The organism is Pseudarthrobacter sp. HLT1-3, from assembly GCF_059383535.1.
In genome coordinates, this window is record NZ_JBWZCJ010000022.1 from 1 (window position 1) to 57,671 (window position 57,671).

At 67.4% G+C, this 57,671-nt stretch carries 49 protein-coding genes and 3 pseudogenes (1 of these 52 running past the window's edge); 20 read left to right on the forward strand and 32 right to left on the reverse strand.

Features of this window, described 5'->3' with window-relative positions:
• Positions 1-199: 199 nt before the first annotated feature.
• From AC50X9_RS17100 to AC50X9_RS17120, 5 genes are all read right to left on the reverse strand, one after another.
• Entirely contained in the window at positions 200-1,648 is a 1,449-nt protein-coding gene (locus AC50X9_RS17100) for a sulfate adenylyltransferase subunit 1 (RefSeq protein WP_494895395.1), read from the reverse strand.
• The gene (gene cysD, locus AC50X9_RS17105) at positions 1,648-2,703 is read right to left on the reverse strand and encodes a sulfate adenylyltransferase subunit CysD (protein ID WP_494895397.1); all 1,056 of its coding nucleotides are present in this window, start codon (positions 2,701-2,703) and stop codon (positions 1,648-1,650) included. Before cysD ends, AC50X9_RS17100 begins: the two co-directional genes overlap by 1 nt.
• Positions 2,700-3,416, reverse strand: coding sequence for a phosphoadenylyl-sulfate reductase (locus tag AC50X9_RS17110; RefSeq protein ID WP_494895399.1), 717 nt, complete (start codon positions 3,414-3,416; stop codon positions 2,700-2,702). The genes cysD and AC50X9_RS17110 overlap by 4 nt, the downstream gene beginning before the upstream one ends.
• Complete coding sequence (locus tag AC50X9_RS17115) at positions 3,413-5,161, reverse strand: nitrite/sulfite reductase (protein ID WP_494895405.1); 1,749 nt, start codon at positions 5,159-5,161, stop codon at positions 3,413-3,415. The genes AC50X9_RS17110 and AC50X9_RS17115 overlap by 4 nt, the downstream gene beginning before the upstream one ends.
• A gap of 225 nt (positions 5,162-5,386) precedes the next feature.
• Positions 5,387-6,121 carry a sirohydrochlorin chelatase gene (locus AC50X9_RS17120; RefSeq protein ID WP_494895407.1) on the reverse strand — a complete coding sequence of 245 codons (735 nt, stop codon included), beginning with the start codon at positions 6,119-6,121 and terminating at the stop codon, positions 5,387-5,389.
• 61 nt (positions 6,122-6,182) lie between these two features.
• On the opposite strand from AC50X9_RS17120, the gene AC50X9_RS17125 reads away from it, so the two are divergent.
• Complete coding sequence (locus tag AC50X9_RS17125) at positions 6,183-6,854, forward strand: trimeric intracellular cation channel family protein (RefSeq protein WP_494895409.1); 672 nt, start codon at positions 6,183-6,185, stop codon at positions 6,852-6,854.
• 14 nt (positions 6,855-6,868) lie between these two features.
• Complete coding sequence (locus tag AC50X9_RS17130) at positions 6,869-7,297, forward strand: hypothetical protein (protein ID WP_494895411.1); 429 nt, start codon at positions 6,869-6,871, stop codon at positions 7,295-7,297.
• Positions 7,298-8,133: 836 nt separating this feature from the next.
• On the opposite strand, the gene AC50X9_RS17135 is transcribed toward AC50X9_RS17130, so the two are convergent.
• From AC50X9_RS17135 to AC50X9_RS17155, 5 genes and pseudogenes are all read right to left on the reverse strand, one after another.
• Positions 8,134-8,631, reverse strand: coding sequence for an endonuclease domain-containing protein (locus tag AC50X9_RS17135; RefSeq protein ID WP_494895530.1), 498 nt, complete (start codon positions 8,629-8,631; stop codon positions 8,134-8,136).
• 204 nt (positions 8,632-8,835) lie between these two features.
• Positions 8,836-8,970 (reverse strand): annotated as a pseudogene (locus AC50X9_RS17140) (type IV toxin-antitoxin system AbiEi family antitoxin domain-containing protein); the annotation flags it as partial.
• A gap of 654 nt (positions 8,971-9,624) precedes the next feature.
• A complete protein-coding gene (locus AC50X9_RS17145; RefSeq protein ID WP_494895413.1) occupies positions 9,625-10,725 on the reverse strand; it encodes a polyprenyl synthetase family protein in 1,101 nt (366 codons plus the stop codon).
• The gene (locus AC50X9_RS17150) at positions 10,722-12,083 is read right to left on the reverse strand and encodes a geranylgeranyl reductase family protein (RefSeq protein WP_494895415.1); all 1,362 of its coding nucleotides are present in this window, start codon (positions 12,081-12,083) and stop codon (positions 10,722-10,724) included. Before AC50X9_RS17150 ends, AC50X9_RS17145 begins: the two co-directional genes overlap by 4 nt.
• 12 nt (positions 12,084-12,095) lie before the next feature.
• Positions 12,096-12,884 (reverse strand): demethylmenaquinone methyltransferase, encoded by a 789-nt coding sequence (locus AC50X9_RS17155; RefSeq protein ID WP_494895416.1) that lies wholly within the window; start codon positions 12,882-12,884, stop codon positions 12,096-12,098.
• A gap of 172 nt (positions 12,885-13,056) precedes the next feature.
• On the opposite strand from AC50X9_RS17155, the gene AC50X9_RS17160 reads away from it, so the two are divergent.
• The 4 genes from AC50X9_RS17160 (at position 13,057) to AC50X9_RS17175 (ending at position 17,172) form a co-directional block, all read left to right on the forward strand.
• Positions 13,057-14,505: an isochorismate synthase gene (locus AC50X9_RS17160; protein WP_494895418.1), complete on the forward strand. Its 1,449-nt coding sequence runs from the start codon at positions 13,057-13,059 to the stop codon at positions 14,503-14,505.
• A 162-nt stretch (positions 14,506-14,667) separates the two neighbouring features.
• Positions 14,668-15,471 (forward strand): ABC transporter substrate-binding protein, encoded by an 804-nt coding sequence (locus AC50X9_RS17165; RefSeq protein ID WP_494895420.1) that lies wholly within the window; start codon positions 14,668-14,670, stop codon positions 15,469-15,471.
• Positions 15,472-15,565: 94 nt separating this feature from the next.
• Positions 15,566-16,357, forward strand: coding sequence for an amino acid ABC transporter permease (locus AC50X9_RS17170; RefSeq protein ID WP_494895422.1), 792 nt, complete (start codon positions 15,566-15,568; stop codon positions 16,355-16,357).
• Between the two features lie 11 nt (positions 16,358-16,368).
• Complete coding sequence (locus AC50X9_RS17175; protein WP_494895424.1) at positions 16,369-17,172, forward strand: amino acid ABC transporter ATP-binding protein; 804 nt, start codon at positions 16,369-16,371, stop codon at positions 17,170-17,172.
• A 510-nt stretch (positions 17,173-17,682) separates the two neighbouring features.
• Here AC50X9_RS17175 and AC50X9_RS17180 read toward each other — a convergent pair.
• The 3 genes from AC50X9_RS17180 to AC50X9_RS17190 form a co-directional block, all read right to left on the reverse strand.
• Positions 17,683-18,726, reverse strand: coding sequence for an LLM class flavin-dependent oxidoreductase (locus tag AC50X9_RS17180; protein ID WP_494895426.1), 1,044 nt, complete (start codon positions 18,724-18,726; stop codon positions 17,683-17,685).
• A 268-nt stretch (positions 18,727-18,994) separates the two neighbouring features.
• Positions 18,995-19,495 (reverse strand): MarR family winged helix-turn-helix transcriptional regulator, encoded by a 501-nt coding sequence (locus tag AC50X9_RS17185; RefSeq protein WP_494895428.1) that lies wholly within the window; start codon positions 19,493-19,495, stop codon positions 18,995-18,997.
• A 121-nt stretch (positions 19,496-19,616) separates the two neighbouring features.
• On the reverse strand, positions 19,617-20,192 hold the full coding sequence (locus AC50X9_RS17190) for an NADPH-dependent FMN reductase (protein WP_494895430.1): 576 nt from the start codon (positions 20,190-20,192) through the stop codon (positions 19,617-19,619).
• Between the two features lie 272 nt (positions 20,193-20,464).
• On the opposite strand from AC50X9_RS17190, the pseudogene AC50X9_RS17195 reads away from it, so the two are divergent.
• The 4 genes and pseudogenes from AC50X9_RS17195 to AC50X9_RS17210 form a co-directional block, all read left to right on the forward strand.
• Positions 20,465-21,310, forward strand: a pseudogene (locus AC50X9_RS17195) (FAD-dependent oxidoreductase); the annotation flags it as partial.
• Between the two features lie 200 nt (positions 21,311-21,510).
• Positions 21,511-21,735, forward strand: a complete 225-nt coding sequence (locus tag AC50X9_RS17200) for an oxidoreductase dimerization domain-containing protein (RefSeq protein WP_494895432.1) — start codon at positions 21,511-21,513, stop codon at positions 21,733-21,735.
• A 141-nt stretch (positions 21,736-21,876) separates the two neighbouring features.
• Complete coding sequence (locus AC50X9_RS17205) at positions 21,877-22,419, forward strand: YceI family protein (protein ID WP_494895434.1); 543 nt, start codon at positions 21,877-21,879, stop codon at positions 22,417-22,419.
• Between the two features lie 101 nt (positions 22,420-22,520).
• A pseudogene (locus tag AC50X9_RS17210) lies at positions 22,521-23,059 on the forward strand (NAD(P)H-dependent oxidoreductase).
• Positions 23,060-23,133: 74 nt separating this feature from the next.
• Here the strand turns inward: AC50X9_RS17210 and AC50X9_RS17215 are convergent.
• The gene (locus AC50X9_RS17215) at positions 23,134-23,436 is read right to left on the reverse strand and encodes a helix-turn-helix domain-containing protein (protein WP_494895435.1); all 303 of its coding nucleotides are present in this window, start codon (positions 23,434-23,436) and stop codon (positions 23,134-23,136) included.
• A 63-nt stretch (positions 23,437-23,499) separates the two neighbouring features.
• On the opposite strand from AC50X9_RS17215, the gene map reads away from it, so the two are divergent.
• Both map and AC50X9_RS17225 read left to right on the forward strand, forming a co-directional pair.
• Complete coding sequence (gene map / locus AC50X9_RS17220) at positions 23,500-24,264, forward strand: type I methionyl aminopeptidase (RefSeq protein WP_494895437.1); 765 nt, start codon at positions 23,500-23,502, stop codon at positions 24,262-24,264.
• Positions 24,265-24,427: 163 nt separating this feature from the next.
• The gene (locus AC50X9_RS17225; RefSeq protein ID WP_494895438.1) at positions 24,428-24,679 is read left to right on the forward strand and encodes a hypothetical protein; all 252 of its coding nucleotides are present in this window, start codon (positions 24,428-24,430) and stop codon (positions 24,677-24,679) included.
• A 25-nt stretch (positions 24,680-24,704) separates the two neighbouring features.
• Here the strand turns inward: AC50X9_RS17225 and AC50X9_RS17230 are convergent, their stop codons facing one another.
• Positions 24,705-25,058, reverse strand: a complete 354-nt coding sequence (locus tag AC50X9_RS17230) for a hypothetical protein (protein ID WP_494895440.1) — start codon at positions 25,056-25,058, stop codon at positions 24,705-24,707.
• Positions 25,059-25,327: 269 nt separating this feature from the next.
• Entirely contained in the window at positions 25,328-25,531 is a 204-nt protein-coding gene (locus AC50X9_RS17235; protein WP_494895442.1) for a hypothetical protein, read from the reverse strand.
• Positions 25,532-25,982: 451 nt separating this feature from the next.
• Between AC50X9_RS17235 and AC50X9_RS17240 the strand changes: the two genes are divergently transcribed.
• Entirely contained in the window at positions 25,983-26,456 is a 474-nt protein-coding gene (locus tag AC50X9_RS17240) for a hypothetical protein (protein ID WP_494895443.1), read from the forward strand.
• 225 nt (positions 26,457-26,681) lie between these two features.
• Here the strand turns inward: AC50X9_RS17240 and AC50X9_RS17245 are convergent, their stop codons facing one another.
• The 11 genes from AC50X9_RS17245 to AC50X9_RS17295 all read right to left on the reverse strand — a co-directional run bounded on the left by AC50X9_RS17245 (position 26,682) and on the right by AC50X9_RS17295 (position 44,200).
• A complete protein-coding gene (locus AC50X9_RS17245) occupies positions 26,682-27,635 on the reverse strand; it encodes a hypothetical protein (RefSeq protein WP_494895445.1) in 954 nt (317 codons plus the stop codon).
• Positions 27,636-28,274: 639 nt separating this feature from the next.
• Positions 28,275-30,128, reverse strand: coding sequence for a 2-succinyl-5-enolpyruvyl-6-hydroxy-3-cyclohexene-1-carboxylic-acid synthase (gene menD / locus AC50X9_RS17250; protein WP_494895532.1), 1,854 nt, complete (start codon positions 30,126-30,128; stop codon positions 28,275-28,277).
• A gap of 14 nt (positions 30,129-30,142) precedes the next feature.
• Positions 30,143-31,969, reverse strand: a complete 1,827-nt coding sequence (gene argS, locus AC50X9_RS17255) for an arginine--tRNA ligase (protein ID WP_494895447.1) — start codon at positions 31,967-31,969, stop codon at positions 30,143-30,145.
• 233 nt (positions 31,970-32,202) lie between these two features.
• Positions 32,203-34,590: a heavy metal translocating P-type ATPase gene (locus AC50X9_RS17260; protein ID WP_494895449.1), complete on the reverse strand. Its 2,388-nt coding sequence runs from the start codon at positions 34,588-34,590 to the stop codon at positions 32,203-32,205.
• A 624-nt stretch (positions 34,591-35,214) separates the two neighbouring features.
• On the reverse strand, positions 35,215-37,296 hold the full coding sequence (locus tag AC50X9_RS17265; protein ID WP_494895451.1) for a PhoX family protein: 2,082 nt from the start codon (positions 37,294-37,296) through the stop codon (positions 35,215-35,217).
• Between the two features lie 236 nt (positions 37,297-37,532).
• Positions 37,533-38,060 carry a MarR family winged helix-turn-helix transcriptional regulator gene (locus AC50X9_RS17270; protein ID WP_494895453.1) on the reverse strand — a complete coding sequence of 176 codons (528 nt, stop codon included), beginning with the start codon at positions 38,058-38,060 and terminating at the stop codon, positions 37,533-37,535.
• A 76-nt stretch (positions 38,061-38,136) separates the two neighbouring features.
• Complete coding sequence (locus AC50X9_RS17275) at positions 38,137-39,132, reverse strand: o-succinylbenzoate synthase (protein ID WP_494895534.1); 996 nt, start codon at positions 39,130-39,132, stop codon at positions 38,137-38,139.
• Positions 39,133-39,180: 48 nt separating this feature from the next.
• Entirely contained in the window at positions 39,181-39,366 is a 186-nt protein-coding gene (locus tag AC50X9_RS17280; RefSeq protein ID WP_494895455.1) for a hypothetical protein, read from the reverse strand.
• Positions 39,367-39,369: 3 nt separating this feature from the next.
• A complete protein-coding gene (locus AC50X9_RS17285) occupies positions 39,370-40,170 on the reverse strand; it encodes a class E sortase (RefSeq protein ID WP_494895457.1) in 801 nt (266 codons plus the stop codon).
• A gap of 12 nt (positions 40,171-40,182) precedes the next feature.
• On the reverse strand, positions 40,183-40,674 hold the full coding sequence (locus AC50X9_RS17290; RefSeq protein WP_494895459.1) for a DUF6993 domain-containing protein: 492 nt from the start codon (positions 40,672-40,674) through the stop codon (positions 40,183-40,185).
• A gap of 550 nt (positions 40,675-41,224) precedes the next feature.
• Positions 41,225-44,200, reverse strand: coding sequence for an AfsR/SARP family transcriptional regulator (locus AC50X9_RS17295; protein ID WP_494895461.1), 2,976 nt, complete (start codon positions 44,198-44,200; stop codon positions 41,225-41,227).
• A gap of 742 nt (positions 44,201-44,942) precedes the next feature.
• Here AC50X9_RS17295 and AC50X9_RS17300 point away from each other — a divergent pair.
• From AC50X9_RS17300 to AC50X9_RS17320, 5 genes are all read left to right on the forward strand, one after another.
• Positions 44,943-45,068, forward strand: a complete 126-nt coding sequence (locus AC50X9_RS17300) for a hypothetical protein (protein WP_494895463.1) — start codon at positions 44,943-44,945, stop codon at positions 45,066-45,068.
• Positions 45,069-45,292: 224 nt separating this feature from the next.
• Positions 45,293-45,418: a hypothetical protein gene (locus tag AC50X9_RS17305; protein WP_494895465.1), complete on the forward strand. Its 126-nt coding sequence runs from the start codon at positions 45,293-45,295 to the stop codon at positions 45,416-45,418.
• Positions 45,419-45,483: 65 nt separating this feature from the next.
• Positions 45,484-45,609, forward strand: coding sequence for a hypothetical protein (locus AC50X9_RS17310; protein WP_494895467.1), 126 nt, complete (start codon positions 45,484-45,486; stop codon positions 45,607-45,609).
• 59 nt (positions 45,610-45,668) lie between these two features.
• On the forward strand, positions 45,669-45,794 hold the full coding sequence (locus AC50X9_RS17315) for a hypothetical protein (protein WP_494895469.1): 126 nt from the start codon (positions 45,669-45,671) through the stop codon (positions 45,792-45,794).
• A gap of 78 nt (positions 45,795-45,872) precedes the next feature.
• Complete coding sequence (locus AC50X9_RS17320; RefSeq protein WP_494895471.1) at positions 45,873-46,946, forward strand: tetratricopeptide repeat protein; 1,074 nt, start codon at positions 45,873-45,875, stop codon at positions 46,944-46,946.
• 167 nt (positions 46,947-47,113) lie between these two features.
• On the opposite strand, the gene AC50X9_RS17325 is transcribed toward AC50X9_RS17320, so the two are convergent.
• Positions 47,114-48,460, reverse strand: a complete 1,347-nt coding sequence (locus tag AC50X9_RS17325) for a glycoside hydrolase family 32 protein (RefSeq protein WP_494895473.1) — start codon at positions 48,458-48,460, stop codon at positions 47,114-47,116.
• Positions 48,461-48,825: 365 nt separating this feature from the next.
• Between AC50X9_RS17325 and AC50X9_RS17330 the strand changes: the two genes are divergently transcribed.
• Positions 48,826-49,644, forward strand: coding sequence for a phosphatase PAP2 family protein (locus AC50X9_RS17330; RefSeq protein WP_494895536.1), 819 nt, complete (start codon positions 48,826-48,828; stop codon positions 49,642-49,644).
• Positions 49,645-49,659: 15 nt separating this feature from the next.
• On the opposite strand, the gene AC50X9_RS17335 is transcribed toward AC50X9_RS17330, so the two are convergent.
• Complete coding sequence (locus AC50X9_RS17335) at positions 49,660-51,576, reverse strand: hypothetical protein (RefSeq protein ID WP_494895475.1); 1,917 nt, start codon at positions 51,574-51,576, stop codon at positions 49,660-49,662.
• 497 nt (positions 51,577-52,073) lie between these two features.
• On the opposite strand from AC50X9_RS17335, the gene AC50X9_RS17340 reads away from it, so the two are divergent.
• Positions 52,074-53,333: an aminotransferase class I/II-fold pyridoxal phosphate-dependent enzyme gene (locus AC50X9_RS17340; RefSeq protein ID WP_494895478.1), complete on the forward strand. Its 1,260-nt coding sequence runs from the start codon at positions 52,074-52,076 to the stop codon at positions 53,331-53,333.
• On the opposite strand, the gene AC50X9_RS17345 is transcribed toward AC50X9_RS17340, so the two are convergent.
• The 3 genes in view from AC50X9_RS17345 to AC50X9_RS17355 are tightly spaced (at most 46 nt apart) and all read right to left on the reverse strand, a layout consistent with a single transcriptional unit that may run on beyond the window.
• Positions 53,314-53,625, reverse strand: coding sequence for a thioredoxin family protein (locus AC50X9_RS17345; protein WP_494895483.1), 312 nt, complete (start codon positions 53,623-53,625; stop codon positions 53,314-53,316). The two genes, AC50X9_RS17340 and AC50X9_RS17345, sit on opposite strands and share 20 nt — an antisense overlap.
• A gap of 46 nt (positions 53,626-53,671) precedes the next feature.
• Entirely contained in the window at positions 53,672-54,154 is a 483-nt protein-coding gene (locus AC50X9_RS17350; protein WP_494895485.1) for an immunity 26/phosphotriesterase HocA family protein, read from the reverse strand.
• On the reverse strand, positions 54,154-57,671 hold the 3' portion of the coding sequence (locus tag AC50X9_RS17355; protein WP_494895487.1) for a DUF6531 domain-containing protein. Its footprint extends 760 nt past the window's final position; 3,518 of the gene's 4,278 nt are visible here — the last part of the coding sequence; its start codon lies off the right edge, out of view — the gene reads right to left on this strand; its stop codon occupies positions 54,154-54,156. The genes AC50X9_RS17350 and AC50X9_RS17355 overlap by 1 nt, the downstream gene beginning before the upstream one ends.

Consider the following 57,671-nt stretch of genomic DNA (forward strand, 5'->3'; position numbering starts at 1 on the left):
CACGGGAAGGAATAACAAAATCCATCACGGACCTTTCCCCGCCCCGCACGCCAGGCCGCGGGCGACAGCAAACCTGTCACACAAGAGCCTGACACACAGGGAAACTTACGGCGCCCCCGAGCGTATCCGGCGATCTCGCGGACAGTCAGGGTAGTGGGGAGGGCAGTCAGGGTGTGAGGGAGGCCTAGATCGAGTAGGCCTAGATCGAGTAGCGCTCGTCCTCGTGGTCGCCGGGGTGGTCGTTGACCAGGCCCCCGGCGAGGGTGTTGCCGTCCTGCGGGTCGATCACGAGGAACGCCCCGGTGCGGCGGTGGTGCAGGTAGTTCTCCAGCGGCAGCGGCGCGGCGAGCCGCAGCTGGGCATGTCCAATGTCGTTGAGCTCCAGCGTGGAGGTCGGCTCGAGCTGGAAGTTGGTCAGGTCAAGCTTTCCCGTCACGTTCCGGACCAGGGCCTGGACCGTGCGGGTGCCGTGCTTGACCAGCACCTTGGCCCCCTCGCGGAGCGGTTTCGGCGAGAGCCAGCAGACCGCCGCGTACAGGTCGGCGGAGGCTTCCCGGATCGTCCCGGCGGCCGCGATCGTGTCGCCGCGCGCGACGTCAAACTCGTCCGCCAGGCGCAGCGCCACGGACTGCGGGGCCACGGCTTCGGTGAGCCGCCGTCCGGCGAAGTCGATGCCGGTCACCGTGGTGGTGCGCGGCGCCTGGCCCGGGGTGAGGACGCTGACCTTGTCCCCCAGTTTGACCGAGCCTTCGGTGATCTGGCCGGCGTAGGCGCGGTAGTCGCGGTAGCTGTCGACGTCGAGCCCGGCGGCGACGGCGTCGGGAGCCAGCGCCCCCTGCGGCCGGATGACGAGCTGGACCGGGAACCGGAAGCTCTCCAGGTGGCTTTCGAGTTCGTCCGCGGCCGGCAGGGTTTCGAGGACCTCGAGCAGGGCCGGGCCGTCATACCAGGGCGTCCGGTCCGAGCGGTCCACGACGTTGTCGCCGTCGAGCGCGGAGACCGGAATCACGAAAAGATCAGCGATGCCGCCTGTATTTGAATCGTCACGGCCGAGCCCGAGCTCGCGGCCGACCTTCTGCACGTCGGCCTCGATTTCGCGGAACACGGCCTCGCTGAAGCCCACCAGGTCGATCTTGTTTACGGCGACAATCACGTGGGCCACCCGCAGCAGCTGCAGCACGGAGAGGTGCCGGCGGGTCTGCTCGAGGACACCCTTGCGGGCGTCGATGAGCACGACGACGGCGTCCGCGGTGGACGCGCCGGTCACCGTGTTCTTGGTGTACTGCACGTGCCCGGGGCAGTCCGCGAGGATGAAGCTGCGGCGGTCCGTGGCGAAGTAGCGGTAGGCGACGTCGATGGTGATGCCCTGTTCCCGCTCGGCGCGCAGGCCGTCGGTGAGCAGCGCGAGGTCAATCGCTTGAGTGCCGGTGGCCCCGGACCCGCCGAAGCCGCGGTCCGCTGAGGTGCGGGCGACGGCGTCGAGCTGGTCGGCGAGGATCGCTTTGGAGTCGTGCAGCAGCCGGCCCACCAGGGTGGACTTGCCGTCGTCGACCGATCCGGCGGTGGCGAAACGGAACAGGGAAGCGTGCGCCAGGGGGGCCTCGTCGAGCAGGGCAGCCGCGCGGGCGGTGTCGATGTCAGTGCTCATTAGAAATAGCCATCCTTCTTGCGGTCTTCCATGGCGGCCTCGGAGATGCGGTCGTCCGCCCGGGTGGCACCACGTTCGGTGATGGTGGAGGCGGCAACTTCGATCACGACGTCGCGCACGGTGGCGGCGGCGGATTCCACGGCGCCGGTGCAGGACATGTCGCCGACGGTCCGGTAGCGGACAGTCTTGGTGATGACCTGCTCGTTGTCGCGGGGCTGGGAGACCTCGCCGACCGCGCGCCACATGCCGTCGCGGGCGAAGACCTCGCGGTCGTGGGCGTAGTAGAGGCCGGGCAGGTCGATGTTTTCGCGTTCGATGTAGCGCCAGACGTCGAGCTCGGTCCAGTTGCTGATCGGGAACGCGCGGACGTGCTGGCCCACGGTGTGCCGGCCGTTGTAGAGGTTCCACAGCTCGGGCCGCTGGTTGCGCGGATCCCACTGGCCGAACTCGTCGCGCAGGCTCAGGATCCGTTCCTTGGCCCGGGCCTTGTCCTCGTCGCGGCGGCCGCCGCCGAAGACGGCGTCGAACTTGTTGCGCTGGATCGCGTCCAGCAGCGGGACCGTCTGCAGCGGGTTGCGGGTGCCGTCGGCGCGCTCGGCCAGCTCGCCGGAGTCGATGAACTCCTGGACGCTGCCGACGACGAGCCTCAGTCCCAGCCGCTCCACGGTCCGGTCGCGGAACTCGATGACCTCGGGGAAGTTGTGCCCGGTGTCCACGTGCAGCACCGGGAACGGCACCTTGCCCGGCCAGAACGCCTTGGTGGCCAGGTGCAGCATCACCACGGAATCCTTGCCGCCGGAGAACAGCAGCGCGGGCTTCTCGAACTCGGCAACTACCTCGCGGATGATGTGGATCGCCTCCGACTCGAGGGTGTCCAGGCTAGAGAGGCGGGCCGGGGAACTCAGGCGGGCCTCCGCCGTCGACCCCGATGCCGCCCAGGGAGTGGCATCGGGCCTGTCGGAGCCGCGCGCATCGTCCGAAGGACGGATGCCGCGCGGCGAAGGGGCGGGGGCGGCATCAGGGTCGACGGCCACAGAAGTCTCAACATTGCTCATACGTGTAGTCCGCATTCTGTCTTGTCGGTTCCTGCCCAGCGTCCGGCGCGGGGATCGTCGCCGGGCGCCACCTTGCGGGTGCAGGGCTGGCAGCCAATGGACGGGTAGCCCTGGGCAAGCAGCGGGTTGACCGGGAGGAGGTTGTCGTCGGAGTACTGGACCAGCTGGTCGAAGCTCCAGGCCGCGACCGGGTTGACCTTGACCAGGCCGTTGGTCTCGTCCCAGGTGACCAGCGGGGTGTTGGTGCGGGTGGGGGCTTCGTCGCGGCGGACGCCGGTGAACCAGAGTTCGTAGCCGGCGAGGGTGCGGCGCAGCGGGGCCACCTTGCGCAGCGCGCAGCACTGGGCGGGGTCGCGGGCGAAGAGGTCCTTGCCGAGCAGCCGGTCCTGCTGCTCCACGGTGTTCTCCGGCAGCACGTCGACAACGTTGACATGCAGGTTCGCGGCGACCTCGTTGCGTGTGGTGTGGGTTTCCGGGAAGTGGTAGCCGGTCTCAAGGAAGAGCACGTCGACGCCGGGAAGCTGGTCCGCGACGAGCGCGGGAAGGACGGCGTCGGCCATGGAGCAGGCGACGGCGACGGCGGGCAGCTCGAAGTTGCGCACCACCCAGGCGATCACCTCGCGGGCCGGGGCGTCCCAGCCGAGCTCGGCGGCGCCGGCTTCGGCGATGACTTTGAGCTCGTCGTGGGTGCGGAGGTCTCGGGTCCGGGTCACTGCAGGTCACCCTCTTCGGCGGCGAAGGCCCACTCGGCGAAGGTCTGGCCCTCGGTGTGGTCGGCCACGAACTTCCGGACCACGCGTTCGACGTAGTTGGGCAGGTCGTCGGCCGTGACCTTGAGGCCGCGGACGGTGCGTCCGAGGCCCGCTTCCTCGCGGCTATTGGAAGCCAGCCCGCCGCCGAGGTGGACCTGGAAACCCGGGGTGGGGTCGCCGTCGGGCGTGGGCAGCATCATGCCCTTGAGGCCGATGTCCGCGGTCTGGATCCTGGCGCAGGAGTTGGGGCAGCCGTTGATGTGCAGCGACAGCGCCTGCGGGAGCTGCCCGGTCTCGACCAGGTCGGCGAGGCGGCGTTCCAGTTCGGCGACGGCGGTGGCGGCCGTGAGCTTGGTTTCGACGATCGCGAGCTTGCAGTATTCGATCCCGGTGCAGGCGATGGTGCCGCGGCGGAACACGGACGGCCGGGCGGAGAGGCCCAGGGCGTCGAGTTCGGCGACCAGCGGTTCCACCTGGTCCCTGGGCACGTCGAGGACGACGAGCTTCTGGTGCGGGGTGGTGCGCAGCCGCTGCGAGCCGCGGGCCTCCAGGGTGTCCGCGAGCTTCACGAGCTGGCCGCCGGAGAGGCGGCCGGCCAGCGGGGTGGCGCCGATGAAGAACTTGCCGTCCTTCTGCTCGTGCACGCCGATGTGGTCGCCCGGGGTGGAGGGCTTGGGCGCGGCCGGGCCGTCGTCGAGTTTGTAGCCGAGGTATTCGTCCTCGAGGACCTGGCGGAACTTCACCGGGCCCCAGTCGGCCAGCAGGAACTTCAGCCGGGCCTTGGTGCGCATGCGCCGGTAGCCGTAGTCGCGGAAGATGCTGGTGACGCCGAGCCAGACGTCGGCGGCCTGGTCGGGACGGACGAAGGCGCCGAGGCGCTTGCCGAGCATCGGGTTGGTGGACAGCGCGCCGCCGACCCAGAGGTCGTAGCCGATGCCGAGTTCCGGGTGGACCAGGCCCACCAGGGCGACGTCGTTGATTTCGTGCACCACGTCCTGGCTGGGGTGGCCGGTGATGGCGGTCTTGAATTTGCGCGGCAGGTTGGCCAGCTCCGGGTCGCCGATGAAGCGTTCCGCGAGTTCCTGGATCAGCGGCGTCGGGTCGATGATCTCGTCCCTGGCGATCCCGGCGACCGGGGATCCGAGGATGACGCGCGGGACGTCGCCGCAGGCCTCCGTGGTGGACAGGTCCACCGACTCGAGGCGGCGCCAGATTTCCGGCACGTCCTCGACCCGGATCCAGTGCAGCTGGATGTTCTGCCGGTCGGTGAGGTCGGCCGAGTCGCGGCCGAAATCGACCGAGATCTGCCCGATGACGCGCAGCTGCTCGGTGGTGAGGGCGCCGCCGTCGATCCGGACGCGGAGCATAAAGTACTTGTCCTCGAGCTCGTGCGGCTCAAGCGTGGCGGTCTTGCCGCCGTCGATCCCGGGCTTGCGCTGGGTGTAGAGACCCCACCAGCGGAAACGGCCGTGCAGGTCGGTGCCGTCGATCGAGTCGAAGCCGTGCTTGGCATAGACGGACTCGATACGCTCCCGGACGTTGAGGCCGTTGTCTTCCTGCTTCCAGGTTTCGTTGGCGTTCAGCGGCGCGGTGCCGTCCACTTTCCACTGCCCGTGCGGCTTTGCGGCGGGGCGGTTGGTGGGGCGCTTCGTACGGCCTGGGGCAGCCTGGTCCGCAGACGCTCCGGCTAGAGCTGTATCAGTCATGGATCGACTTTAGGGCGGGCCGTAATGCCGTCACAAAGGTCCGGAAACGCGGGGTCACCTAGGGCAACAAATCGTCACGAAGCATCGGCGAGCCTTGAAGTGGCGGAGCTCCTGTGCATGGCTGGGGGCCCGGCGGGCCTTGAAATAGCTGGGTTCGTGTGCATGGCCGGGGGCGTCAGGGGTGGGTCCGGCGCCGGCGTTCGACGTCGGCCGGCGGGCCTTGGCTTACGCGCCGGCCGCGAGGGCGGCGTCGTAGCGTTCCAGCGCGATTTCGGCGAGCACCGGCGACGGCAGCAGCGCCGCGGTGACGAGGTCCGCGCCGGCTTTGCCCAGCTGGTCGTGGAAAAAGCCCGGCGCCAACAAATAGGCGGCGATGACCACGCGGCCACCCAGATCCACCGCCCCGGCCGACTCCCCCGCACCCGCGCCGCCGGCGGCCTCCTCGCGGAGCATGGCCACGGCCTCGGGCACCGACGGCTTCGCGGACGCGCCGTACGCGGCCACAATCCGGTTGGAACGCAGGGCGCGGAGCTGGCCGGCGAGTTCCTCGACGTTCTGCGCGGCGGTGGGGTCGGAGGAACCGGCAGCGGCGAGGATGACGGCGTCGTTGTCGGTCACGCCGGACTCCCGGAGCCGCTGGTCCAGCAGCGCCGCGAGCCGCGGATCGGGTCCCAGCGGAGCTGCGGCCCGGGTGTCCGGCCGGCTCCTGACGGCCCGCGCGATGTCCACCTTCACGTGGTACCCGACGCTGAGCAGCAGCGGCACCACCACGGCGGTCTCCCCCGCTGGCAGGTCCGCCACAACAGCCGGCAGCTCGGGTTCCTGGACGTCGACGTAGGCCTCGCGGACGTCGAGGCCCGGCCGCAGCGCCGCGATCCCGTCGCGGAGGGCGTTGACTTCGGCGGCACCCGCGGCGCTGGAGGTGCCGTGGGCGCAGGCGATCAGGATGGGGCTATTCATAGCCGTTAGCGTAACCTTGGACCCGCCCCATCCGCGCCTAGAGATCCGACCGGGACCCTCCATGACTTTTTCCTTCAGCGTTGTCCTGGTCTGGCTGGACCTGGCGGGCGTCTTCTTCTTCGCGGTTTCCGGGTCCCTGCTCGCGGCCCGGAAGCAGTTCGACATCATCGGCTCCTTGCTGCTGGCCTCGGTGGTGAGCCTGGGCGGCGGCGTCATCCGCGACATCATCCTCAACGAGGGCCCGCCCGCGGCCTTCACCAACCCGGCCTATCTGGCACCGCCGCTGCTCGCCACGGTGCTGGTGTACTTCCTGTTCTCCAGCGTCCAGCGCTACACCTCGCTGCTGGTCCTGTTCGACGCCGGCGGCCTGGCCCTCTTCTGCATCACCGGCACGCTCAAGGCCCTGTCCGCGGGGATGAACCCGGTCGCGGCGGCGCTCCTCGGGGTCGCGACGGCGGTGGGCGGCGGGCTGCTGCGCGACATCACCGCCAATGAGGTGCCGCAGCTGTTCGATCCGAAGGACCTCTACGCGCTGCCGGCCTTTGCGGGGGCAGTCCTGACCGTCAGCCTGTCCCTCACCGGCTTGTTCAGCGTGGTGACCGCGGGTGCCGTAGCCGCCCTCGTTTTCGCCTTACGGGTCACGGCCTGGCGGCGTCACTGGCACGTTCCGCTGGCGGTCCGCGGCTGGCACCGTCTCGGCCTGGGCCCTGCGGATGGCGGGGCTAAGAATTAGCTAGGATGTGAACCATGACTGACATGTTCCTCGAGAAGTTCCGCGCGCTTGTTCCGAAGTATCTCGAAGACGAATGGCAGGAAGAGGATGGCCTCCCGACGGACGAGCTGGATGCGGCCCTCGCCGAGCACCAGTTCCAGGTGCCGCTGGTACTGCGGGAGTTCTACCTCGCGGTCGGCGGCTGCGAGGACATCATGGAGGCGTACCACTACTTCTGGGACCCCGAAGAGCTCGAAGTTGATGACGAAGGCTTCCTGATGTTCCTCGAGGACGAGGAAGAACAGTTCACCTGGGGATTCCGGGTCGGCGACCTCAGCGTCCCGGACCCGATCGTGTACCGGCGCAACAACGCCCGCGGCCAGTGGAAGAGCGAAGAGGGGACCTTCTCCGAGTTCGTCTTCGACATGTTCGAGTGGGCCTTCAACGACGAGGACGAGGACTAAGACCGGCTCGGCCTACAGGCGCTCGGCGGTCCGGGGCCACTTTGCCCGGGCTTCGGCGGTCCGGGGGCACTTTGCCCGGGCTTCGGCGGTCCGGGCACCGCGGAGTGGAGCTTGGCCGGTCCGGGGCCACTTTGCCCGGGCTTCGGCGGTCCGGGCACCGCGGAGTGGAGCTTGGCCGGTCCGGGGCCACTTTGGCCGGACACGCCGCTTGCTGGCCCAAAAATCGCCTGCTGAGGCCTCAAAGTAGCCCCGGGCGGCCTTCGCGACCCACCCTTCATTGACTGAACTCACCGGGGGTCAACAGTTCCAGCCCAACCATCCCCTCACCCCCTGGTGCGCCCGCAGGGTTCCCGATGGCCCAAGGCCCCTGCGGACCGCGGGCACTTTGACCCAGACAGGCCGTTTCCAGGTCCGAAAATCCCTCTGCTGACGCCTCAAAGTAGCCCCGGACGGCCGCCGCGACCCGCCCTTCATGGACTGGACTCACCAGGAGGAAACAGTTCCAGCCCGGCCATCGCCTCACCCCCTGCTGCGCCCGTAGGGTACCCGATGGTCCGAGGCTTCACTGCGTGGCTTGCCCGCCCAAATGCTTCGCGGCAGGGCGTTGGGTGAGGCCTCACTGCGTGGTTGGCCCGCCCAAGGCTTCACGGCAGGGCGCTGGGTGGCAAGGCTTCGCGGTAGGGCGCTGGGTGGTTCAACGCATCACGGCCTGGCGCTATGCGGTCCGTGGCTGCTGCAGTGGGAGGGCACATTGGCCAGGGACACGCCGCTTCCTGACCGGAAAAGCACCAACTGCGGCCTCAAAGTAGCCCCGGTCGGCCACCGCTAGGCGCCCGTCACGGGTGGAACGCACCATGGCGCCGCTGCTCCAGCACCGCGAGAACCTGGGCCATCATCCGCTCGGGGTGGTGGACGACCAGGTCGTAGCCGAACCTGAGAACCAGGTAACCTGCGACGACGCTCGCGTTGTTCCGCCCTCGGTCCTTCTTCACCTGGCGCGGTTCCAGATGCGATTCGCCATCGGTCTCCACAATGAGGCAGTCCTCAATGAGAAAGTCCACCTCCCCAACCCCGGGGATCTCCACGTGCCGCTGCACATGCAGCCCGGCCCGGCGGAAGGTGGTGTTGGCCAAAACTTCAAGCAGCGAATCGGCCCGTGGAATGACCAGGTCCAGCACTGACCTGGCTCGCGCGTTGCGATTGCCTCCGAGCTTCCCGCGGAGGAACGCCAGACTGATGTCACCCCGCCCCACGGCACACTGGACCATGACAAGAGCGTCCAGCTCCGGCAGACAGTGAAGTGCGTGGATCAGGACGTCGGCGAGTCCGGCCACGGGTAGCCACGGGTGCCGTGGGTGCCGGCAGCGGCCGTGTGACACCGAACCATACGGCGCCGCCCGATGCCCAACGCAAAGATGCAAGCGCCGGGCCGGTACCAACGTCCACAAACCGTAGTCCGGTGCGGCCGACAGGCAGGTGACCAACCCCTTCAGCTCGCGCGCGGCCCGGTGCACGCTTGAATCCTGCGGTAGTCCGTAAAGCCCGCGTCGGATCCTCACGATAGTGCCGTCCGCCACGGCAGTGGATAGCCCGTGGCGGCTGAGTCCAGCCCGGCCCAAATCAGCCGTGCTTGCCGTTCCGCCCCGTGAACTGAGATAGGTGGCTATGTTCATTCCGCCAATTTGCCGCGCTGGCGGTCCGTCGAGCCTGCCCCAGCTGGGCTATGTGGATAACTTCTCCAAACGATGGTGCGCCCGAGGGGCACTTTGACTGGAACACGCCGCCGCGCAGCCGGGAGAACTGCCTAATCCGCGGCGAAGTGCCCCCGCACCGCGCACGCCGAGTCCACGTCCGCCGTGGCCGCCCCACATCGAAGCCGAGCACTGGCACATGGCCAGGCAACCCGCGGAGCGGCCAGGCAACCCGAGGGGCGGCCGGGGGCACCTTGGACACGGACACGCCGCAGCGCAGACCTTCGAGCCAACTTAAGGACGCCCAAAGTGCCCCCGGAGGGCGGTCAGCCTCAGGCTACGAGTTCTGTGACAGCCAATTTACACAGAGGCTAGACAGCGTGACACTTCTGTCATAGTCTCGTTCATGGGTTCACTAAATGCCTCCGGTGGACCTGATGCGAACGGAGAAATGGCCCCGGTTCGACACAACGGATGACTCGGAACGTTATGAAGAACCGGGGCCATTCCGTTTAAGACGGGGACCCTACGGAGGCAGCACGGCCCAAAAAACGGGGAATCTTACGGGATGCAGCACCGCCGAACGAGCCAGCACCCCACGAGCGGCAGCCCAGCGGGCCGCCCACCCCAGAAGAATCAGCTGGCGCGGTCCACCACGGCCAGCGCGAAGTTGGTCAGCGAATCCTTGACGACACCAGCGGGCAGCGGCGCGAGCGCGGCAATCGCTTCGTTGGCCCAGGCCCGGGCCACCACCCAGGATTCCGCCGTCACGGGGTGTTCCCGGAGGCCGGCGACGGCGGCGGCGAGGGCGTCGTCGGAGCTGAGGTCCCCGTCGATGAGCTTCAGGAGTTCGATGGCGGACTGGTCGCCGTCGTCGGCCCGCTTGCGCAGCAACAGCACCGGCAGCGTCGGCACGCCTTCGCGCAGGTCGGTGCCCGGGGACTTGCCGGACTTGACCTTGACGCCGGTGACATCGATGACGTCGTCGGCGAGCTGGAAGGCCACGCCCACCTTTTCGCCATACTCGACCAGCATCGGCTCGTAGCTTTCATCGGCGCCGGAGAAGATCGCGCCGAGCTGCCCGGAGGCCGCCACCAGCGAGCCGGTCTTGTCCGAGATGACCGAGAGGTAGTGCTCCACCGGGTCCTCGTCCGGACGCGGGCCCACGGTCTCGTGCAGCTGGCCCAGGCACAGCCGCTCAAAGGTGCGCGCCTGGATGCCGAGCGCGCGGGAACCCAGTTCGGAGACCAGGATGGACGCGCGGGCAAAGATCAGGTCGCCGGTCAGGACGGCAACGGAGTTGCCCCAGATCTCGTGCGCCGTGGGGGCACCGCGGCGGAACGGCGCGGAATCCATCACGTCGTCGTGGTACAGCGTCGCCAGGTGCGTCAGTTCGACCACGACGGCGGCCTGCACGACGGCGGGCCGGGCGGCGTCGCCCAGGTGGGCGCAGAGCAGTGTCAGCAGCGGCCGGATGCGCTTGCCGCCGGCTTCCACTAGGTGGCGCGACGTCGCGTCAGCCAGCGGATCGGAGTTGGCGATGGCCTCGCGCAGCTTCTTCTCCACGCGGGCCAGGTTGGTGGTGATCGCAGGCCCCAGCTCGGGGTCGCCGGCGATCGCGGCGAAGCCGGCCGGCAGCTGCAATCCGGTGGCGATCGCGGTGGTGTTGAGGTCGGGCTCAGAGCTCGGCAGGCCGTGTCCGGCGTGCGTCCAGCTGTGGTCTGCAGAGTTGGTCACGGGTTAACCCTAACTTCTGTTGCGGAAACCGCGGAGTTGGTGCCGGACTGCGGAGAGCCTCCGGTGTTGGACGTCGCCGGGACCAGCGATTCCAGCAGCCGGATCACCCGGTCCTCGAAGCCTTTGGCCGCGGGATCGGTGAGGTTGGCCAGCAGCCGCACCACGAACCGCATCAGCACAGGAATGGGCATGCCCGTCCGGAGCGCCAGTTTCATCACGGCCGGCTTGCCGATCAGGGCAGCGAAGGCCCGGCCCAGGGTGAAGTGCGACCCCCACTGGTCCCGCACGTAGTCCGCGTACCGCGCGAGGTGCGCGTCGGCGGCCCGGGAGGCTTCCGTCCCGGTCCCCCACCCGGCCGACGCCGAGCGGGCGGCGCCGTCGATGATGAACTCGGCCGCGAACCGGGCGGACTCCATGGCGTAGGAGATGCCCTCGCCGTTGAACGGCGAGACCATGCCGCCGGCGTCGCCCAGCAGCAGCAGCCCCGGTGAGTAGTGCGGGGTGCGGTTGAAGCCCATCGGCAGCGCGGCGCCGCGGATCTCGCCGACCTGGTTTTCCGGGGTGAAGCCCCAGTCCGCGGGCATCCCGGCGGTCCATTCGCGCAGGACCTGCTTGTAGTCGAGCTTGCCGAATTCCTTGGACGAGTTCAGGATGCCCAGGCCCACGTTGGAGGTGCCGTCGCCGACGCCGAACACCCAGCCGTAGCCGGGCAGCAGCTTGCCGTCGCGGCCGGGGAGCTCCAGCCAGCCTTCCATCCAGTCGTCGTCGTGCCGCGGGCTCGTGAAGTAGGTGCGGACGGCGACGCCGAGCGGCCGGTCGTCGCGCTTCTGCATGCCGAGCGACACGGCGGTACGGCTGGAGTTTCCGTCCGCGGCGAGCACGACGTCGGCGCTGAAGTCGCGAGTCTCCCCCGTCTTGCGTCCGGACTCGTCGAGCAGCGCGGCGCGGACGCCGGTGACGCGGCCGGCGTCGTCGCGCAGTGCCTGCGTGACGCTGTGGCGTTCCAGCACGACGGCGCCCGCGGACTGGGCGTGCCGGGCCAGTTCCTCGTCGAAACCGAGCCGGGTCCGGATCAGCCCGTACTGCGGGAAGTCGGAGACCTCGGGCCAGGGAAGTTCGATGCTGCGGCCGCCGGCGAGCAGGCGCAGGCCCTTGTTGCGGCGCCAGCCGTCGGCTTCGGGGTGCGGCAGGCCAAGCTTCTGGATCTCGCGGACCGCCCGCGGCGTGAGGCCGTCGCCGCAGACCTTTTCACGCGGGAAGCTGGTCTTCTCCAGCACCGTCACGTCGATGCCGGCCCGGGCGAGGTAGTAGGCGGCAGTGGATCCGGCCGGACCTGCGCCGACGATCAGTACGTTCACAGCGTCGGTGGGCTAACGCGCGGGCCGAGTGATGTTGCGTCGCAGCTTCGCCACCGGTCCGGTGTGGGCGGCCAGCGCCGCGGCGGACGCGGACGGGCCCGCGGCAGCGCCCGGCTTGACCGCGCGGTGCACGGCGACAATCCCGCCGCTGAGGTTGCGGTAGGAGACGTCGTCCCAGCCGGCTTCCTGCAGCCAGGCCGCGAGGTGGTCCTGGTCCGGCCAGGCGCGGATGGACTCGGCGAGGTAGACGTAGGCATCCGGGTTGGAGGAGACCTTGACGGCGATCGCGGGCAGCGCGCGCATCAGGTATTCGGTGTACATGGTGCGCCACAGCGGCACCACGGGCTGGGAGAACTCGGCAATGACGAGCTTGCCGCCCGGCTTCGTGACCCGGAGCATCTCGGCCAGGGCCTTCTTCGGCTCGTTGACGTTGCGCAGGCCGAAGGAGATGGTGCTGGCATCAAAGGTGTTGTCCGCGAAGGGCAGGCGCGTGGCGTCACCGGCGATGAAGTCGATGTCGGGGCGGCGGCGCTTGCCGACCTTGAGCATGCCCAGCGAAAAGTCGCACGCGATCACCTCGATGCCGGCGTCGGCATACGGTTCGCTGGAGGTGCCGGTGCCGGCGGCGAGGTCGAGCACCCACTGCCCCGCCGACACATCCATGGCTTCGACGACGACCTTGCGCCACCGACGGGTCTGCCCCATCGACAGGACATCGTTGACGACGTCGTATTTGGGGGCGACGTCGTCAAACATCGTGGCTACTTCGTCCGGACGCTTATCCAAGGATGCTCGGTTCACCCTGACATTGTCTCAAATGATCAGCACACGCCCTAACTGGGCCCCAACACGCCCAACCGTGCCCTGAGCGGGGCTGGCGCCGGGCCTGAGCAGGGCCGGCGCCGGGCCTGAGCCGGACCCGCCCGCGCCCTGAGCGGGGCCTCCGGCGGTCCGGGAGTAGTGTGGTCTCACTATGACGAGCACGTTCCGTACCCTGACAGTCCCCCTCGATGCCGAATCATTCCCCGGGGGGCTGCCGTCGTTTCTGGTCCGGGACGACCTGCTCTGCTGGACCCGCCGCGAAGCCGGCCTGGTCGGCTTCGGCGAAGTGGCCCGCTTCACCGCCACCGGGCCCGACCGGTTCCTCGAGGCGGACATCTGGTGGCGCCACCTCGTCCTCGAGGCCGAGATCGAGGACGCCGTGGAGTGCCCCGGCACCGGCCCCGTCGCGTTCGGCTCGTTCGCCTTCTCCAAAGCCTCCGCCCACGAATCGCGGCTGATCGTGCCCGAAATCGTCGTGGGACTGCGGGACGGCAAGGGCTGGCTCACCCAGTTGACGTTCGACGACGGCGACCTCACCGAAGCGGGCGCCCGCGCCGCGCTGGACCGCTGGCTCGGGACACCCGGCGCCGGGCGCGGAGCGGACCCGGCACCTGAATCAGACCCGGGCGAGACCGAGACCGCTGCCGCGGCGCGGGAGGCGTCGCTGGTCGGCAGCTCCGCCGGGCACGGCACTCCAGCCGCCACACGCACCCGGGCCGGCGCCGCCGTCGTGCGCCCGTTGACCCTGGCTGCCGGCGCGACGCTGCACACCGGCTCGCTGAGCGAGGAAGATTGGAAGGCCGCCGTGGCCGCGGGGGTGGCCGAGATCCGCACCGGCGCGCTCGAGAAGCTGGTGCTGGCCCGCGACATCGTCGCCACCGTCCCGGCCGGGGTGAACGCCGCCGAGATCCTGCGCCAGCTCGCCGTCCGCTACCGCGAATGCTGGACCTACGGGGTCGACGGGCTGGTCGGCGCCACACCCGAGATGCTGATCCAGGTGGAGGGCCGCACCGCGCAGGCCCGCGTCCTGGCCGGCACCCTGGACCGCCGCGACGCCGACGGCATGGCCGGCTCGCCGCTGGAGTTCGCCGAGCGCGTGCTCGCCGGATCCGAGAAGCAGCGGCACGAACACGACATCGCCATCCAGTCGCTGACCACCCAGCTGGCCCCGTTTTCCGAAGCGATGAACGCGCACAGCGAACCCTTCATCCTGGAGCTGCCCAACGTCTGGCACCTCGCCTCGGACGTGAAGGCGGAGCTGGCCGAGGTGGAGGGACATGTCCCCACCAGCCTCGCCCTGATCAACGCCCTGCACCCGACGGCGGCGGTCTGCGGAACCCCCACCACCGTGGCGGGCGCGCTGATCCGCAAGCTCGAGCACCTGGACCGCGGCCCCTACGCCGGACCGGTCGGCTGGCTCGACGCGGCCGGCAACGGGGAATGGGGCATCGCGCTGCGCGGCGCCGTCATCGAGTCCCCCACCACCGTGCGGCTCTACGCGGGCTGCGGCGTCGTCGAGGGCTCCGTGCCGGAAGCCGAACTCGCGGAAACCTGGGCGAAGTTCCGTCCGATGCTGGAGTCGCTGGGCATCAGCAGCTAGAGTCCGGAATAGCAGACACCGCGCCCGGATTGGGGCTTGCGCTAGGGTCATCGGTAGTTATCCAATGGTAAAACTAAGTTTCCTGTGATGCACATCTCGTTTTCGGCGTTACACTATAAGCCGACTAAGTCACGTCTCTCCCGCAACAAGAGGTAAGAAACCATGCAGCTCAAGTCCCTCGCCACGGCAAAGGTGGCCGCCAAGGCAGTCGCCCTCCTCGCCGTCGGCGCCCTCACGCTCACGGCCTGCGGCGGCAGCTCCACCCCCGCAGCCTCCTCCGAAGGCGGCGTGCAGCTCATCAACGCCGGCAAGCTGACCGTCTGCTCGGACGTGCCCTACGAGCCGTTCGAATTCCAGAAGGACGGCAAGATCGTCGGCTTCGACATGGACATCGCCGCCGAGGTGGCCAAGGACCTGAAGGCCGAGCTCAGCGTCGTCGACAGCTCCTTCGAGGCCATCGAGACCGGTACCGCCCTGACCCAGTGCGACGTCTCCATCTCCTCGGTCTCCATCACGGACACCCGCAAGGCCGTCATGGACTTCTCCAGCCCGTACATGGACGATGACCTGACCCTGGTCGCCACCGCGGCTTCCGGGATCACGAACGTCGACGGCGCCAAGGGCAAGAAGGTCGGCGTCCAGCAGGCCACCACCGGCGCCAAGTATGCCGCCGAGAAGGGCCTCGACGCCCAGCAGTTCGAGGATTCCGGACTCCTGGTCCAGGCCCTGCAGGCCGGCACCATCGACGCCGCCCTGGGCAACCAGTCCGTCCTCGGCTACGCCATCAAGGACGACCCCAAGTTCAAGCGCGTGGAGGACTACACCACCGGCGAGAAGCTCGGCATCTCCATCAAGAAGGGCAACACGGCCATGGCCACCCAGATCAACGGCACGCTCAAGCGCCTGACCGACGACGGGTCCCTGAAGAAATTCGAGACCACCTGGTTCGGCGAAGCCACCAAGTAACGCCCCGGCCTGAGTCCGCAACAGTCGAGGCCCCGTACCGCTGGATGACAGTCCGTACGGGGCCTCAACTGCGCAAACCGAATGTGAGAACAGCATGGCAATGACCGCACGTCAACGAGCCAGAGTCAGCCTGTACATCCAGGCCGGAATCTTCGTGGTGGCCCTGGCTGCCCTGATCCTGGCCACGGACTGGAAGACCATCGGCACCAGCGTCTTCAACTTCGCCAAGATCGGGCCGATGTTCCCGGACATCTTCCTGGTGGGCCTGAAGAACACCCTGATCTACACCGCCCTGGGCTTCATCGTGGGCCTGTCCGGGGGTCTGCTGCTGGCCCTGATGAAGCTCTCCTCGTTCCCGCTGTACCGCTGGCTGGCCACCGGTTACATCGAGTTCTTCCGCGGCATCCCAGCGCTGCTGGTGTTCATCGCGTTCGGCTACGGCGTGCCGCTGGCCTTCGGTGTCTCCTGGAACGTGACCGTGGTGGTCATGGTCTCACTCGGCATGGTCGCTGCGGCCTACATCGCCGAAACGCTGCGCGCCGGCCTGCAGGCGGTGCCGAAGGGCCAGCTCGAAGCCGCCCGGTCGCTGGGCATGCCGCAGTGGCGGGCCATGGTCTCGATCGTCATCCCGCAGGCCTTCCGGATCGTGCTGCCGCCGCTGACCAACGAGGTCATCCTGCTGACCAAGGACTCCTCGCTGATCTACGTGCTGGGCCTGACCGCATCGCAGTACGAGCTCACGAAGTTCGGCCGCGACGGCATCTCCAGCCTGGGCGCAGGCCTGACCCCGCTCCTGGTCGCCGGCGCCTTCTACCTGGTGATCACCATTCCGCTGAGCCTCCTGGCCCGGAAGTTCGAAAGCCGCTCCGCGCGGACGAAGCGATAGGCAGGACAGTCATGAACGACGTCGAACAGAACGCCCCCGGCCGCAGCGGTGCCGTCCACGCCGCCGGAGTCTCCATCAAGGACCTGCGGAAGTCCTACGGCTCCAACGAGGTCCTCAAGGGGATCGATCTTGAGGTTGCCCCCGGCGAGGTGGTGTGCCTGATCGGGCCCTCGGGCTCGGGAAAATCCACCCTCCTGCGCTGCGTGAACCTGCTCGAACAGCCGAACCAGGGCACGATCCACGTGGGCGGTTTCGAATCCACCGACCCGGATGTGGACATCGACAAGATGCGCCGCAAGGTGGGTATGGTCTTCCAGCAGTTCAACCTCTTTCCGCACCTCAGCGCGCTGCAGAACTGCACGATCGCGCAGACCAAGGTGCTCAAGCGCAGCCAGGCCGACGCCTCGGCGGCCGCCATGAAGAACCTCGAGCGGGTCGGCCTGGGACACCTCGCCGACCGTTTCCCGGACGAGCTCTCCGGCGGGCAGCAGCAGCGCGTGGCCATTGCCCGGGCGCTGAGCATGGACCCCGAGCTGATGCTCTTCGATGAGCCCACGTCGGCGCTGGACCCGGAGACGGTGGGCGATGTCCTGTCCGTGATGCGGAACCTGGCCCGCGAAGGCATGACCATGCTGGTCGTGACCCACGAGATGGGCTTCGCCCGCGAAGTCGCCGACCGGGTCGTGTTCATGGATGGCGGCGTGGTCGTGGAGGAAGGCGTCGCCGAACGGGTCATCAGCGCCCCCGTCCACGCCCGCACCAAGGAATTCCTCCGCCGCGTGCTCGACCCGACCCACATCGACATCACGGAGTAGGCCCCTGGGCGCGCCGTGCGATTTCCGCGCGGCGGATCACACCCGGCGACGCGGAAAAGCCCTGGCGCGACGCGTCGGAGCACTCCCGAGGTGCTGCCTGCGCGGCGCATTTCGCCTGGCGACGCGCAAAAGCCCTGGCGCTACCGGAATTCGGCAGCGCCGGGGCTTTTGCGCGTCATGAGCTGGACTGCGCGTCGCTGCCACCGGATCGAACGTCCACGACGGCGGGTACGCCCGCACCAGGGAACTCCTCCGCCGCGTTCTCGACCCGACCCACATCGACATCACGGAGTAGGCCCTGGGCGCCCGCCGCCGCAACGCGTCGGAGCACTCCCGAGGTGCTGCCTGCGCGGCGCATTTCGCCTGGCGACGCGCAAAAGCCCCAGCGCTACCGGAAATCGGCAGCGCCGGGGCTTTTCCGTGTCATGAGCTGGATTGCGCGTCGCTGCCACCGACTGAACGTGCCCGACGGCGGCGCGCACCCGCCGCATCACGGAGCCGTCCCGTGACCTACCGCTTCTTCAGGAGGCGCTCGACGCGCGGTTTGACCTCGGTGGCCAGCAGGGTGAGGGACTCGAGGAAGTGCTCCTGGGGAAGGCCGCCGATGTCCATCTGGAGGAAGTGCCGCATGTGCCCCATGTGGCCGTGCAGGTCCACGATGCGCTGGGCGATTTCGTCCGGGTCCCCCACGTAGTAGGCGCCGGGGAAGTCGGCCTGGGCCAGGAACTGCCGCTGGTCCGGCGCCGGCCAGCCGCGGAGTTTGCCCATTTCCAGGTTCAGGTTGTACCAGCCGGGATAGAACCGTTCCAGTGCTTCCTTCTTCGTCGGGGCGATCAGTCCGAGGGCCGCCACGGAGACTTTGATGTTCCCTCCGGAGTGTCCGGCCTGTTCGGCGGAGGCCCGGTAGAGGTCGGCCAGCGGGCCGAACCTGGCGGGGGCACCGCCGATGATGCCGTAGGAGACGGGCAGGCCGAGCTTTCCGGCGCGGACCGAGGACGGGGCACTGCCGCCGGTTGCCAGCCAGAGGGGCAGTGTGCCCTTGACCGGCCGGGGCACGACAGCCAGGTCGTGGATCTCAGGCCGGACGGTCCCCGACCAGGTGACGGCTTCGGTTTCGCTGTTGTTGATGCGCATCAGCAGGGCGAGCTTTTCCGCGTAGAGCCGGTCGTAGTCGCCCAGGTCGTAGCCAAAGAGCGGAAAGGTCTCCACCGACGATCCGCGGCCGGCGGTGATCTCCACCCGACCGCCACCGGAGACGGCGTCGGCGGTGGCGAACTGCTGGAATACCCGGACCGGGTCGTCGGTGCTGATGATGCTCGCGCCGCTGCCGAGCTTGATCTGTTTCGTTGCGCCGGCCGCTGCGGCGATCACAGTTCCCGGTGAGGAGGCGGGCATTTCCAGGGTGTGGTGTTCGCCCACTCCGAAGTAGTCGAGCCCTGCCTGGTCGGCATGGACAATCGCTTCGAAGAGGTTGCGGATCGCTTCGGCGGTGGTCCGGAGGCTTCCGTCGGGGTTTCGTGGGGTGTCGCCGAAGCTGTAGGCGCCGAGTTCCATGATGTTCTCCTGGGTGCAGGGTGTGAGTGGGTGGACGCCGGTGACGTCATGACGCCGCGGTGAATTTGTCTTCGAGGCAACGGCCGCCTGGGGTCATCATCCACGCGCCGGTGATCATTACTGCGCCGGTGGCGGCGAAGACGAAAATGGTGATCCAGCCGCCAGTGAGCGAGAAGATGCTTCCGCCCAGCGGGGCCGCGGTTGAACAGGGAGATAACCAGCGGGGAGGCGCAGCGTTCATCGCCGGGTTCCCGGCGCGCCGGGCGAATCAGGTGTTGTTGGCGTCCCGCAGTTCCGACATGGCTTCTGCCACCACCCGGGCACGTTCCTCGCCCAGGATGTCGACGAAGGCAGCACGGACGAGGCCGGCCGCAAAGCAGGCCAGCTCGTTGGCGGTTTCCTTGCCCTGCGCACTGAGCTCAAGGTAGACGACGCGACGGTCTTCGGCGCAGGGGCTCCGCTGGACCAGGGAACGCCTGGACAGCCTGTCGGCGATCTTGGTGAAACCGCCGCTGCTGAACGCGACTTCCCGGGCCAGTTTCGCCATCGGCATCCGCTCACCGGGAGTGCGGACCAGCCGCAACAGAGTCTCAGCTTCGGCCGGCTCGAGGGCGAAGACCGAAGAGACTTCCGCGTGCACCTTCTTGTTGGTGGCCTGGAAACCTTCGATGACCAGACCCCACTGCAAGATAACGTCCAGATCCCCGCTGGTTGGGGAATGGTTCTGCTCGGTCAGCATGGTCTCCCTCTCCATGCCCATAATACCCATCACGTAAATTCTTTCCTCACAAAATATTGCAGCAGCGGCGGCCTATTGCCCTTAGGCGAATGCCGGTGCTGTCGACGGGCGGGTGGCCCGCCGACAGCACCGGCATTCGCGTGCGGGAGTCTTAGGCGGCGACTGATGCTTCGGCGCGGACGGCTTCGAGGGCCTTGGTCCACGGCACGAGCTGGTCCAGGACCGGGGCCAGGGAAGCGGCCTGAAGTTCGCTGGGCTTGAAGACCGAGAAGTTCTCGAAGTCGGTGAAGAGGGAGAACATGCCGGTCTTCTGCACGTGGGCGATCTGCAGTTCGGAGAGGATGCCACGCAGGTGCTCGACGGCGCGGACCCCGAAGGCGGAGCCGTAGGAAACGATGCCGGCGGCCTTGTTGGCGAACTCGGCGTTCAGGTAGGACAGGGCGTTGGCCAGGGCCGGGGTGACGGAGTGGTTGTACTCGGGAGTGATGAAGACGAAACCGTCGAACTCGGCGATCTTGGCTGCCCAGGCGATCGTGTGGTCGTTCTGGTAGTTCTGGTAGGCGGCCGGGTAGGCCTCGTCCAGCATCGGCAGGTTGAAGTCGGCAATGTCGACGAGCTCGAACTGTGCGTCGGTGCGCTCCTGTGCCTGCGCGAGAACCCACTCGGCCACGCCGATGCTGTTGCGGCCGGGACGGGTGCTGCCGGTGACGATGGCGATCTTAGTCATGAACTACTCCTCTGGGCGCCGCGGATACTTTCCGCAATGCTTCAAGCTTCAATAGTATTCTAGAAAGATATTTCTGTAAATACTATCGACGCCGTCGCCTCTCGGGGCCGGAGGTGCCCGGTGAAAGGATGAGGGTGATGAGACATCCGGATCGGGGCACGCCGAGTAAGACGGCAGGCGGATCCCGGCACCTTCCACAGAAGGAACGCATGGAGATTGAAGATGTTGATCTGCTCGTCGTCGGCGGCGGGAAAGCCGGGAAGACCCTGGCGATGGACCTGGCCAGATCCGGCCGAAAAGTCGCGATGGTGGAACGCGCGATGATCGGCGGGACCTGCATCAACGTGGCGTGCATCCCCACCAAAACCCTCATCAACAGCGGCCGGGTCTTGAAAACCATCCGCCGGACCGCCGAATTTGGCATCTCCGGGGCCGATAACCCGCGGATGGACCTCAAACTCCTGCGCCACCGCAAGGAAGACGTCGTGGAGACCATGGTCGGGGGCCAGCTGTCAGCCTTCACCGGGTCGGGCATGGACTTCATCCTCGGCGAGGCGAAGTTCGTCGCTCCCCGGACGGAGGAGGTGGTGATGAACGACGGCGGCGTGCGCACCCTCCGCGGGACCGACGTCGTGCTGAACCTCGGCACCGAACCGCTGCTTCCGCCCATCGAGGGCCCGGCGGAGTCGGTCGTGCAAACCAGCAACATCCTGCTGGAGCTGGAATCCCTGCCGGCGAGCATCGTCATCCTCGGCGGCGGATACGTCGGCTGCGAGTTCGCGGACCTGCTCAACATCATCGGCGTCGACGTCACCATCGTCCAGGGCGGCGGGCAACTGCTCGCCCGGGAGGACGCGGACGTTGCCGCCGCCGTCGAACAGAACTTCACCGACGCCGGCATCACCGTGCGGCTGGGCGCCCGGGCCCAGAAGATCGCCCGCGCCGCAGACGGCACCATCAGCGTCACGCTCTCCTCCGGTGAGACACTGACCGCCGACGACATCCTGGTGGCGGTCGGCCGCACTCCAATGACCGACGGCGTGAACCTGGAAGGTGCCGGAGTGGAACGGAACGACCGGGGCTTCATCAGAATCGACGAATACCTGCACACGACTGCCGACGGCGTGTGGGCAGCGGGCGACGCCGCCGGGTCGCCCCAGTTCACGCATGCATCCTATGACGACTACCGGGCCCTGAAGACCAACCGGGCGGCGAGGAGCGGCGACGGCCAGCCGCGCAGCACCGCCGGGCGGCTGATTCCCTACAGTGTCTTCACCACCCCGGAGCTCGGGCGGGTCGGCCTGAGCGAGCAACAGGCGTGGGACATCTGGAGGGATTCTGGAAGGCAGTCATCGACCGGGACACCAACAAGATCCTCGGCGCGGCCCTGCTCGGCACCGAAGCCAGCGAAACCATTGCGGTCATCCAGATGGCGATGCTCGCGGGGCTGGAATGCACCGTCGTCCGCGACGCCATCCTCACCCACCCGACCATGGCCGAGGGCCTGACGCTGCTGTTCACACCCGCCTACCTCGAAGACTGAGCGCCCCCGGGCCACCGCCCCGCGGAGCCCGCGGACCTGCATGCCCACTCAAAGGTTGACAATTCAACCAATGACCGGCAAACTTATATGCATATGCATGAACATTCCACCTTGCTTACCTTGAACCAGGAGAAAAAACCCATGACGATCGAACTCACCCCCGGCACCTGGACCCTCGACCAGGCCCACACCGAAGTAGGCTTCTCGGTCCGGCACGCCGGCATCAGCAAGGTCCGCGGCCAGTTCACCGAGGCCTACGCCACCCTGGTGGTCGGCGACACAGTGGGGACTTCCTCGGTCCAGGCAACCGTGCAGACCGCCTCGTTTGATTCCAACGACGACAACCGCGATGCGCACGTCAAGGGCCCGGACTTCTTCAACGTCGAGCAGTACCCGCACATGACCTTCAAGGCAGCCCAAGCCCAGGGCACCCCGGAAAACTTCAAGCTCACCGGTGACCTGACCATCAAGGACACCACCCTGCCGGTGGCCTTCGACGTCGAATTCGGCGGCGTCGCCGTGGACCCCTTCGGCGCCACCCGCGCCGGATTCTCCGCCACCGCGCAGATCTCCCGCAAGGCCTTCGGCATCACCTGGAACGCCGCCCTTGAGGCCGGCGGCGTGCTGGTCGGCGACAAGGTCACCATCACCATCGATTCAGCCTTCGTGCTTCCCGCCAGCTGATCCACACAAACCGGACCGCGGCCCGGGGCGCCTCAGCAGAGGTCCCAAGCCTGCACAATTACCAGCCGCCGGAACCCCCGGCGCGACCCTTAGGAGTACCCATGACAAACAACGTTCTCACCCTGGTCGGCAGCCTGCGCGCCGACTCCACTAACCAGAAGCTCGCCGAAGCGATCCAGCTGAACGCTCCCGAGCACGTTGAGGTTCTCATCCACGAGAGCCTCGGCAACATCCCGTTCTACAACGAGGACATCGACGTCGAGGGCCAGGTCCCCGCCGCCGCAGCCGCCCTGCGCGCCNCCTCCTGGTCACCCCGGAGCACAACGGCACCGTCCCCGCCTCGCTGAAGAACGCCATCGACTGGCTGTCCCGCCCGTACGGTGCCGGCGCCCTCTCCGGCAAGCCGACCGCCGTCGTCGGCACCGCCTTCGGCCAGTTCGGCGGAGTCTGGGCCCAGGAGGAGGCCCGCAAGGCCGTCGGCATCGCCGGCGCCCAGGTCCTCGAGGACGTCAAGCTCGCCGTCCCGGGCTCCATGGTCCGCTTCGCCGAGGTCCACCCCAAGGACGACGCCGAGGTTGTCGAGCAGATCAAGGGCGTCTTCGCCGCCCTGGAAGAATCCCGCACGGTCGCCGCAGCCTGATTCGCAGGCCCACCGGTTTTACCCAGAACGCCCCCGGCAGCAGAGATGCTCCCGGGGGCGTTCTGCGTTTGTATTTAGGACGCCAGACGGTCGGGTCGCCGGTCCGATACATGCTCGCGCCCGGACGCCCGCGCCGGCGGGTTGATTGCGGACCAAACGTCGTCGAGTGAGAGACCGAGTACGGTCGCGATCGCTGCGATCGTGGAGAACGCGGGAGTGGCCACACGGCCTGTTTCGATCTTCCGAAGCGTCTCCGGCGAGATGCCTGCGGCCACCGCCACCTCGAACATGGAGCGATCCGTCCGCGCTTGACGCAGCAGCGCGCCCAGATGTTGTCCTCGTTCGACGTCGGCGGGGGTGAGTGGGAGTCTGACCATGGGTCAAACTATACCGGCATAGTATTACCGGTATAGTTATTGGAAATGTGGGAGGACCATAAAGTGATCGAACTATTCAGCCCCTCCGAACTCCAGCGTGCGAAGGTGAGCGGACGGTTCATCGCCACGGTGCTGCAAAGCCTGCAGGAGCGGGTCAGGGTCGGCACCAACCTCCTGGAGATCGACCAGTGGGCCGGTGCGATGATTGCCGAAGCGGGCGCTCAGTCCTGCTATCTCGATTACGCTCCCTCGTTCGGCCGCGGGCCCTTCGGCCACTTCATCTGCACATCAGTCAACGACGCCGTGCTGCACGGAATGCCTCACGACTATGCCCTCAAGAACGGCGATCTCCTCACCCTTGACCTGGCTGCGTCCCTCGATGGGATCGTCACCGATGCCGCCGTCAGCTTCATCGTCGGAGCATCAGCCAACCCGTCGGACACCAGGATGATCGAGACGACCCAGCGGGCACTCGAAGCCGGCATCGCGGCCGCCAACCCCGGCGCGCGCATCGGTGACATCTCCCACGCAATCGGATCCGTCCTGGCGGCTGCCGGCTACCCCGTCAACACCCAGTTCGGCGGGCACGGCGTCGGGTCCACGATGCATCAGGATCCCCACATCCCCAACACGGGCCGTCCAGGCCGGGGATACCGGCTCCGCCCTGGCCTGCTGCTGGCCATCGAACCGTGGGTCATGGCGGACACCGCCGACCTGGTCACCGACCCGGACGGATGGACACTCCGCAGTGCAACAGGAGCCCGCACCGCGCACAGCGAGCACACCGTAGCCATCACGGACGACGGACCTGTCATCCTCACGATCTGACTATTCCCAGGGGTCTTCGACCTGGCACTGTCCGCCGGCTCCGGCACCATGGTGGGCCTCGGAGCCGCCGACAGCGGAGTACGCGACGCGCGCTCCCGGAACCCGCGCGACTGACCTGCCCAGCGCCCGCAACTGACCCGACCAAACCACCCGGAGGAACATCTTGGAAACACGCCTCACTGCCGTCCACGTCGCTGCCGGCGAAGTGGAACTAATCGAAATGCGGGCCGACCGGGCCCGCGCCGCGCTGGTCGAGGCGATGTGCCGAGCCATGGCAGCCGGGGTTCCCGCGGTCACGGCGGCAGCCAGCGGCGGAATGAATGTCGCACAGCTCTTCGATGCTGTCCGCCGGCACGTCCCGCCTCACGCCTCCGGTCCGCCTGCATCCAATAACGATGACGTCCGCTCTCCCTGAAGCACGGGGGCACTGCCCTGCGCCTTCACAGCCGATCCGATCCGTGGATTCCAAGTATCCGTCCGAGGCTGTGCGCCAACTCCCACAGCGCACCCACCTCAGCGTCGCCGAAACCGGCTTCACGGTGCGCCAGCGCGCCTTCCAGCAGAGCGGCCAAATACCTCCTGTCACGCGCGGAAACGGCCACCACGTCAGAGACGGTCTTCACCCGGCGAACATTCAGGACCTCGACGCCGCCCCAGCGCTCCCCGCCCAGCATGAACTCGGCCCGCGTGATCTCCTTGTAGCGGGATGCCAACTCGGCGAGCAAATCAGAGACTGCCGCAGGGCCTGACTGATCGTCAACCGTGACGTGGACGGCAATGGTGTGGCTGGTCATTGTGGCTCACCCCGCCTTTCGTGGTTCGATTATCCCGCACTCCGTGCAGCCGGTGGAGCCCTGATATCAGCGCAAAACTCTGGTCCGGTCCCAACCAGTTCAGCCGAGGCAGAGGACGATCCGGCCCTCGATCAGGCGGCCGGGTCGGGCACGAACTCGCGGACCTCTTGTGCACAGCGGCAGGCGACGGCGATCTTGGCAGCCCACTCCAACGCCTCGTCGCGGGAGGGCACGTCGACGACGGAGAATCCGCCCAGGCGCTCGTTGCTCTACGGATACGGGTTGTCGGTGACCGTCCCGTCGGTGGCCACCAGGCTCGCCTTCTCGTGGTCGGTCAGCCCGCCGCCGAATACCCACACTCCGGCATCCATGGCCTCCTGGACCACTGCGTGTGCGGCTTTGGCGACGTCGGGCAGCTCCTCCTCGGGGAAGGTCATTGCGCCGTCATCGAACGAAATCAGGTACCGCGTCATCGCATGGCTCCTTGTCCCGGCGACTTCGGATCGCCGCCTATCACCCCTGCTGCGAATGCCTCGCTCCGGATCCGACCGGCTGCCGGAACCTTCGCCCGAAAGTCCTCTTGGCGCCCGGCGCCGACATTAGGGAGTGTACTTCCAACCGGCGGCCCCGGGTGAGTTGCGCGGCGCCGGCGGCCCGGGGTGAGTTGCGCGGCGCCGGCAGCCCCGGGTCAGTTGCGCGGCGCCGGCAGCCCCGGTGAGTGAACAACCCAGTCTCGGGCGGCATGGGTGCTTTCCCCAGAGCAGTTTTCGGTAGATGCTGGTCTCGTTTGTTGACCCAATGCGCCGGATTAAGACCGGACACCCCTGAGAGATCGGAGTACCCGTGAGCTGTGCGGAGCGCCCAGAGAAGACGCCAGAGCAGCGGGAACGGCTGCGCTCGGCCGCCATGCATCATGGGGGCCGGATGGTGGAGGGAAGGGATTTCCGGGAGTCCGCGCTTGAGCGGCTGCAGGCTACTTTCCCGGGCTTCCCTCCTGAGCGCTACGAGGCCGAGCTCGACGACGCGCTGATCCGGATCCACGTGGCCCAGGTGGGTGTTCGGGTGCGCCGGGAGAAGATGATCACCGAGGCACGCAAGTTGGACATGCTCAACGCGGTGTGCGCCATCCACTACTACAATCGCCGCTACTCCGGGCACGTCGGGGAGTACGGTCTCGGCCGGATCAGGCTCGGCAAAGCCCTCGGGGACCTGTTCTCGGTCGAGCAGATCGCCGACGCGGTCGTCCGCGCCGACGCTCTGATCGATGAAGGCATACGGATGGGGTACGGCCCCTGGAACTTGGAGGCCGACAGGGACCACCTGCGCCGGACTCACCGCGGTTTCAGCGACCGGGCCCTGAACGATGCCCTGGACTGGGGCCATTTCTGCGGCCGCTGAGGCACGTCCTCACCTCCTAGGTGGAGCAACGCGCCGGCATGCCTTCTCCGAGGCGAGCTCTCCTGCCACCGCGGCGGCGCGTACTGCGGCCCTCCCTTGGCCCCGCAAGCTGCGCCAGCTCCCGGTGCGGCGGATTGCGCCTGGCGATGCGCAAAAGCCCCGTCGCTACCGGAATTCGGCAGCGCCGGGGCGTTTCCGTGTCATCAGCAGGATTGCGCGTCACCGTCACCGCGCGGAACGTGCACGACGGCGGGGCACACCCGCTGCTGCCAGCTTCCGTTCGAGTTGCCCGGCTGCCATCAGGTCGGCCCAGTCCCAGCGGACCACATCGTTTCCCACTGCCCGGATCCGGTTCTCCCGCTGCTTTTCCTCGACTACGGCTTGCGAGGTGGTCCGGCCCTTCAGGTATTCGGGCTTGACGTACTTTTCGACGCCGTCAAATTCCCCTGCCACCCGTACCCTCTCCCAGAAGTAGTCCGTGAAGCCCACGAGTCCTGAGCCGTCGCGGACCTCGTGCTGCAGTTCTGGCGCTTCGAACCCGGCAATCCACATGAGCGCCCGGCCGTAGGACTCGCCAGCAGATCCGGACTGTGGGTCGGCAAACTCCACTGCCGTGCGGATCCGCCTCGCGGCGGCCGCCGTGTAATTGCCGTCGATTCCGGCCAAGAGCTGTTCCTTGGTGAGGGCCGGCAGCCGCTGTGGGAGGTCGGGCTTAAGCACGTGGTCCAAGGGCACCACGGCCTCGGCAAACGGTGAGAAGGCAGCGAGATCCAGCACAGTGCGCACCCTCCCGGTCACTAGGAGACCGTCACGCCGGGCGTACGTCAGGCCGGCCGAAGGAACGTAGTGCCGGACCACCCCGGCCCGCGAGCGCCCGCCATCATTCTGCAGGGTCAGGGCGTGCACCGGGTGCCGGAGTCCGATAGTCGGAATTCTCCAAACGGAAGCGGCGGAATGGCGGGCAAAGATCGTTCGGGCGACGAAGGTCTCTGCGGCCGCACTGACCCGGAGCCGGTACTGGTCCCACGGTTGCAAGGCTCGCCACACAGTGCCGTCGACGTAGACCCCCTGGCGCAACCGGACCAGCGCGCCCGAGCGGCATCGGCTGGCCAGCTCCTTCGGGTTCAGCCCTCGCTGGATCTGCTCGCGCGTGAGGATCAACCTCGGTAACTCGTTCATAGAACGAAGATCCCAGCACAGCGGCGGCCGCACCATTGCGAAACGCAGCCATGTGGATAACCCGACCCGCATCCCGTCCCTTGATGCGTTTCACGTCGTCCGACCCGCATCCCGTCCCTTGATGCGTTTCACGTCGTCCGCGACGCGAAAGTCCCTGACGCGACGGGTATTCGGGCCTCGCAATGTATTTTGCGAGTCGCAAATCGCTGGGATCGTCGGCAGGCACGTGGCGCGTCACCCAGACGAACAAGTCGGGGGGACCACCAGTCCCCAGGAAATGTCGTATTGCATTGACGGCGCCATTCCGGGCCGCGGCGATACGGGCGTTAGTCGCAGGGTACGCCCGAGCTCGTCGTGACAGGAACATCCCGTTGTGCGACGCGGTTCCTGTTGCGCGCGGCGCGAAGGCCCTCACGCGGCGGGTATTCGGGCCGCGTGAGGCATTTTGCGAGTCGCAAATCACTGGGAGCGGCGGCAGGCACGCGGCGCGTCTCCGGGCAGGGCGCACATCGCCGGGCAGGGCGCGCATCGCAGGGCAGGGCGCACATCGCCGGGCAGGGCGCGCATCGCAGGGCAGGGAGCGCGTCGCAGGGCAGGTGCCGTTGCGGGTCGCAGGGCAGGTGCCGTTGCGGACCGGCCCTACTCCGCGGCGAGCACCCGTGCCACCGCAGCGCCTACTGCGGACCTGATGCGTACGTGGAGTTCCCGCAGCCCGCGCCGGTCGGTGTGGACCTCGATGATGCCGCGGCCCTCCCACGGCTCCGCCAGCGCCGCGGCCAGCTCCGCCGTCGTGCTGACCGAACGGTGCGCGACGCCGTACGCGGCCGCGAGTGCCGAGAGGTTCACGCTGTGCGGGGTGCCGAAGAGGCGTTCGACGGCGGTTCCGTAGCGGCCCGCGGCTTCGACGGCGCCGTGTTCGAGCAGCCCGAAGATGGCCCCGCCGGCGTCGTTGAGGACCACGATCCGGAGGGCGGGTTCCTCTTCCCCGGCGCCGAGCAGCAGCCCGCCGGCGTCGTGCAGGAAGGTGACGTCGCCCAGCAGCACCGTGGTTTCCTGCCGGCCCCCCAGGGCAATGCCGGTGGCCGTGGCCAGGGTCCCGTCGATGCCGGAGAGGCCGCGGTTGGCGAAGACCGTGGCGGCCGGCTCCGCAGCGGGCGCTCCGGCGAGGTCGACGTCGCGGATGCCGTTGGAGGAGCCGAGCACGAGCTGTCCGCGCGTATGCTGCCAGACCAGGGCGCCGACGGCGGGCCCGGTCACGACGGCGGGCCCGGCCACGACGGCGGGCCCGGTCACAGCGGAGGGTCCCGTCACTGCGGCGGGCCCGGCGGTGCCAGTTCCGGACAGGACCTGGTCGACGGCGTGCTGCGCGGCGGCCCCTGCCAGCAGCCAGGCATCCAGCCAGGCCGCGGAGCCCCGGCCGGCGAAGTCGGCGAGGTCCGCGAGGTTGTCGAGCGGGAGTTCAGTGCGGCGGCCGGGCTCATACCAGGCCACGGGAACCGGCTGGTACAGGGCCGAGGGGACGTCGGCGCGGGCCAGCAGGTTGCTCACCGGCCGGGAGAGGGTGGGCCGGCCGAAGAGCACCACGCGTTCGATCGGCTGCGCGGAGTCCGGACCGAATGCGTCGAGGACAATCCGGTAGGGTCCCACCGCGTTGGGCCCGAACCGTGCGTTGGAGGACGGCTCGGCCAGCAGCGGCAGGCCGTGGGCGCGGGCGAAGGCTTCGGCGACCGGTCCGGCGTCGTGCCCGGCCAGCACCACGGTGCGCCGTTCCGGCAGGCTCCCGGCGGCGGGCGGGAAATCGAGGGCCAGCGGGCCGTGGGGCGCGCGGTACACGCGGCGGCCGGACTCGGGCGGGAGCCGGTCGCCGGGGGCCGGAACCAGCGGGTCGCGGAAGGCCAGGTTGAGCTGCACCGGCCCGGGCGGGGTGTCCTCGAAGGCACCGGTGGCGGCGCTGAGCGCGGTCTCGACGGCGCGCCGGGGGTCGCTGCCGGCGGGCACATCGGCGGCGAAGCGGACATGCTCACCGAAGAGGTCCAGCTGCTGCGTGGTCTGGTTGGCGCCGGTCCCGCGGAGTTCCTCGGGCCGGTCGGCCGAGATCACCACGAGCGGGACGGCGGCGTGGTTGGCCTCCATCACCGCCGGCAGGAGATTGCCGACGGCGGTCCCGGAGGTGGTGAGCACGGCCGCGGGCGCGCCGGTGGCCAGGGCGAGGCCGAGCGCGGTGAACCCGGCGTCGCGCTCGTCGATCCGGACCAGCAGCTCGACCCGTCCCATGGCGTCGGCCTCGGCCAGGGCGTAGGCCATCGGGGCGGAGCGCGAGCCGGGCGCCACCACCACGTAGCGCACCCCTTCGAGCAGCAGGGCGGTGACGGCGATCCGGGCGGCGTCGATCGCGGTCAGCCCGTCGGCATGCTCCGCGCCGTGTCCGTCCCCGCCTTTCGGGAGGCCCGTACCCTCCGCGTCCGTGCCGTCGTCGGTCCCGTCGGCGCCCATGCCTCGCGGGGAGCTCACATGTTCTCCGGCGTCTCGATGCCGAGCAGGTCCAGACCCTCGGACAGCCGGCGCAGGACCAGCGCGCACAGGGCGAGCCGCGATTCCCGGACCGAATCCTCGGACTTCAGCACGGGGCACTGGTCGTAGAAGGACGTGAAGAGCTGGGCGAGTTCGAACAGGTAGGTGCACAGCCGGTGCGGCTCGAGCATCTCGCGCACCTTGTAAAGCGTGACGCCGTACTCGAGCAGGTGCAGGGCCAGCGCGCGTTCGGCGGGTTCGACGACGGCGATCGGCGTCGCCGGCGTGCCGCCGTCGCTGTCCGTCCCAATGGCCCCGGTGGCGGCGGTCCCGGCGTCGCTTCCAAGCGCCGCACCGGCGTCGTCCGATCCGGCAGCCTCAAGCGCGTCAAACCGCTCCAGCACCCCGGCTTTCCGCAGGATCGAGCGGATCCGGGCGGCGGCGTACTGCACGTAGGGTCCGGTGTTGCCGCTCAGGGCCAGCATCCGGTCGAAGTCGAAGACGTATTCGGTGTCGTGCCCCACGGACAGGTCGGCGTACTTGACCGCGCCGATGCCCACCTGCCGGGCGGTCACGGCGCGTTCGGCCTCGGTGAGCTCGGGCCGGCTGGCGTCGATGACGGCGCGGGCGCGGTCCACGGCCTCCTCCAGCAGCGCCATCAGCTTGACCGGGGCGCCGGAGCGGGACTTCAGGATCTTCCCGTCCTCCCCCAGCACGTTGCCGATCTGCACGTGCACGGCCTCCACCGTGTCCGGCAGCCAGCCGGCGTCGCGCGCCGTGGCCATCACCATGCGCAGGTGCATGTTCTGCGGCGCGCCCACGACGTACAGGACGCGGTCCGCCCCGAGCTCGCGGACCCGGTACCGGATCGTGGCGAGGTCGGTGGTGCCGTACCCGTAGCCGCCGTCGGACTTGCGGATGATCAGCGGCATCGGCTGGCCGTCGCGGCCGCTGAAGCCGGCCGGGAAGGTGCACAGGGCGCCGTCGCTGATCCGGGCGAGGCCGCGCTCCTCGAGTTCCTGGCACAGCTGGGCCAGATGCGCGTCGTAGGAGCTTTCGCCGGCGATGTGGTCGTCGGTGAGGCTGATGCCCAGCATCGAGTAGATGGCGTTGAAGTAGCGTTTGGACTGGGCCACGAGCCGCTGCCAGACCGCGAAGGTTTCCGCGTCGCCGCCCTGCAGCGCCACCACCCGGAGCCGGGCGCGGGTGGCGAAACCGTCCTCGTCGGTGGCGGAGGCGTCGAACTTCGCGCGGGCCGCCTGGTAGAAGGCGCTGGGGTCATCGACCAGCAGCGCGGCCTCCGGGGAGTCCTCGCCGATCTCCAGCCAGTGCTCGATCAGCATGCCGAACGGGGTGCCCCAGTCGCCGATGTGGTTCTGCCGGATGACGGTGTCGCCGAGGGCCTCAAAGACCTTCACGAGGCTGTCGCCCACCACCGTGGTGCGCAGGTGCCCGACGTGCATTTCCTTGGCCACGTTGGGGGAGGAATAGTCGACGACGACGCGCTGGGCTTCCGCGGCGGGCACGCCGGGGGCGCCGGGAGACTCGGCGTTGAGCAGCTCCTCGATCCAGGTCCCGTCGAAGGTGAGGTTGATGAAGCCGGGTCCGGAGATCTCGGGCGCGGTGCAGATCCCGTCCAGGTCCAGGGCCTCGACGATCCGGGCGGCGGCGTCCCGAGGCGGCATTCCGACCTTCTTGGCCAGGGCCATGGCGGCGTTGATCTGGATGTCCGCAAACTGCGAGGGCCGGACCACGGGATCGGTCCCGCGGTACTCTTCGCCGAACGCGCTGGCAATTGCTGCCTGGACTCTGGGGACAACCATTTCGGCCGGATTATTCACACTGTTCAAATTATCAGTTCCGCCCCTCCCCCGACGCTCCCTCAGCTCTGGTGGCAGATCAGCAAACGCTCCCGCACATCCGGCGGCCAAACAGCCAACGCTCCCGCAGATCTGGCCGTTAGAGAGCAAACGCTCCGGCACGTCCCGCCGTCGAGCGGCCGACGCTCCCCCACATCGTCCCGGCCGCGGGGCCCCCAGCCCCGCGGCCGGTGCGGTCAGATCTTCGTGACCCGCAGGCGCAGCGCGTTGCTGATCACGCTGACGGAGGACAGCGCCATCGCGGCGGCGGCAATGATCGGGGAAAGCAGCAGGCCGAAGGCGGGGTAGAGAATGCCTGCGGCGAGCGGGATCCCGGCCGCGTTGTAGATGAACGCGAAGACGAGGTTCTGCCGGATGTTGGCCATGGTGGCTTCGGAGAGTTTCCGGGCCCGCACGATTCCGGTCAGGTCCCCCTTCAGCAGCGTGATGCCGGCGCTTTCGATCGCCACGTCGGTTCCGGAACCCATCGCGATGCCGACGTCGGCCGCGGCCAGGGCGGGCGCGTCGTTGACGCCGTCGCCCGCCATAGCGACGATGCGGCCTTCGGCGCGCAGCCGCTCGACGACGGCGCTCTTGTGATCGGGCAGCACCTCCGCCTCGATCTCGGTGATGCCCAGCCGCCGGGCGACCGCTTCGGCGGTGGTGCGGTTGTCGCCGGTGAGCATGAGGACGCGGACGCCTTCCTGCCGCAGGGCGGCCAGCGCGGCGGGTGTGGTTTCCTTGATCGGGTCCGCGATGGCGAGAACCGCGGCGGGGAGTCCGTCGATGCCGGCGAAGATGGCGGTCGCGCCGTCGGCCCGCAGCTCCTCGGCACGCGCGGCGAGGGCATCGGTCTGCACGCCCTCGGAGGCCAGGAACTTCGCACTGCCCAGCAGCACGCGCCGTCCCTCCACCGTTCCGGAGACGCCCTTGCCCAGCGGCGAGTCGAAGTCCTCGACCGGCGGAATGGTGATGCCGGCGCGCTGGGCGGCTTCGATGATGGCCAGGCCGAGCGGGTGCTCGGAGGCCTGCTCGACGGCGGCGGCCAGGCGCAGCACGTCCTGTTCCGCGAAGCCGTCGGCCGGAACGATCCCGGTGACGGAGGGCCGTCCCTCGGTAAGGGTCCCGGTCTTGTCGACGACGAGTGTGTCGACCTTTTCCATCCGTTCGAGGGCTTCGGCGTTCTTGATGAGCACGCCCAGTCCGGCACCGCGCCCGACGCCGACCATGATCGACATCGGTGTGGCCAGGCCGAGGGCACACGGGCAGGCAATGATCAGCACGGAAACGGCCACGATCAGGCCGTGCGCCATCCGGGGTTCGGGTCCGACCAGGGCCCAGATGATGAAGGAGGCCACGGCGATGAGGATGACGATGGGAACGAACCAGGAGGCGACCTTGTCGGCCAGGCCCTGGATCGGGGCCCGGGACCGCTGGGCGGCGGCGACCATGGCGACGATGCGGGCCAGCATGGAGTCGCTGCCCAGTTTCTGGGCGCTGATGACGAGCGCGCCGGTCTGGTTGAGCGTGCCGCCGACGACGTGGTCCCCGGCTTGTTTGGTCACGGGCATCGATTCGCCGGTGACGAGGGATTCATCGAGTGTGGAGCGCCCGTCCACGACCTCGCCGTCGACCGGGACTTTCTCCCCGGGCCGGACGCGGACGCGGTCGCCGACCTGCAGCTCGCCGAGCGGGACTTCCTGCTCGACGTCGTCGCTCCCGATCCGCCGTGCGGTCTTGGGCGTCAGATCCAGCAGGGCTTTGATGGCACCGGAGGTCTGTTCCCGGGCGCGCAGCTCGAGCACCTGGCCGAGCAGGACCAGGACCACAATGACCGCGGCGGCCTCGAAGTAGACATCGACGCTGCCGTCCATGCCCCGGAACGCCTCGGGAAAGGCGGAGGGCACGAAGATGGCGGCCACGCTGTAGAGCCAGGCGACGCCGGTGCCGATCGCGATCAGCGTGAACATGTTCAGTTGCATGGTCCGGAGCGAGGCCCAGCCGCGGACGAAGAAGGGCCAGCCGGCCCACAGGACCACGGGGGTGGCGAGGAAGAACTGGATCCAGGCGGAGACCCGCGGCGGTACGACTTCGTGCAGCGCGGGGAAGAGGTGCACGCCCATTTCGAGGATGAAGACCGGGATGGTCAGGGCCAGGCCGACCCAGAAGCGCCGGCTCATGTAGGCCAGTTCGGGGTTGGGTCCGCTGTCGGCCGTGATGACCACCGGCTCCAGGGCCATCCCGCAGATCGGGCAGGAACCGGGCCCGGCCTGCCGGATCTCCGGGTGCATCGGGCAGGTGTACTCGAGCTCCTTCCCCTTTGCAGGCGCGACGGCGGCTGGTGCGAGTGCGGCTGGCTCACCGGTGCCGGTCGCGACGGCGGCTGCCTCACCGGTGCCGGGCAGATACCGGGCCGGATCCGCAACGAACTTGCCCAGGCATCCGGCCGAACAGAAGTAGTACTGCTGTCCCTGGTGTTCGGTGTGGTGTTCGGTGGCTTGCGGGTCGACGGTCATCCCGCAGACGGGATCCTTCACCTGCTCGGCCGTTACGGCCCCATGGTGGTGGTGTGCATGCTCGGTCATGATAACGCTGGTCTCCTCAACACGATTGCGGGTTCCGTGGAGTCCGGGAGCGTCAGGTCACTCGAGATGGCGCTCCGCTGAACCGCGGAGGAAGACCTTCAATGCGTTCGGGCCTGCCCTGGGGCGGCGGCCGTGACGACTCTTTCCGGTACTCCTGAAAATATACCCCTAGGGGGTATCAGTCAAGTCCGGCCGACTTATGCAGTCATACACCCCAACAGACGCTCCCTCACGTTTGGCGCCTAAACGGCAAACGCTCCCTCACCTCGCGGCGTCGAACTGCGGGAGGTGAGGGAGCGAAGGCCCGAAAGCCGCCACACCTGCGGAGCGTCAGCCCTAAACTCCGCACCCAGCACCGTGCTGCCCCGACTGAACCCGTGACAACCAACCATCCGGGGGCACTTTGGCCGAGGGCGCGCCGTCAGCTGGCCGGAGAGCGACTATTGGGGGCCTCAAAGTAACCCCGGACGGCCGTCGCCCCGACAAACCCGCGGGAGCGTCACTCCGAAACCCGCCAAACGTGAGGGAGCGTCGTGCCCCAGGGGCAACGCGGGGTCGGATATCGCCGATCCGGGGCCCAAAAATGGGCCGAATCTGACCCCGCGTTGGAGTGTAGGAGGAACCTTAGGCGTCGGTGCGGAAGACCTGGACTACTGACGGGCGGGGGGCGCGGGCCTGGCCTCGGGCCGGCGACGCACCTGCCGCGACGTAGTCCGGGAAGAGGGACAGCGGCGCGTCGAACGTGCCGTCCTCGCCCGGGTGCTGGACGGCGACGAACACGGTGCGTTCCTCGTCGTGGATGATCGGTCCGCAGGTTTCGCCGTCGCGCGGGACGGCGAGGAACTGCTCCACGCGGCCGCGTTCGGCGCCGTCGAGCGTGACCTTGAACAGGCCGTCGGCCTTCTTGATGCCGGAGGGGGCGCCGTCGGTGGAGATCCAGAGGTTGCCGACCGAGTCGAACGCGAGGTTGTCCGGGCAGGAGATTGGCGAGACCTTGTCCACCGGGTAGCCGGAGAAGTAGGTGACGTCGCCCTGCGCGGGATCGCCGCAGACCATCAGCAGGTTCCAGGTGAACGACGTCGAGGTCTGGTCGCCGGTCTCGATGATTTCCACAATGTGGCCGTCGCGGTTGTTGTTGCGCGGGTTGACCTCGGTGGCGCCTTCCTTGCCGATCTTGCCGCGGTCCGAGTTGTTGGTGCAGGCTACGTAGACCTTGCCGGTGTGCAGGCTGGGCTCGACGTCCTCGCAACGGTCCATCTTGGTGGGGCCGACCTTGTCAGCGGCGACGCGGGTGTAGACCAGCACCTCCTCCACGGACATGAAGGGAACCTTGGACTCCCCTGCGACCACCAGGGGCAGCCATTCGCCGGTGCCGTCGAAGCCGCCGTCGGACGGGACCGCACCGGAGCCGGTGATCTCGGACGCCGGGGCGCTGCCGGTGAAGCGGGCCACGTAGAGGTCGCCGTCGGAGAGCAGGGTCATGTTGTGCTTGCGGTCGCCCTCGATGTACTTGCCGGAGGAGACGAACTTGTAGAGGTAGTCGAAGCGCTCGTCGTCGCCCGAGTAGGCCACCACATGGCCGGACTCGGCCACGATCACGTTGGCGCCTTCGTGCTTGAAGCGGCCCAGCGCGGAGTGCTTCTTCGGGGTGGAGTTGGGGTCGAAGGGGTCCACTTCCACGATCCAGCCAAAGCGGTTGGCCTCGTTGGCGGAGTCGGCGTTGCGGGTGTCGAAGCGCGGATCGTCGAGTTCCCACTGGCGGGCGGTGGGCTTGTTGGTGAGCCCGTAGCGCTTGTCCTCGGCCGAGAGGCCGGGCGCGACGAAGTACCCGTTGAAGTTCTCCTCGCCGGAGAGGATGGTGCCCCAGGGGGTGGTGCCGCCGGCGCAGTTGCCCAGCGTGCCGAGAATGGTGCGGCCGGACGGGTCCGCTTTCGTCTGGACCAGCGGCGAGCCGGCCACCGGGCCGGTCAGCTCGTAGGCGGTGTCGTTGAGGTAGCGGCGGTTCAGCCCGGCACCCTTGACGTAGGACCACGGCGCGTTCTTGTTCTTCCGCTCCAGCTCGACGACGGTGAGCCCGTGCGCGGCGGCGCCGACCTTCCGGACGTCGGCGGCGGGCATCGACGTCGGGAACATGATGGTCTCGTTGGTGTACTCGTGGTTGGCGAAGAGCACCGCGCGGCGGCCCTTGCTGCCGGGAATCTCGAGAATGTCCGTGTAGTCGTTGTTGTAACCGAACTGGCGCACCTGGGCGGCCGCGGTCTGGTTGTCGAGGTCAAAGTCCGGGGCGTCGTTGAAGATCGGGTCACCCCAGCGGATCACAGGCTGCCAGGTGAAGCCTTCCGGCACGGTGAAAGCGTCGACGGCGGCATCCACCGGAGCGATCGCCGTGAACTTCAGCTTGGAGGCGCCATAGCCGTTCTTGGCTGCCGCGGACAGGCCGGGACCGCCGGCCACTGCGGACTCCGGGGAGGTCAGCGCACCGCCGAACGCGACGGCGAGGGCACCGGCGGCGCCGAAGCCCAGGGCGGCGCGGCGGGACATCGTGGCGGAAGCGATGTCGCGGAAGTAGCTGTTCGAGCTGGTGTTGCAGACCTCGCCGGTGCAGGCGTTGTCGCATTTGAGCGCGCAGGTGACGGGGCTCCGCTTGCCTTTGGTGTGGCCAAGCATGGGGAGCAGGGAGAATTTGCGTCCGGAGGAGACTGACATCGGGAGACCTTCCACGGGGTGGGTTGGGGGCCTCCCCACCGTTCCAGCCGCGGACGACGCGAAGCCGACTCTCACATGAAGTCCGGATGAACACCCGGCGCGCCAAACCTGAGGGAGCGTCGGCCCGAAACCCGCCACACCTGAGGGAGCGTCGCCCCAAAACCCGCCAAACCTGCGGGAGCGTCGGCCCAAAACCCGCCAAACCTGAGGGAGCGTCCGGGGGGGAGGGAGGGCGCTTAGCCCTCCGCGTCCTCCGGGGCGCTGGCGGCGGCCATCAGGCGCTGGCCGATGCCCTCGAGGAATGCGGCGATGTCGGCGAGGCTCTCGTCGGAGGAATCCTTGAGCAGGGCGACGGCTGCGGCGGAGAAGTGGTCGTTGGCCCACTGCATCGCCTCGGTGCCTTCCGGGCTCAGGTGCAGCAGTACGCTGCGGCGGTCCGTGGGGTTGGGCTTGCGGACCATAAAGCCTTTGGATTCCAGCCGGTCCACCATGGCGGTGACCGAGCCGGTGGTGATGTTGAGCGCCTTGCCGAGGTCCCTCGGGGTGAGGCCGTCCACCTCGCCCACGAACGCCATCGCGTTGATGTCGATGGTGCCGATCCCCAGCTTCTCGGCCAGCCGGATGCGGAGCGCGTAGGTCCCGGTGTCGACCCGCCGAAGGCCCTGCACGATCCGGAGCAGCCCGTCCTTGTGGGTCATGTCTGCGCCCTTCTCCAGCTCTGCAAGAGCCGCGTCGTCAACTTCCCGGGACTTCTGGATGTACATTTACGAATTTTCCGATCCAAAGCTTGGTTCCGCGGCTACGTCGCCGCGCAACGATTCACTGTACTCGCAACCCGTATCAGCGACCGGCAGCCAGCACCGCATGGACCCGCCGCAGCCGCTCCAGCCACCATTCGCGGCGCTCGGGCGCGGCGGCATATTCCGCCAGCAGGCCCGGATCGGCGGCGACATCGCGGACCCGGATGGCGCCGTCGTCGGGCACCAGCGATTTCCGGGTCACATCGGCGGCGAGCAGCGACACAGTCCCCAGCCCGCAGGCGTACGGCAGTTCCGGCAGCGCGGCGGCGAGCGCCAGGCCCGCGCGGATTCCCACCGACGTGTCGAGTGCGGAGCTGACGACGGCGGGGAGCCCGGCCTGCGCGACGATGTCCAGGGCGCGCCGCACTCCCCCGAGCGGCGCCACCTTCACGACGATCAGGTCCGCGGCGCCGGCGCGGGCGACCTTGAGCGGGTCGTCCTCCTTGCGCACGCTTTCGTCCGCGGCGATCAGCACCGGCACGCCGGCGGCGCGCAGCCGGCGGCGGACCTCGGCGAGGCCGGCGATGTCCGGCACCGGCTGTTCGGCGTATTCCAGCCCGACGGCGGACAGCCGGGTCAGTGCCTCGACGGCGGTCGGGACGTCCCAGCCGCCGTTCGCGTCGACCCGAAGCGCGGCGTCCGGCAGCGCCGCGCGGACCGCGGCGACCCGGGCGGCGTCGTCGTCCAGCGTCTGCCCGGGATCGGCGACCTTGATCTTGACGGCGTCCACCCGGCCGAAGCGGGCCAGGATCTCCGGCACCCGGTCCGCGGCGACCGCGGGGACGGTGGCGTTGACCGGGATCACCGAACGCAGCGGCTCCGGGAACCCCTGCCAGCCGGCCTCGAGCGCGGCGGCGAGCCAGCGGGACGCTTCGGGGTCGCCGTACTCCGGGAAGGGGCAGAATTCGCCCCAACCCATCGGGCCCTCCAGCAGCAGGGCCTCGCGCTGCAGGATGCCGCGGAACTTCACCCGCATCGGCAGGCTCACCACGTGCGCGCCGGCGAGGAGCTCCTCCAGCGCGGGGAGCGGCGGCAGGGACGGGGTCGGCCCGGACGGCGGCTGCAGCGGGCTCGAAGGCACCGGTCAGCCCACCTTCGCGAAGCCGACGGTTACGAAGCCGACGGTCGCGTCGGTCAGGTTGGTGACGTCGGCCAGCCATGGAAACACGACCTCGACCAGCAGGAGCAGCACTCCCGCGAGGAGCACCACCGAGAACAGGATCCGCAGCCAGAGCGGCCCGGGAAGCTGACGAAAAAGCCAAACGTACACGGTCTATCCCTTTCCCTGCAGCGCGGCGAGCTGCTTCGCGATCGGTTCCGGCGGCCCGGCGCTGAGCGGCTGCCAGGAGTCGAACACCGAGTAGGCGATGATGCGCTCCTCGGACCCGAAGCGCGGATTGCAGCTGGTCATGGTCAGGAGCCGCTGCTCGGGCGCGACGCCGGGCTGGGTCGGCACCGGCAGGACCACGTCGGTCCGGTCCGGCAGCACGATCTCCTGGTTCCGGAAGACATAGGTGTAGAACCCGTCGGCGGTCTGGACGTAGATCTTGTCGCCCGGCACGAGCGTGTGGATGTTGTCGAGCACCGCGCCGTGGGTCTGGCGGTGCCCGGCCACCACGAAGTTCCCGACGGCGCCCGGCATCGCCGTGTCCGGGTAGCGTCCGAGGCCGAGCGTGTCGATGACATCACTGGTGGTGCCCTCGATGACCGGCCGGCTGTACTCGGCGCCGAAGCGGGGAATATAGACGACGCCGATCGCCTCGCCGTGGGCGGGTGCGGTGCCGACCGGCACGGTCCCGGGCGCCGCAGGATCGGCTGCAGGGCCCGACGGCGATACGGCGGAAGCGTCGTTCGCGGCGGGGTGCTCCTGCACGAACTGCTTCACGGCAGCGCCCTGGGCGGCGTCCGCTTCAACGTTCGTCCACCACAGCTGCCAGGCGACGAAGAGCACGGCGACCACACCGAGCGTGATCAGCAGTTCGCCCACCACCTGGACGGCCATCAGCGAGCGGCGCGGGCGGGTGCGGTGCGGTTGCTGCGCGGTCCCGGCGCGGCGGTTCAGTACCTTCGACATGCCACTCCCTGTCTACCGCTGGACGCTGCCGACGAAGCATCGCCCGTTCGGAAGAACCGGCAACACCGACGTTGCCACAGTTCCGGCCCGGACCTGCGCCATCACACACTCGCTGTCGCCCAGCACTCCGACTTCGACGGCGTCGGCGGCCAGTCCCGTGGGGGTGCGCGACGCCGAGACCTCCACCGCGGCCGGGGCGAACCCCGCCGCGGACAGGCTCTCGCGGATCTGCACCGTGCTGGGCTGCGGCGAGGATGCCACCAGGGCCTGCAGGGCTGCGGTGACGGACTGGGAAACGGCGGACGGAGCAGCGGCAGATGGCTGGGTATCGGGGGCCGGCGCCCCGCTGGCCGCGCCGGGTGTGCCGGCTGAGTCGGACGACACGGCCGGAGCAGGGGTTGAACACGCAGCTATCGCCATAACCAGGGGCAGGACCAGGGCAGCCAGCCCCACGTGCCGGCGGCCGCGGGGGCTGCGGAGCGGGGCGGGGGCAGGGGAAGTCACGGGAACATCCTCCCATATGGGGGCTGGCGTCCCCGCCGCCGTGCCGTGCCCCACGCTCCGCTCCCGGCCGTGCCAGCTGAAGTGCGACGGCTCGGCCATTCCGTGGTGGATGGGAAGCCCCCGCAGTAGAATACAAGCGGCGATGGTGCGGGTCTGAGCGCCACCAGCCTGGCCCTAAGGACGGGACGCATCATGCTCAAGACGCTGCTTTGCAAGGTGAACCTGGGGCATCACTGGCTCGCACATGAGGCCCCGGACGGAACGTTCCGCCGGCAATGCAAGAGATGCGGAAAACATGCCCGCCGCAGCACCCTGTGGTCTGGACGCCTGAATGAACGCGACCGTCCGACCGACGGGACCGGGACTGCGGGTATCTTCCCCGCCATGCCACCGTCGCCCTAGGCTTGCTGACGACCGCCCGCTGACAGCCCGCCCAACACCTGGTGTCTACAGCAACTATTCCGCCCGCTCCGGTTCCCGGAGCTCCCAGACGTCCGCCGCGGCGCCGTGCGGCAGTTCGAGCTGCCACTCCTCGCCGGGCCGGCTATGGTCAGGACCAAGGCGCCGCGCTCACAGTACTTGTTGATTCAATGTGGGCTGAAGAAATCTGCTGATCGGTACGGGGTTCCTGCTGGCTGCTCCGCGGGTTGAACCGGAGCACTTCACGGACGACCTGGGTGAGGGTCAGAGCCTTTCCACCGGCCCAGGCCAGGCCGAAGCGGATCGGACCGGCTTCGGTCCGCGCCTTGGTGATGACCGATTCGACGAGTCGGCGTTCTGGAGAGTTGAGCGGAAGCCCTCGGTCTGCGCGGTGGGCGTCGACGGCCGCGAGCACGCGAATAGCTTGCTCGACGCGGTGCTGTGCGACGAAGACGCCGGCCAATGACTCGAGGAAACCGGCGACGTGGCCCTGGGCGCCGAGCTCGATTCCTGCACCGATTGCCTCGTATAGCAGTTGTTCTGCGGTGTCGTAGTCCCCCACCTGTTCCGTGCTCTCGGCCAAGTTCGTCAAGACTATTCCGAGAAGCCACCGGTCGCCGAGCGGTCGGGCAAGCTCGACGCTCTGTCGGCAAAGGTCAAAGGCCCGGGCGTGGTCGTCAGCGTAATACGCGACCCGACTAAGAATAATCAAAGCCGCAACGCGGGTGAGGGCGCTGGCCTGTGGTGACGATAGTGCTTTCGCAGCGAGTCGTTGAGCGGTGGCTGGGTCTGGGTCGTTGCGCTCCGTGGCCTGCACCGCCAGACACACCGTGCTCCACGCGACGCCTTGCTCTTGGCCCGCGGCTTGGAAGGCCTCAAGCGCCCGGCGATGGAGGTCGGTCGACTCGTCGTGTCGGCCGAGTACCCAGCACAGGGTTGCTGTTCCACTGAGTGCAGGGGCTTTGAGCGCAGGCGCAGAGTTCGGCGTATCGGCGAGCAGCTTGAGGGCGACCTCGCACTGCTCCGCCACGTCCTCGGTCAACTCCCAGTAATGCCACAGCTGTCCGACCAGCCTCAGCGCCAAATCAGGCGAGCCGTCCGGTCCGGCCGCCCACAACAGGGCTCCACGCAGATCCGCCGCATCAGCGTGCAGCAGCCGGAAACCGTTCACTTGACGCCCCGTCCACAGCTGAGGGCAGACAGCCTCAGCAAGACCGAGATAGAACTCGGCATGCCGGCGCCGCACCGTCGCCACATCGCCAAGCGCCCTGAGGTGGTCGCGCGCGAACTCCCGGATCGATTGGAGCATCGCCACCCTGCTTACTCCCGAGGTATCGGTGTATCGACGCAGCAGGCTATGGCGGGCGAGTGCGGTCAGCAAGTCCTCCGCCACACTCTCAGCATCGGAAGCTGATCCGCGGATCCAGCTGACAGCCGTCACGGTCGGATCAGCAGCGAATACACCAAGCTGATTGAAGAGTTGCCGCTCACCCTCACCAAGCAGCTGGTAACTCCACGTGATCGTAGCCGTAAGGGTTCGCTGCCGATCCGGAAGATCGCGGAAGGCTGCCGGCATGGCGGTAAGACTGACCTCCAGATCATCCAGAAGGGCATGCTCACTGCGATGCCGCAATTGGGCTGCTGCCAGTTCGATCGCAAGGGGTAGGCCATCCAAGCGACAACAAAGCCGGGTCACGACCGCAGCGTTAGTGTTGTTGAGATTGAACTGCGGACGGACGGCCCGGCCGCGGGTCAGGAAGAGTTTCACGGCGGGCACCTCCTGCAGCAAGCGCGGGGGCAGCGGCGGATCGAACGGAGGGAGCGCCAACGGCGCGAGCTCGTATTCGTACTCTGCACGCAGTCCGAGGGGTCGCCGGCTGGTGGTCAGGATCCGCAAGCCAGGCGCGGCGGTGAGCATGTCCAGCACAAACGGCCACGCCTCCTCCAACTGTTCGAAGTTGTCCAAGACCAACAACAGCCGACGGGAGCGCAGGAAGCGAATCACGATCTTCAGCGGGTCGCTGCCTGCCCAGTCCTCCAAGCCGAGCGCAGCCGCTATTGCGGCTGGCACTTGCTGGATCTGAGTGAGCGGGGCGAGGTTGACCCAGCAAACACCATCGGCCGTTCCCGCGCCGAGCTGTCCCGCCGCCGCCAGTGCCAGACGGGTCTTACCGGTCCCACCTGGACCCGTTACGGTAACCAGCCTGCAGCCGTCGGCGATATACAAGGAGCACAGCTCAGCTAATTCCGCATCGCGCCCAACCAGTGGTGTGAGTTCTGCCGGAAGGTTGTCCACCCGTTGCCTGATCCGGCGATGCCCCTCAGCAACGGGAGCTGCGAGCGATGCGTCCTGCTGTAAGACCGCCCGTTCTAACTGTTGCAGGTGTGGACCGGGATCGATGCCCAGTTCCGCGATGAACACCTGGCGCGCGTCACGGCAGGCCGCCAGAGCATCCGTCTGGCGATCAGAGCGGTACAAGGCGAGCACGAGCGATGCCCACAGCCGCTCCCGATACGGGTGCTGGGCCACCAACGACTGCAACTCGCGAACCAGCGCGCTGTGCCGTCCCAGCGCGAGCTCAACCTCAACCAGGTTCTGGTGGACATCTAGCCGGGACTCCTCCAGCTCGTCCAGCTCCGGCCGAAACAATTCGATATCAGCCAGATCAGGAAATCCCTGCCCCCTGAAGAGCTCCACGGCTTGGCGCAAACAATCTGCGCCTCCAACCAGATCCCCAGCCTGCACCGCCAGCTCACCCGCTGCCACCTGCTCACGGAACTGCAGGAGGTCAAGCTCCTCCTCCGCAACAGTCAACACGTAGCCGCCCGACCTGCTGGCCAGCCGCCGGGAGGCCAGACCCTTCGATCGATCAGGCTCCAGCATGCGTCGCAGATTCGCGATATACACCTGCAACTGTGGACCCGGTTTGGTGGGCGGGTTGTCGCCCCAGAGAGCCTCAACTATGAAGTCAGATGTCACGATCGAGTTCGCCCGTAGCGCGAGACACTCCAACACGATTCGCTGCTGACCGGCACCCACCGCGACGGGCACCCCGCCAACGACGACCGCCAGCGGGCCCAGTGCCTGTATCAGAAGTGCACCCATCGCACAGCATCCTTCGCCGCCCGTTCGCCAGATCTCGATACGCCTGTCTCGTGAGCATTTCGGCTGGCGACACGATTCCCTAACGCCTGCCCTGGCCCTCGATCACGATTTGAAGTTCTGGCCGCCTAACCTCAATCATGCCGCTGCGCTGCACTGAGGGTCCAGAGGGTTCACCTGCTGCAGCAGCTGCTTGCCTAGCAACTGCTGGTGCAGGCAAAGGAGCAAGGCGTCAAGCTGGGGCGACCTGGCGACATCTTGACCCTGCCGGCGCAGGTCGTACTTACTGACGCACAGGAGCGGATGGGCGCCCATTGGACCTGACAGAACGATTCGGTTGGGCTTGAAGTTCGGAAACCCGCCCGCTTGCCCATTCGCCGCCGGGCAACGCGAAGAGAATCCATTCTCGACGATCGTCTGTGACGAGCACAAACGACGTGCACCAGTGCCAGCCGCCCGGCTCCACCATCTCGTCAGCATCGCCCGATGGAGGCGATTAAGGATCCGTTAAGCCCTCCGCGCGACCCTTAGAACACAAGCCAGCACGTCCCACCCGAAAGGAAACACATCATGTTCCGCAAAATATGGACCACGCCGTCCTGACCGCGACCGCCCTCGGCTTGGCCGCCGCCACTGCCGGACCCGCAACCGCCGGGCTCATGTTCAATCATTGCGAGCCTCTCATCCGCCGCTGACTTCAGCGAAACGTATGCCCAACGTCCAACCCATAATCGAGGAGATCATCATGTTCCGCAGAATCTGGGCCTCCGCCGTTCTGGTCGCCACCGCCCTCGGTTTCGCCGCCGCCACTGCCGGACCCGCAACCGCCGGAGTCATGTTAAATCATTGCGAGCCTCTCATCCGCCGCTGACTTCAGCGAAACGTATCCCCAACGTCCAAACCCATAATCGAGGAGATCATCATGTTCCGCAGAATCTGGGCCTCCGCCGTCTCGGTCGCTACCGCCCTTGGTTTTGCAGCCGCCACTGCCGGACCCGCAACCGCTGGAGTCATGTTCAACCATTGCGAGCCTCTCATCCACCGCTGACATCCAGCACCACAAAGCACCACATCGCCACACATTAGGAGATCATCTTGTTCCAAAAAATCTGGGCCACCGCCGTCCTGACCGCCACCGCCCTCGGCTTCGTCGCCGCCACCGCAGGACCCGCAACCGCAGGGGTCATGGTCAACCATTGCGAACTACTCATCCGCCGCTAAGCACCCAGCCACACCCACCATCACCCGACCAAAACCACTGCACCGTCACACCGTAGGAGATCGTCATGTTCCGCAGAATCTGGGCCACCGCCGTCCTGCTCGCCACCGCCCTCGGTTTCGCTGCCGCCACCGCTGGCCCCGCCCTCGCAGGGTCCAGGCTCAACCATTGCGAACCACTCGTCCGCCGCTGACATCCCAGCACCACATCCACCAAAATCACCGCGCCGTCACACACATTTAGGAGATCGTCATGTTCCGCAAAATATGGGCCACCGCCGTTCTGACCGCCACCGCCCTCGGTTTCGCCGCTGTCACCGCCGGCCCCGCCCTCGCGGGGACAAGGCTCAACCATTGCGAGCCTCTTATCCGCCGCTGACAATGGATACACAGCAACCGGCCCGGATCAATCTGATTCGGGCCGGGAGAGTCCTGACAGACAGGTTTTGACTTGGGCATGAAAAACCTCAAGGCACGAAGAGCTCACCGGAAGGCCCAGGCACTGTGGCGAGATGGGCATACCGAGCGAGCAGCAAGACTCGCGCTCCATGCACTCGAACTGTTGCCCCCAGTTGAAAACACTACTCTGGCGGGTATTACAGACCGCCTCTCCGTTCTTGAGACACTCGCACAATTCGCATCCGACCTCGCCAAGCATCGGGAGGCGGAGCGCCGCTGCGACGACGCGCTTGCTCTTCTGGAGCAGGTTGAATCCCGCGCCGGCCGGGATGCCTGGTGCGTCGCTTTTCTCGTCCACAAAGGAAACAGCCAGCGGCTGTCTGCCAGGTATGACGAATCAGCACTCACCTTGGCGCGCGCCCTTGAAACGTCAGACCAGACGCCGGGTCTTCCTCCCACCCTGTCTGCCGGCGCGCTCAACGCCATGGGGATTCTTGCCAAGGACCGTGGACTCTATGAAGATGCCGGGAACTACTACAACAAGGCATTTGAGTTGCTGGCCACTCATGCCGGAATGGCTGCCCCGGAGCTGGCAGGCATCTGTCACAACATCGCGGGCCTGGCACACATTCAGGGGCAATTTGCACGGGCTGAAGAACCTGCTCGTCGGGCGATCCAATTGCGTCGGGCGGCCAGTCCGCCGGACCCCGCCGGACTGGCCGCCGATCTGTCGGTCCTCGGAGCAGTCCTTGCCGGCCAGGAGCGTTTTGATGAAGCGGAGGCCAAACTCACCGAAGCGCTTGCACTGTGGCGTTCCCGTTACGGCAACAAACACTACGAGGTCGCCGTACAGCTTCACAATCTCGCTGCAATCCAGCAGGCCCGGACGGAGTACGCACCGGCCGAAGCCACACTCAAAGAAGCGCTAGCGATCAAACGCGCAATCCTCGGAGAGTCCCACCCTGAAGTCGCCGCTATCCTGAACAACCTCGCAACGGTCTACTCCGACATGGGTCGGAACCGTGAGGCCGCGGAATGCTACGACTATGCAATCGACATATTCACAGAAGCACTGGGGGATGACCATCCGAGCACCCAGGCCTGTATTCAAAACCGGCTGAATCTAGCGTGACGGCGGCAGTCGTATCCCGCATGAGGCCGATCTGAACGCGTCGGCGCACAGGGTTGACGTTTTTAAGTGCGACTTAGCTTCCGCCCGGGCAGGAGCTACTTGATAATAGCCGTCCAGCCTTGCGCGGGCCCACGGGTGGACATAATGCGAAGTGTCCACGCAGGCTCCTAAGCCTCCGCCCGCTCCGGTTCCCGCAGCGCCCAGACGTCCGCCGCGGCGCCGTGCGGCAGTTCGAGCTGCCACTCCTCGCCGGGCCCGGGGTAGGCGCGCAGGGTCGTGGGCACGGAGCCGTGCCGGTAGACCTCCACGATCGAGGCATCCACGAAGATCCGCAGCTCGTCCCCGCCGGCCACGGTGTCGGCGAACACGGTCCGCCGCTGCCCGGCAGAGACCAGGACCAGCCGCAGCGTTCCCTCTCCCCCGGCGACCCGGACCTCAGACTCCGGCGGCACAGCGAACGTGCCCGCGGCGCCGTGATGCAGCCGCTCGCCGCGGTAGGCGCGGAGTTCGGGGGCGGGCTCGACGGCGAGGACCCCGCCGTGCACGGAGAGCTGGCGCGGGAAGGTCAGGATCCCGGCCCAGCCGGCGTTGTCGATTTGTGCCTGGCTGCGGCCGGACCGGCCCTCGCCGTCCTCCGCCTCGCCGGACCACCCCCAGAGCAGCGCCCGGTCCGGCAGCGCCAGGACCTGCGGGGCGTAGAACTCCCGTCCCAGCTCGGCCTTCCCGCCCGACGCCGGCATGAACACCGGCAGCCCGGAACCGTTCGGCACCAGCGAGCCGAGCAGGTACCCGACGCCATTGGGGTGGTCGTGCTGGTCCGCGGCGAGCCAGAGCGAGGCCATCAGCAGCCAGGTGTCGGCGCCGGAGGAATCCGGGACGCGGACCAGCTGCGGGCATTCCCAGATTTCGGCGGGCAGGTGCCGGGCCGCGAGCGGGTCCTCGGTGCTGAACCAGATCCCCTCGTACCGCCACCGGCGCAGGTCCTCCACGCTGTACAGCAGCACCGCGGCGTGTCCGGAGGCGAGCCCGGCACCCTGGAGCGCGAAGCGGCGGCCCTGGAAGCTGAAGAGGAACGGGTCCCGGACGGCGGTGACCTGCGGGTCCGGGGGAATCTCGGCCGCGACGTGCCCGTCCTGGGTCCAGTGGCGCAGCGTCTGATCCGCCCGGGCCAGGACCACCCGGGAGTGGCCGCCCACGGTGTCGACGCCGGAATACACGGCGGTGGGGACGCCGGCGTCGTCGGTCACGACGCCGGACCAGCAACCCAGCGCGTCGGGCCCGCCGGGCTGGGGCCGGAGGGCCACCGGTTCCTCATCCCAGTGCACCAGGTCCGGGGAACTCAGGTGCCCCCAGCAGATGTTCCCGTGCCGCGCCGACTCCGGGTCGTACTGGAAGAACACGTGGTAGCGGCCGCCGACGTGGCTCAGGCCGTTGGGACCGTTGATCCAGCCTCGCGCGGGCCGCGGATGGAAGCGGGGGAAGGCTGGGTCCGGATGTCGCGCCGCGGTGTCCATGGCCAAACACTACCCGCGCCGCAGGCGGAGGGGGCGGCCCGGTGGGCAGATCAGGGTGAATGCGCTCCCGCGTCCGCCCTGATCTGCCCGCGCGGCGGCGAGGGTGCCCCAGAGAATTCGCAGGGTTTTGTGGGACCCTGATACCGATGACTTTTCGGCAGGAACGCACCAGCACACCCCCGGCTCCGGCGTACCCGCCGGCGTCCGGCCGTCCCGCCGCGCCACGGAGCCCCGGCCGCGCCCCCGGCAACGCCAGTGGCACCCGCGCCACCGCAGGCACTAACGCAGCCACCACACCAGCCGACCCCGCCTCCCGCCAGGGCCGCGGCACCGGGTTCCTGTTCGTGCTGGCCACCCTCACCAGCATGGCCGCGCTGGCCGCGACCTACTTCTTCTTTGTCCGCACCACCACGGGCCAGTTCATCGACGAGTCCGCCCTCGTGGAGGCGGTCGAACTCCACGGCGCCGCCGGCAAGGCCGCCACCGAGTTCCTCGACTGGCTCCCCGTACTGTCCCTGCTGATCGCCGCCGTGGTGGTCCTCGTGGTCACGGTGCTGAAGCGGCGCTGGACCGCTGCCGGGATCGCCGTCGCGGCCTGCGTCGGCGCCAACGTGGCCACCCAGATCCTCAAAAACGTCGTCCCCGACCGGCCCTATCGCGGGGTCGAGACCCTGGAGCTGAACTCCCTGCCGTCCGGGCACACCACCCTGGCGGCGTCGGCTGCGGCGGCGGTGTTCCTGATGGTCTCCCCGCGCTGGCGCCCGCTCGCCGGTTTCTTGGGCGGCAGCTTCGCCGTCGCCACCGGGGTCTCCACCCTGATCAACCAGTGGCACCGGCCCGCCGATGTCGTCGCGGCGTTCCTGGTCGTGGCGGTGTTTATGCTCCCGGCGGGCTGGCTGATCATGCGCAGGGGGCCGCGCTGGAACGTCTGGGAAGGCTACGGGGCGCACTGGGCCTCCGCGCAGCTGTGGCTGACGCTGCCGCTGCTGGGCGGGCTCGCCGCCGCAGCCGTGGCCGGCTACTCGCTGCTGAGCGTCGCCGCCGGCACCGGCCTGGAGGACAGCACCACCCACTACTTCTGGGCCGGCACCGCGCTGATCGTGATCGCCGGCTACCTCGCCACCGTCACCGGAGTGTGGCTGTTCGGGCATGGCGCACGACGGCGGAGCGCGCCCCGCCGCTGACCGTCACCCGGCTGTCTACTTACCCGTGCGGATTTGTTCGTTGAGCCGGTCTGCGACCCTCTGGCTGCGAACGCAGACCTGACTGGTCTCCCCGTTCGGATTGACGATACCCGTGAACACGTCGTCGCCCAGCGGCGCAAGGATAGTGTCCGCGTGACGCATGCCTGTGGAGTCAAGGAAACGGTCGAAAACCACACCGCGTTGTTCTGGGGCGCGGGCGAATAACGCGCGGTTGGTCTCAAAACCGGGCACTTTTGCGCCACCCGGAAACGCCGGACGCCCGTTAAGAAAGGATTCCCATTGCTTTCGGAAGTTGCCGCCCGCGCGAATGTCGACGATTAACCCCAGGTCGGCCCGTGGAACATCGAAGGTAAGCACGTGTTGCATTCCTTTAGCTCGCGCACTTCCCCGGCGGAATGCGTATATGCCAGCAGTCTCAGTATCCAAGGACAAGTAAAATCCCTGGCCAAGATCCTGGTGCGCTCCACCGGCATAGGAAACGTTGATACGACCCTCAGCGAGCCCGCCTAGGCTCTGGAAGCCGGCCTCGTCTGTTCCGTGGGACATCCGAACCCGCTCTTGGACCCTTAAGCCGCGGGCCTGAGCGCCTGCCCGCCATAGGCCAAAGGCCTCGGCGCCTAACGCCAATAGCGCCAGTCCAAAGGCAACGGAGTCGGCGTCTGCCTGCATCGCTGCGTGTCGGGCGGATCCAGGCTCCACCAACTCTGTGTCTGGGGATACGGCCGAGCCCTCGGCCGAGGCAAGGACCCGCGCATCTTGATAGCTCCCATACGCGTTTGTGGCAGTCGCGGCCGTGCCTATCGTAAGGAGCACCATCAGGCTTACACCACTGGTGAATGGCGCGAACAAGAACGCCAGACTGCTGATTTCCTGTAAAGCAAGACGCCTGAAAGCCCGGGAGACATCATGATCCACAGCAGCGGCTTGTGCCACTCGCCAGCCGAATCCACCAGTCCAATGAAGTGTGCCGACCGGGGCTTTACCATCGTGTAGTTGCTTATGCAACGGCGTGAGGTCCAACGGGTCAAGACCCTCACCGAGGGTCTTTTCAGTCCCCGCAATGTCTTGCAGGACACGGCGCAGGCTGTTGTCGAGCACAGTCCGCGCAGTCCGCGGGTCTCGAGTATCGGCGAACGCCGCCGTTTGAGCGCCCGACCCTGCGCGCGCAATTCCGAATAGCGCCGGTGTCATCGCCACAAGTTCAGCGATTCTCCTCGAGGCTAAGTCGTAGCGCAGACGAATCTCGGCATATGGCACAACCCGGGACACAAAAATATCTCCAGATGGATACTCTTCCCCCGGATCTTCTGTCAGGGGTGGCGGCCCGGCGTGCGGGTCGAAGCGGACCTGGTACTTGACCGATCGCCCGGTGAAGTCTGGATCCACATCTCCGCCGTCGCCGATGCGCCAGCCAACCCGGGCTTCCCGGGCTGCCTCCTGGGCACCCTGGAGGTTGCTGAGCGACGCTGCAGAAACCTGTATAGCCGCGAGCCGCACTGCCTGGGAATCTGAAACGCTTTGTTCCGTTTCGCCGCCGTCAGTTCGAATGCCCACCGCCTCACGCTCACGCTCCACAAGCTGTTGGTTTGTTCGGAGATAGTGGCGAGCCAAGGCGAGCACGTCATCGGTGAAGCGGCGACGGATGGTGCTGACTGCAGGCAGATCGTCGAGGTCGGCGCCCCGGGCACGGCATCGGTCAAACAAATCGATGTTCGCACTGGCAAAGCGGAGCAAGCCGTCGGCATCCAGGGCTCCCCAACACCGCTCCAGCCACGTCTCGTCGGAGGGGCCGACCCATGTCTGCCGCAAAACCATCTCCATGAGAAGCTTACGTTGGACATCGTCCAACGGAGTCCGGGGATCGACCGACTTCGCGGACTCGGAGGTCCCTCGTGTGATGGCTTCCTCCACGCCCTGTCGCTGCAAAGCAACGGCTGCTGAATTCGATGCCCCCACGAGTCCGCACACTGCCTGGTTACCGACCGCCCTCTGTAAACCTGTAAGTAAAAGGGGCCCTGGCACCACTTGGACACGTGCGGCACTCTCGTCTCGCACCGACTGGGCGCCGACTCGGTCCGTAGCTGTCTGCCGCGGCCACTCCATACGCTCATGGCTCATATAGCAAGGCCACCACTCCACAGCCAACGCATCAAGGATCTCGGGGGCACACTTGGACGCCTTTAGGGGCAAGAGGGCGCGGACGCTGACAGTCAACAAGTCCTACCTCACAGTCTCGACCCCCAACTTTTCACCGTGAAGTGGCTTCGTGTTTGACGCCCGCCCCCGGCCCAAACCCCGTTTACATCCGGCCCGCCGGGGGCCAGAATTAGTCCCGCCCAGCCACTGGCTCAGCAGCGCGTTGGCCCATCCGTCCATACGGTCAAGCTGCCACCTCTCGAGGGACTGTCATGAGAACTGATTCTTCTCCGGTTTCACGGCGCGCCATCACCCTCGCGTCCGTCCCGTCGCAAAACCGGATTAACACCTTCCTCCGCGACTCCGTCTACGCCCGGCGCCAGCACGAGCCGGGGATCTGCGATCTCGCGCTCGGCAACCCGCACCACATGCCCCCGGCCGCCTACGTCGGTGCCCTGGCCGACGCGCTGACGCCCCGGAACGAGCTGTGGTTTGCCTATAAGACCAACGAGTCGGAGGCGCAGGCCGCGGCGGCGGCGTCCCTGCAGCGCCTGCTGGGACTGCCCTTCGAGCCGGCGGACATCCACCTGACCACGGGCGGTTTCACCGCGATTCCGCTGGCGCTCAAGGCCGTCGCCGACCCCGGCGACGAGGTAATCTTCACCCTGCCGCCCTGGTTCTTCTACGAGCCGCTGGTGCTGGAGGCCGGGCTGGTGCCGGTCAAGATCCGCTGCGATGCCGAGACGTTCGACGTCGACCTGGCGGCGCTGGGCGCGGCCATCACGCCGCGCACCCGGGTGGTGATCGTCAACACGCCCAACAACCCCACCGGCCGGATCTACCCGCCCTCGCTCCTGAAGGACCTCGCCGACATGCTGGAAGGGGCCTCGCGCAGCAACGGCCGGCGGGTCTACCTGCTCTCCGATGAGGCCTACAACCGGATCGTCTACGACGGCGCCCGGTTCCACAGCCCCGCCGAGTACTATCCGTACACGCTGCTGGCCTACTCGTACGGCAAGACCCACCTCGCGCCCGGGCAGCGGATCGGCTACCTCGCGCTGCCGCCCAGCATGCCGGACCGCGGCCTGCTGCGGGAGGCGATCAGCGCGCTGCAGATGGCGATGGGCTGGATCTACCCCAACGCCCTGCTGCAGCATGCGCTGCCGCGGCTGGAGGAGTTCTCGATCGACGTCGGGGAGCTGCAGCGCAAACGCGACCTGATGGTGGAGGCGCTGACCGGGATGGGCTACCAGGTCACGCGGCCTGAGGGGCGTTCTACCTGTTCGTCCGGACCCCGGCCGACGACGACGAGCAGTTCACCGCCGCCCTCGCCGACCAGGACGTCTTTGTGCTGCCGGGCCCGCTGTTCGAAACCCCGGGCTACTTCCGGATCTCACTCACCGCCTCCGAGGACATGCTGCGGCGCGCCCTGCCGGTCTTCGCCGCCGCGATCCAGCACGCGGGCGGCGGGGTGCCGCAGCACTGACGCGGCAGGAGCAGCTGCCGGTGGCGTCAGAGTCCGTGGTCCTTGAGCGCTTCGGTTATCTGGTCCAGGGTCGGCAGGCCCGCCAGTCCGCTGGGTGTCGCGTAGATCCGGCAGGCAAGGTCGCCTGCCGGCGCGCCGGTCGGGAAGATGTCTGCCCCGTTGACCGTGATCGTTGGGGAACCCGCGAATCCAGTGCCCGCTATCTCGGACGCGGACTCGAGGAGCCGGGTCTGCACTGGAAGGTCGCTGTGACCCAGGGCGGCCAGGGAAGATTCCAGGCGCTCCTGTGCCGTGGCCGTGTTGGGGCAGTCGTCGATGTGGAGCAACTCTATCCTCATAGGATCATTTTCCACCCCTACTCCTTCGGGCTTTTGGCCATATCGCTCACTCGGGTGTCCGCGGGAATCCCAGTTTGTCGCTGATCTGGTCATCCAGCCACCGATAGCTGGCAAGAGCCCAGTCCCCGCAGGGTTCCACGGGCGCAGGCATAGGGTGGCCTTGTTCATCCCTATACTCTCCGGTCCATCGACGGAAACAGTGCTGTGCCAGTAGGTCTTCGCCCGACAGGGGCTGCGTGCCAACGGTCAGGAAGTAGCCTTTCGTCCAGGGCATGCGGTTGATGAATATGGGCGGGAGGAGTAGAAGGTCCGGCCTGAGCTGGTCTAGCGGAGGGATTTTCGCCGACGAGACGTGATCATAAATGTAGATCAGATATGAGCCGGGCATGGGTGCCTTATCGGCGGGGAGGTCCGCGAAAATGACCCTGCCAAACAAGTACTGCTCGTCGGGCAACTGTAGGGCAAAGATGTCTCCGGAAGCAGGCTTTTTACGGCTGGGTTTGAGAATCTGTATGTTTGTTTCGCTCATCAGTACCCATTCTGCCTCAGCCACGATTGACCCCACGCAAGGGCACTCCCGTAGTGCGAACGCCTGGGGCTGATGCTATGGATCTTGTTCTCAAAGCCCGGATTTTCGACGATCAGCGCTTCCTCGATGGAACGTGCCTCACGCCGGGTTACGGGGCTGGTGGTGAGCGCGTCGAGCTGGTCAAAGCGACCGCCATGTTGGGCACCGCGACGTTCCAAGTTATTCGTAATCCCGGTATAAACCGGTTTCCCACCGCGCACTCCCACATAGACTTGCGTCTTGGCTGCAGTAGCGAGTCTTCCGATCTTGCCCAGCGGCCCCAGCGGGAGAAGCGCCGCCCCCAAAACTGCGCCCGCACAGGAACCCTTGCCGGAAAAACAGCTGACGGTGGTGTCATCCGTAGCGAGACTAACTGCTCCGGCGACCAGGGCAATACCACCCGCAATCGGCACGGCAGGAAGGCAGATGACCGCTACAGTGCAGCCGAGGGCTATGCCCCCTCCCACGAGGGCGACCCCGGTGGAAATGCCGTTGGTAATGGAGCGCCAGTCTTCTCCGTCGAGTCCCAGAGGATCCACGTAGCCCATGGGGTTGGCATTCCCGTATCCATATCCTGTGCCGGGTGCAGCCGCGGGATCAGGAGAGAGAAAGCGCCCCAGCGCCGGGTCATATTGGCGGTTACTCAGCAGGTACTGGTTACCTGCGCTGTAGGCGCCCAGAAATTGCATCGGGTTAGCCGGCGCGGACCTGCCGCTGGAAGTTGAGCTCTTGATGGCGCCGTAGGGCTCGTAGGCGTAGGTCAGCTGTTGAGCACCGGTTGAATCCAGGACCGCGCGTACAGAACCAAGAGCATCGGTGGCGTACGAGTAGGTTGCCTGACCGGCCACCATCCCAACCAAGCCGGTGCCATAGGTGTACTGGCGCAGGGTCTTGCCGTTGCTGCGTTCGCTCACGAGGGAGCCGGTCGTAGGATCGGAAACGAACTCGGTTGCGGTCTTTCCCACAGCGCTGGTGGTCCGGCGCCCGTCCCCGTCATAGGTGAATTTTGTCGGCTTTGAGCCTCCCGCGCTGGTGAGCTGACCGGCAGCATTCCATGCGTAGGAGCTGGTTCCATCCGTGAGCAGGTTACCGTCCGCGTCATAGCTGTATGTCGTTGCAGCCGCGGGGCTCTTGCGGGTGGTCAAGTGCCCTGCCGTGTCGTAGGCATATGTCGTCGAACCGGCGGGCCGCTTCTCTTCCAGCTGGTTGCCGTCACCGTCGTAAGCCCACCTGATGTAATCAGCGGCCCCCGCGCAGGTGGTGGTCCCGTAGCAAACTTCGGTAAGGCGGTTGCCGGCGTCGTAGGTATGGGTGGTGGCGCTTCCGGCCTTGTTGGTGATTCTGACCGGGTTCCCGCCTGGGTCCAGCTCGTAGGCGTCTTCGGTGATGACCGAGGCGCCCTTCGCTGTCCTTGTCCGTGCCGGCTGACCTGCGTTGTCAACAAAGAGGGTGTTGTCGACCCCACCCGGCAGGTGTGTCGTTGTTGCCCCTGCGGCCACGTCGTAGGAGTATGCGGCGACCGTGGTGGTGCCGGCGCCGACCTTGGTCAGCCGGTCATCTGCGTCGTAGGTCAGTTGTTGAGCGGGTGATCCAGGAAAGGTCCTCCCGACAAGGGCGCCGGCGTTGTCGTATCCGTAGCTCCACGTGTCGGTTCCTCTGGTGACGGTGCCAAGCAGGTTCAGCGCGTTGTAGGTGTAGTTGGTTGTGCCGGTCCCGTCTATCATTTGGGTCCGGTTGCCATTCGGATCGTAGGTGTAGGAAATTTCGGGGGTGCCGTCGCTGTAGGTAACCCTGGCGATACCTCCGATGGAGCTATGTGTGAAGGTCGCAGTCCTTCCTGAAGGGCTGGTTTGGCTTGTGAGCCGTCCCGCCGAGTCATAGCTGTAGCGGTAGACCCCCGACCCTGTTGAGGTGACGGTTTGCGTCTGATTGGCGGCGGTATAGGTATAGGTTGTCGTCTTGCCGCCGGGCGTCGTCTTCGTCGCCACATTGCCGTTAGCGTCGTACGTGAAACGCGTCGGCCCCACCGCGGGGTCCGGGCCCTGCACCGTCGCTGGTTTGTTGTCCTCCGTATAGGTGGACGTCGTCGTGTGCCCCCTTGCATCCGTCGTTGTTACAGGACGACCGCCGTCGTCGTAGGTGTTGGTCGTGGTGTTCCCCAGCGGATCCCGCACAGACGAGACCAGCCCCGTGGGCGACAGTGTGAAACTTGTGCGGTGCGATTCCGGGTTGGCCCCGGCGATATTGCCCCGGGGTCCCACCGTTGCAGTGAGGCGTCCGGCCCCGTCGTAGAAGGAGGTGGATACTTGTCCGCCCGGTGACGTTACGGAAGTCAGGTCGCCCTCGGGGCTGTAGGAATATCTCGTCGTTTTTCCGGCCGCGTCGGTACTGCTGGCCAACTTACCGTTGGCGTTATAAGTATTGGAAAGACTCGTCACGGTCCCCGCCCCGCCCGCTATCGCGGGCCTGGTCACGGTTGCGAGGTTGCCTTTGGTGTCGTAGGTGTATGACGTGGCGTTGCCGTTGAAGTCGGTGGTGGAGGTGAGGTCGTTGGACGCGTTATAGGTGTACCGTTCCGTGCGCACGTTTCCATTCGCGTCCCGGCTGATGTCCGGAGATATCCTCTGGACAAGATTTCCTGCCGGGTCGTAACCGAATTGGGTGGTCTGGCCAGCCCCGTTCGTCACCCGGCGAACAGTGCCGTTCTCATTCCAGCTGTACCTTGTGCTGCGCCCAGCGCCATCGACCTGTTCAACGAGGTACCCGTTGGCGTACTTATCGACGGATTTGTTCCCCGCCGGGTCCGTGACGGTGGAGGTCGTGGTCTCACCGTCCCACTCAAACACGGTGAGTCCACCGCGCGCGTCGTACTGTTTTTCGACCCGCCCGGACACCGCGCTGTATGAAAGGCGGACCGGGTAGTTCCCGTTGGGATCCTGGATGGAGACCAGGCGCTGGGACCCGTCATAGGAATAAGTCGTTCGTTTTCCTGCGGCGTTCAGGAAAGACGCCAGGTTACCGCCGCCGTCGTAGGTGTACTCAACCCGCCGGCCGTCGCTTCCTGCCACCGCGGTGATCCGGTTTCCCTCCCCGTCCCAGGAGACTGTCAGTGATCGTCCGCTGCCGCTTACTGAGCTCAGCAGGCCATTGACGTAGCCCAGATCCGTTCCCTGGCCGTTGCTGTCGCGGATGGTGATGAGCCTGCCGGCATTGTCGAAACCAAGCTTTGCCAGCGTTGGTGTTGTAATCTCCCAGCCGGTAGCGGTCCGCGCGAGCTTTTCCCTGACGCCTGGCGGTGACTTATACCCGCCGCCCTCCGCCGTGAATACGCGAATCGCGCCACTGGCATCGTGGTGGGTGACTGCCCCGCTGGCCGCATCCACGCTGAGCCCGGAATCGTACGCATAGGACCAGCCACGGCCAAAAGCACCAACACGTTCAACGTCGCTTGAATAGGACCTGGCCATTGACAGCGGCG

Coding starts and splice junctions, on each gene's coding strand:
- AC50X9_RS17120 (WP_494895407.1), bottom strand. CDS start 6,121: ATGAATAGCCCCATCCTGATCGCCTGCGCCCACGGCACCTCCAGCGCC.
- AC50X9_RS17230 (WP_494895440.1), bottom strand. CDS start 25,058: ATGACCAGCCACACCATTGCCGTCCACGTCACGGTTGACGATCAGTCA.
- AC50X9_RS17340 (WP_494895478.1), top strand. CDS start 52,074: ATGAGAACTGATTCTTCTCCGGTTTCACGGCGCGCCATCACCCTCGCG.
- AC50X9_RS17245 (WP_494895445.1), bottom strand. CDS start 27,635: ATGAACGAGTTACCGAGGTTGATCCTCACGCGCGAGCAGATCCAGCGA.
- AC50X9_RS17330 (WP_494895536.1), top strand. CDS start 48,826: ATGGCCGCGCTGGCCGCGACCTACTTCTTCTTTGTCCGCACCACCACG.
- AC50X9_RS17345 (WP_494895483.1), bottom strand. CDS start 53,625: ATGAGGATAGAGTTGCTCCACATCGACGACTGCCCCAACACGGCCACG.
- cysD (WP_494895397.1), bottom strand. CDS start 2,703: ATGAGCAATGTTGAGACTTCTGTGGCCGTCGACCCTGATGCCGCCCCC.
- menD (WP_494895532.1), bottom strand. CDS start 30,128: ATGGGCGCCGACGGGACCGACGACGGCACGGACGCGGAGGGTACGGGC.
- AC50X9_RS17215 (WP_494895435.1), bottom strand. CDS start 23,436: ATGGTCAGACTCCCACTCACCCCCGCCGACGTCGAACGAGGACAACAT.
- AC50X9_RS17235 (WP_494895442.1), bottom strand. CDS start 25,531: ATGACGCGGTACCTGATTTCGTTCGATGACGGCGCAATGACCTTCCCC.
- AC50X9_RS17165 (WP_494895420.1), top strand. CDS start 14,668: ATGCAGCTCAAGTCCCTCGCCACGGCAAAGGTGGCCGCCAAGGCAGTC.
- AC50X9_RS17295 (WP_494895461.1), bottom strand. CDS start 44,200: ATGGGTGCACTTCTGATACAGGCACTGGGCCCGCTGGCGGTCGTCGTT.
- AC50X9_RS17240 (WP_494895443.1), top strand. CDS start 25,983: ATGGTGGAGGGAAGGGATTTCCGGGAGTCCGCGCTTGAGCGGCTGCAG.
- AC50X9_RS17115 (WP_494895405.1), bottom strand. CDS start 5,161: ATGACTGATACAGCTCTAGCCGGAGCGTCTGCGGACCAGGCTGCCCCA.
- AC50X9_RS17325 (WP_494895473.1), bottom strand. CDS start 48,460: ATGGACACCGCGGCGCGACATCCGGACCCAGCCTTCCCCCGCTTCCAT.
- AC50X9_RS17285 (WP_494895457.1), bottom strand. CDS start 40,170: ATGTCGAAGGTACTGAACCGCCGCGCCGGGACCGCGCAGCAACCGCAC.
- AC50X9_RS17190 (WP_494895430.1), bottom strand. CDS start 20,192: ATGACTAAGATCGCCATCGTCACCGGCAGCACCCGTCCCGGCCGCAAC.
- argS (WP_494895447.1), bottom strand. CDS start 31,969: ATGGTTGTCCCCAGAGTCCAGGCAGCAATTGCCAGCGCGTTCGGCGAA.
- AC50X9_RS17350 (WP_494895485.1), bottom strand. CDS start 54,154: ATGAGCGAAACAAACATACAGATTCTCAAACCCAGCCGTAAAAAGCCT.
- AC50X9_RS17270 (WP_494895453.1), bottom strand. CDS start 38,060: ATGTACATCCAGAAGTCCCGGGAAGTTGACGACGCGGCTCTTGCAGAG.
- AC50X9_RS17315 (WP_494895469.1), top strand. CDS start 45,669: ATGTTCCGCAAAATATGGGCCACCGCCGTTCTGACCGCCACCGCCCTC.
- AC50X9_RS17310 (WP_494895467.1), top strand. CDS start 45,484: ATGTTCCGCAGAATCTGGGCCACCGCCGTCCTGCTCGCCACCGCCCTC.
- AC50X9_RS17175 (WP_494895424.1), top strand. CDS start 16,369: ATGAACGACGTCGAACAGAACGCCCCCGGCCGCAGCGGTGCCGTCCAC.
- AC50X9_RS17185 (WP_494895428.1), bottom strand. CDS start 19,495: ATGGGTATTATGGGCATGGAGAGGGAGACCATGCTGACCGAGCAGAAC.
- AC50X9_RS17180 (WP_494895426.1), bottom strand. CDS start 18,726: ATGGAACTCGGCGCCTACAGCTTCGGCGACACCCCACGAAACCCCGAC.
- AC50X9_RS17100 (WP_494895395.1), bottom strand. CDS start 1,648: ATGAGCACTGACATCGACACCGCCCGCGCGGCTGCCCTGCTCGACGAG.
- AC50X9_RS17160 (WP_494895418.1), top strand. CDS start 13,057: ATGACGAGCACGTTCCGTACCCTGACAGTCCCCCTCGATGCCGAATCA.
- AC50X9_RS17170 (WP_494895422.1), top strand. CDS start 15,566: ATGGCAATGACCGCACGTCAACGAGCCAGAGTCAGCCTGTACATCCAG.
- AC50X9_RS17130 (WP_494895411.1), top strand. CDS start 6,869: ATGACTGACATGTTCCTCGAGAAGTTCCGCGCGCTTGTTCCGAAGTAT.
- AC50X9_RS17300 (WP_494895463.1), top strand. CDS start 44,943: ATGTTCCGCAGAATCTGGGCCTCCGCCGTTCTGGTCGCCACCGCCCTC.
- AC50X9_RS17125 (WP_494895409.1), top strand. CDS start 6,183: ATGACTTTTTCCTTCAGCGTTGTCCTGGTCTGGCTGGACCTGGCGGGC.
- AC50X9_RS17205 (WP_494895434.1), top strand. CDS start 21,877: ATGACGATCGAACTCACCCCCGGCACCTGGACCCTCGACCAGGCCCAC.
- AC50X9_RS17320 (WP_494895471.1), top strand. CDS start 45,873: ATGAAAAACCTCAAGGCACGAAGAGCTCACCGGAAGGCCCAGGCACTG.
- AC50X9_RS17260 (WP_494895449.1), bottom strand. CDS start 34,590: ATGACCGAGCATGCACACCACCACCATGGGGCCGTAACGGCCGAGCAG.
- AC50X9_RS17265 (WP_494895451.1), bottom strand. CDS start 37,296: ATGTCAGTCTCCTCCGGACGCAAATTCTCCCTGCTCCCCATGCTTGGC.